47 protein-coding genes and 1 pseudogene (2 of these 48 only partly in view) are annotated in these 57,671 nt (G+C 62.5%); 36 read left to right on the forward strand and 12 right to left on the reverse strand.

From position 1 onward, the window contains the following. Positions 1 to 1,055, forward strand: partial view of an NADH:flavin oxidoreductase/NADH oxidase gene (locus tag PQR02_RS01310; RefSeq protein WP_408224277.1) — the 3' portion only. Its footprint begins 58 nt before the window's first position; the window shows 1,055 of its 1,113 coding nt (coding positions 59-1,113); the start codon falls outside the window, past its left edge; its stop codon occupies positions 1,053 to 1,055. Positions 1,056 to 1,275: 220 nt separating this feature from the next. Continuing rightward, positions 1,276 to 1,779 (forward strand): SET domain-containing protein, encoded by a 504-nt coding sequence (locus PQR02_RS01315; RefSeq protein ID WP_408224280.1) that lies wholly within the window; start codon positions 1,276 to 1,278, stop codon positions 1,777 to 1,779. Between the two features lie 64 nt (positions 1,780 to 1,843). On the opposite strand, the gene PQR02_RS01320 is transcribed toward PQR02_RS01315, so the two are convergent. Together PQR02_RS01320 and PQR02_RS01325 are read right to left on the reverse strand one after the other, a co-directional pair. Continuing rightward, a complete protein-coding gene (locus PQR02_RS01320; RefSeq protein ID WP_408224283.1) occupies positions 1,844 to 3,349 on the reverse strand; it encodes a sensor histidine kinase in 1,506 nt (501 codons plus the stop codon). Between the two features lie 134 nt (positions 3,350 to 3,483). Continuing rightward, positions 3,484 to 4,170, reverse strand: a complete 687-nt coding sequence (locus PQR02_RS01325; protein ID WP_167049092.1) for a response regulator — start codon at positions 4,168 to 4,170, stop codon at positions 3,484 to 3,486. Positions 4,171 to 4,330: 160 nt separating this feature from the next. Here PQR02_RS01325 and PQR02_RS01330 point away from each other — a divergent pair, with 160 nt between their 5' ends. Next, entirely contained in the window at positions 4,331 to 4,555 is a 225-nt protein-coding gene (locus PQR02_RS01330) for a DUF3717 domain-containing protein (RefSeq protein ID WP_408224287.1), read from the forward strand. 105 nt (positions 4,556 to 4,660) lie between these two features. On the opposite strand, the gene PQR02_RS01335 is transcribed toward PQR02_RS01330, so the two are convergent. Beyond that, a complete protein-coding gene (locus PQR02_RS01335; RefSeq protein WP_408224648.1) occupies positions 4,661 to 4,951 on the reverse strand; it encodes a 4a-hydroxytetrahydrobiopterin dehydratase in 291 nt (96 codons plus the stop codon). 119 nt (positions 4,952 to 5,070) lie between these two features. After that, positions 5,071 to 5,970: a phenylalanine 4-monooxygenase gene (gene phhA, locus PQR02_RS01340; RefSeq protein WP_408224290.1), complete on the reverse strand. Its 900-nt coding sequence runs from the start codon at positions 5,968 to 5,970 to the stop codon at positions 5,071 to 5,073. Between the two features lie 147 nt (positions 5,971 to 6,117). Between phhA and PQR02_RS01345 the strand changes: the two genes are divergently transcribed. After that, positions 6,118 to 6,609, forward strand: coding sequence for an Lrp/AsnC family transcriptional regulator (locus tag PQR02_RS01345; RefSeq protein ID WP_149670028.1), 492 nt, complete (start codon positions 6,118 to 6,120; stop codon positions 6,607 to 6,609). Positions 6,610 to 6,651: 42 nt separating this feature from the next. On the opposite strand, the pseudogene PQR02_RS01350 reads toward PQR02_RS01345, so the two are convergent. Both PQR02_RS01350 and PQR02_RS01355 read right to left on the reverse strand, forming a co-directional pair. Continuing rightward, a pseudogene (locus tag PQR02_RS01350) lies at positions 6,652 to 6,810 on the reverse strand (adenylate cyclase); the annotation flags it as partial. A 127-nt stretch (positions 6,811 to 6,937) separates the two neighbouring features. Then, complete coding sequence (locus PQR02_RS01355; RefSeq protein ID WP_408224293.1) at positions 6,938 to 7,837, reverse strand: LysR family transcriptional regulator; 900 nt, start codon at positions 7,835 to 7,837, stop codon at positions 6,938 to 6,940. Between the two features lie 142 nt (positions 7,838 to 7,979). On the opposite strand from PQR02_RS01355, the gene PQR02_RS01360 reads away from it, so the two are divergent. The 26 genes from PQR02_RS01360 to PQR02_RS01485 all read left to right on the forward strand — a co-directional run bounded on the left by PQR02_RS01360 (position 7,980) and on the right by PQR02_RS01485 (position 38,814). Next, on the forward strand, positions 7,980 to 9,518 hold the full coding sequence (locus tag PQR02_RS01360) for a CoA-acylating methylmalonate-semialdehyde dehydrogenase (RefSeq protein ID WP_408224296.1): 1,539 nt from the start codon (positions 7,980 to 7,982) through the stop codon (positions 9,516 to 9,518). A 94-nt stretch (positions 9,519 to 9,612) separates the two neighbouring features. Continuing rightward, positions 9,613 to 11,328 (forward strand): GMC family oxidoreductase, encoded by a 1,716-nt coding sequence (locus tag PQR02_RS01365; protein WP_408224299.1) that lies wholly within the window; start codon positions 9,613 to 9,615, stop codon positions 11,326 to 11,328. 315 nt (positions 11,329 to 11,643) lie between these two features. Next, the gene (locus tag PQR02_RS01370; RefSeq protein WP_408224302.1) at positions 11,644 to 12,423 is read left to right on the forward strand and encodes an ABC transporter ATP-binding protein; all 780 of its coding nucleotides are present in this window, start codon (positions 11,644 to 11,646) and stop codon (positions 12,421 to 12,423) included. Further along, positions 12,420 to 13,178 (forward strand): ABC transporter ATP-binding protein, encoded by a 759-nt coding sequence (locus PQR02_RS01375; RefSeq protein ID WP_408224305.1) that lies wholly within the window; start codon positions 12,420 to 12,422, stop codon positions 13,176 to 13,178. Before PQR02_RS01370 ends, PQR02_RS01375 begins: the two co-directional genes overlap by 4 nt. 47 nt (positions 13,179 to 13,225) lie before the next feature. Then, positions 13,226 to 14,440, forward strand: coding sequence for an ABC transporter substrate-binding protein (locus tag PQR02_RS01380; protein WP_408224308.1), 1,215 nt, complete (start codon positions 13,226 to 13,228; stop codon positions 14,438 to 14,440). Between the two features lie 203 nt (positions 14,441 to 14,643). Further along, positions 14,644 to 15,528 carry a branched-chain amino acid ABC transporter permease gene (locus PQR02_RS01385; RefSeq protein ID WP_408224311.1) on the forward strand — a complete coding sequence of 295 codons (885 nt, stop codon included), beginning with the start codon at positions 14,644 to 14,646 and terminating at the stop codon, positions 15,526 to 15,528. Next, complete coding sequence (locus PQR02_RS01390) at positions 15,528 to 16,499, forward strand: branched-chain amino acid ABC transporter permease (RefSeq protein WP_188130792.1); 972 nt, start codon at positions 15,528 to 15,530, stop codon at positions 16,497 to 16,499. Before PQR02_RS01385 ends, PQR02_RS01390 begins: the two co-directional genes overlap by 1 nt. A gap of 532 nt (positions 16,500 to 17,031) precedes the next feature. Further along, positions 17,032 to 18,198, forward strand: a complete 1,167-nt coding sequence (locus PQR02_RS01395) for an ABC transporter substrate-binding protein (RefSeq protein WP_408224315.1) — start codon at positions 17,032 to 17,034, stop codon at positions 18,196 to 18,198. A gap of 417 nt (positions 18,199 to 18,615) precedes the next feature. Then, on the forward strand, positions 18,616 to 19,776 hold the full coding sequence (locus tag PQR02_RS01400; protein ID WP_408224318.1) for an ABC transporter substrate-binding protein: 1,161 nt from the start codon (positions 18,616 to 18,618) through the stop codon (positions 19,774 to 19,776). Positions 19,777 to 19,984: 208 nt separating this feature from the next. After that, the gene (locus tag PQR02_RS01405; protein WP_408224321.1) at positions 19,985 to 21,040 is read left to right on the forward strand and encodes a branched-chain amino acid ABC transporter permease; all 1,056 of its coding nucleotides are present in this window, start codon (positions 19,985 to 19,987) and stop codon (positions 21,038 to 21,040) included. Between the two features lie 4 nt (positions 21,041 to 21,044). Continuing rightward, the gene (locus PQR02_RS01410; RefSeq protein ID WP_408224324.1) at positions 21,045 to 22,829 is read left to right on the forward strand and encodes a branched-chain amino acid ABC transporter ATP-binding protein/permease; all 1,785 of its coding nucleotides are present in this window, start codon (positions 21,045 to 21,047) and stop codon (positions 22,827 to 22,829) included. 11 nt (positions 22,830 to 22,840) lie between these two features. Next, on the forward strand, positions 22,841 to 23,593 hold the full coding sequence (locus PQR02_RS01415; protein WP_408224327.1) for an ABC transporter ATP-binding protein: 753 nt from the start codon (positions 22,841 to 22,843) through the stop codon (positions 23,591 to 23,593). A 175-nt stretch (positions 23,594 to 23,768) separates the two neighbouring features. Beyond that, on the forward strand, positions 23,769 to 25,727 hold the full coding sequence (mnmG, locus tag PQR02_RS01420) for a tRNA uridine-5-carboxymethylaminomethyl(34) synthesis enzyme MnmG (RefSeq protein WP_408224330.1): 1,959 nt from the start codon (positions 23,769 to 23,771) through the stop codon (positions 25,725 to 25,727). After that, positions 25,724 to 26,407 (forward strand): 16S rRNA (guanine(527)-N(7))-methyltransferase RsmG, encoded by a 684-nt coding sequence (gene rsmG, locus PQR02_RS01425; protein ID WP_408224333.1) that lies wholly within the window; start codon positions 25,724 to 25,726, stop codon positions 26,405 to 26,407. The genes mnmG and rsmG overlap by 4 nt, the downstream gene beginning before the upstream one ends. Before the next feature lie 83 nt (positions 26,408 to 26,490). Next, entirely contained in the window at positions 26,491 to 27,282 is a 792-nt protein-coding gene (locus PQR02_RS01430) for a ParA family protein (RefSeq protein WP_408224336.1), read from the forward strand. Positions 27,283 to 27,300: 18 nt separating this feature from the next. After that, positions 27,301 to 28,188 (forward strand): ParB/RepB/Spo0J family partition protein, encoded by an 888-nt coding sequence (locus PQR02_RS01435; protein ID WP_408224339.1) that lies wholly within the window; start codon positions 27,301 to 27,303, stop codon positions 28,186 to 28,188. 881 nt (positions 28,189 to 29,069) lie between these two features. Then, entirely contained in the window at positions 29,070 to 29,612 is a 543-nt protein-coding gene (locus PQR02_RS01440; RefSeq protein WP_408224342.1) for an ATP synthase subunit I, read from the forward strand. A gap of 164 nt (positions 29,613 to 29,776) precedes the next feature. Next, entirely contained in the window at positions 29,777 to 30,628 is an 852-nt protein-coding gene (atpB, locus tag PQR02_RS01445; protein ID WP_408224345.1) for a F0F1 ATP synthase subunit A, read from the forward strand. A gap of 82 nt (positions 30,629 to 30,710) precedes the next feature. Further along, complete coding sequence (gene atpE, locus PQR02_RS01450; RefSeq protein ID WP_007180033.1) at positions 30,711 to 30,980, forward strand: F0F1 ATP synthase subunit C; 270 nt, start codon at positions 30,711 to 30,713, stop codon at positions 30,978 to 30,980. A gap of 139 nt (positions 30,981 to 31,119) precedes the next feature. Then, a complete protein-coding gene (locus PQR02_RS01455; RefSeq protein ID WP_408224349.1) occupies positions 31,120 to 31,590 on the forward strand; it encodes a F0F1 ATP synthase subunit B in 471 nt (156 codons plus the stop codon). A gap of 2 nt (positions 31,591 to 31,592) precedes the next feature. Then, positions 31,593 to 32,132, forward strand: coding sequence for a F0F1 ATP synthase subunit delta (locus PQR02_RS01460; RefSeq protein ID WP_408224352.1), 540 nt, complete (start codon positions 31,593 to 31,595; stop codon positions 32,130 to 32,132). Between the two features lie 58 nt (positions 32,133 to 32,190). After that, positions 32,191 to 33,732, forward strand: coding sequence for a F0F1 ATP synthase subunit alpha (gene atpA, locus PQR02_RS01465; RefSeq protein WP_408224355.1), 1,542 nt, complete (start codon positions 32,191 to 32,193; stop codon positions 33,730 to 33,732). Between the two features lie 139 nt (positions 33,733 to 33,871). Beyond that, positions 33,872 to 34,756 carry a F0F1 ATP synthase subunit gamma gene (gene atpG, locus PQR02_RS01470; protein WP_408224358.1) on the forward strand — a complete coding sequence of 295 codons (885 nt, stop codon included), beginning with the start codon at positions 33,872 to 33,874 and terminating at the stop codon, positions 34,754 to 34,756. A gap of 115 nt (positions 34,757 to 34,871) precedes the next feature. After that, positions 34,872 to 36,266, forward strand: a complete 1,395-nt coding sequence (gene atpD, locus PQR02_RS01475; RefSeq protein ID WP_408224361.1) for a F0F1 ATP synthase subunit beta — start codon at positions 34,872 to 34,874, stop codon at positions 36,264 to 36,266. A 162-nt stretch (positions 36,267 to 36,428) separates the two neighbouring features. Further along, positions 36,429 to 36,854 (forward strand): F0F1 ATP synthase subunit epsilon, encoded by a 426-nt coding sequence (locus tag PQR02_RS01480; RefSeq protein ID WP_012434800.1) that lies wholly within the window; start codon positions 36,429 to 36,431, stop codon positions 36,852 to 36,854. Positions 36,855 to 37,083: 229 nt separating this feature from the next. Beyond that, a complete protein-coding gene (locus PQR02_RS01485) occupies positions 37,084 to 38,814 on the forward strand; it encodes an AMP-binding protein (RefSeq protein ID WP_408224364.1) in 1,731 nt (576 codons plus the stop codon). Between the two features lie 873 nt (positions 38,815 to 39,687). Here the strand turns inward: PQR02_RS01485 and PQR02_RS01490 are convergent. After that, positions 39,688 to 40,479, reverse strand: coding sequence for a transporter substrate-binding domain-containing protein (locus tag PQR02_RS01490; protein WP_408224367.1), 792 nt, complete (start codon positions 40,477 to 40,479; stop codon positions 39,688 to 39,690). Between the two features lie 221 nt (positions 40,480 to 40,700). Here PQR02_RS01490 and hemE point away from each other — a divergent pair, with 221 nt between their 5' ends. The 4 genes from hemE to PQR02_RS01510 all read left to right on the forward strand — a co-directional run bounded on the left by hemE (position 40,701) and on the right by PQR02_RS01510 (position 46,350). Next, on the forward strand, positions 40,701 to 41,801 hold the full coding sequence (gene hemE / locus PQR02_RS01495; RefSeq protein ID WP_408224370.1) for a uroporphyrinogen decarboxylase: 1,101 nt from the start codon (positions 40,701 to 40,703) through the stop codon (positions 41,799 to 41,801). 465 nt (positions 41,802 to 42,266) lie between these two features. Further along, positions 42,267 to 44,513, forward strand: coding sequence for a primosomal protein N' (locus PQR02_RS01500; RefSeq protein ID WP_408224373.1), 2,247 nt, complete (start codon positions 42,267 to 42,269; stop codon positions 44,511 to 44,513). 170 nt (positions 44,514 to 44,683) lie between these two features. Beyond that, positions 44,684 to 46,105, forward strand: a complete 1,422-nt coding sequence (locus PQR02_RS01505) for a YeiH family protein (RefSeq protein WP_408224651.1) — start codon at positions 44,684 to 44,686, stop codon at positions 46,103 to 46,105. Positions 46,106 to 46,218: 113 nt separating this feature from the next. Next, complete coding sequence (locus PQR02_RS01510) at positions 46,219 to 46,350, forward strand: ACT domain-containing protein (protein WP_408224376.1); 132 nt, start codon at positions 46,219 to 46,221, stop codon at positions 46,348 to 46,350. Positions 46,351 to 46,486: 136 nt separating this feature from the next. Here the strand turns inward: PQR02_RS01510 and PQR02_RS01515 are convergent, their stop codons facing one another. Then, entirely contained in the window at positions 46,487 to 46,657 is a 171-nt protein-coding gene (locus tag PQR02_RS01515) for a hypothetical protein (RefSeq protein WP_408224379.1), read from the reverse strand. A 309-nt stretch (positions 46,658 to 46,966) separates the two neighbouring features. Here PQR02_RS01515 and putA point away from each other — a divergent pair, with 309 nt between their 5' ends. Continuing rightward, positions 46,967 to 50,896: a trifunctional transcriptional regulator/proline dehydrogenase/L-glutamate gamma-semialdehyde dehydrogenase gene (putA, locus tag PQR02_RS01520; protein ID WP_408224382.1), complete on the forward strand. Its 3,930-nt coding sequence runs from the start codon at positions 46,967 to 46,969 to the stop codon at positions 50,894 to 50,896. Between the two features lie 87 nt (positions 50,897 to 50,983). Further along, positions 50,984 to 52,132 carry a branched-chain amino acid ABC transporter substrate-binding protein gene (locus PQR02_RS01525; RefSeq protein ID WP_408224385.1) on the forward strand — a complete coding sequence of 383 codons (1,149 nt, stop codon included), beginning with the start codon at positions 50,984 to 50,986 and terminating at the stop codon, positions 52,130 to 52,132. A gap of 110 nt (positions 52,133 to 52,242) precedes the next feature. On the opposite strand, the gene PQR02_RS01530 is transcribed toward PQR02_RS01525, so the two are convergent. From PQR02_RS01530 to gcvP, 4 genes are all read right to left on the reverse strand, one after another. Then, positions 52,243 to 53,961, reverse strand: a complete 1,719-nt coding sequence (locus tag PQR02_RS01530) for a thiamine pyrophosphate-binding protein (RefSeq protein ID WP_408224388.1) — start codon at positions 53,959 to 53,961, stop codon at positions 52,243 to 52,245. Between the two features lie 225 nt (positions 53,962 to 54,186). Beyond that, positions 54,187 to 55,575, reverse strand: a complete 1,389-nt coding sequence (locus PQR02_RS01535; protein ID WP_408224391.1) for an L-serine ammonia-lyase — start codon at positions 55,573 to 55,575, stop codon at positions 54,187 to 54,189. A gap of 26 nt (positions 55,576 to 55,601) precedes the next feature. Continuing rightward, positions 55,602 to 56,732, reverse strand: a complete 1,131-nt coding sequence (locus tag PQR02_RS01540) for an alginate lyase family protein (RefSeq protein ID WP_408224394.1) — start codon at positions 56,730 to 56,732, stop codon at positions 55,602 to 55,604. 136 nt (positions 56,733 to 56,868) lie between these two features. After that, positions 56,869 to 57,671 carry the end of an aminomethyl-transferring glycine dehydrogenase gene (gene gcvP, locus PQR02_RS01545; protein ID WP_408224397.1) on the reverse strand. Its footprint extends 2,134 nt past the window's final position, so the window shows 803 of its 2,937 coding nt (coding positions 2,135-2,937); its start codon lies off the right edge, out of view; the stop codon is at positions 56,869 to 56,871.

The raw sequence follows: 57,671 nt of genomic DNA on the forward strand, positions 1-57,671 counted from the left end.
TCGTGTCCCCGATGTGCCAGTATTCCGCTGAACGTGGCGAGGCGACGGCGTGGCACATCATCCACCTCGGCAGTCTCGCGTTGTCGGGCGCCGGCATGTTGTTCATCGAGGCGACCTCGGTCGAACCCGATGGCCGCATCACGCCGGGCGATCTCGGTCTGTGGGACGACGTCACCGAAGCCGCGCTCGTGCCGGTGCTGGCCGCGATCCGCAAATATTCGCATATCAACGTGACGATGCAGTTGGCGCACGCAGGGCGCAAGGCGTCGAGCCATGTGCCGTGGGAAGGCGGCCAGTTGATTCCCGTATCGCAAGGCGGCTGGCTGCCGCATGCGCCGTCCGCGTTGCCGCACAAGGCTGGCGAAGAGCCGCCTCTCGCGCTCGATATGGCTGGACTGAACCGCATTCGCGCAGCGTTCGCAGCGTCGGCGCGGCGCGCTGCGCGCCTCGGCATCGACGGATTGGAAGTGCATGCGGCGCATGGTTATCTGCTGCATCAATTCCTCTCGCCAATTGCCAATCAGCGCGACGACGACTACGGCGGTTCGCTCGAAAATCGCATGCGCTTTCCGCTCGAGATCTTCGACATCGTGCGCGCCGCATTCCCAGCCGACAAACCGGTCGGGGTGCGGGTTTCCGCGACCGACTGGGTCGAAGGCGGCTGGTCGCTCGACGACACGATCGCTTTCGCGCACGAATTGGAAAAGCGCGGTTGCGACTGGATCGACGTCTCGTCGGGTGGCGTGTCGCCGCTGCAAAAGATTCCGCTGGAGCCGGGCTATCAGATTCCATTCGCGAAGGCGGTCAAGCACGCCACGGGTCTCACGACCATCGGCGTCGGCCTGATCACCGATCCGCTGCACGCCGAGCAACTGATCGAAGCGGGCGATGCCGATTTGATCGCGCTGGCGCGCGCGTTGCTGTACAACCCGCGTTGGCCGTGGCACGCGGCGGCGCAACTGGGCGCTACGGTCGAAGCGCCGCCGCAGTATTGGCGTTCGCAACCGCGCGAACAGAAAGCGCTGTTCGGCGATATTTCATTCGGACAGCGGTAAAACCAGCGAAGCGCGTGCTGCAATGTGTCTTTTTGACGGTTGAACGAAGCCGGCTTGAACGTGTAGGATGCCGGATGTGACGCGTGAGCGTTGCAAGTCGACGCGGCGCTCGCAGGGCGCCGCGTTTGCTATCCGCTTCAGAAAAAGAGCAGCGCGTCACACGCGGACGTCTCAGGCGGCTGCCGGACTTCATCCCCAGTTCTTCACAAGGATTCATTCAATGAGTTCACGCAGGATCGCCGTGCGTCGTTCAGGTGTGCACGGCAAAGGCGTGTTTGCCCTCGAACCGATTGCGGCCGGCGAGCGGCTAATCGAATACAAGGGCGAACGGATCTCTTGGAAAGAAGCATTGCGCCGTCATCCGCACAATCCGGCCGAACCGAATCACACGTTCTATTTCGCGCTCGACAGCGGCAAGGTGATCGACGGCAAAGTGAACGGCAACAGCGCGCGCTGGATCAATCATTCGTGCGCGCCGAACTGCGAAGCGGAAGAAATCGACGGTCACGTGTATGTGCACGCGCTGCGCGACATTGCACAAGGCGAAGAGATATTTTACGACTACGGCCTCGTGATCGACGCGCGTCAGACCAACAAGCTCAAAAAGGAATACGAATGCCGCTGCGGCGCACGCAAGTGCCGTGGCACGATGCTGGCGCCGCCGGAGAAAGAGAAAGGCGCGGGCAAATCCGCAAAGGCGGCAAAGGAGGCGAAGAAGAAATGAACCACGGGCTGCGCGAGTTGCTCACGTCAGTGAACTCGCCGCAGCCCGTTGAGCAGCTAGAGAGTCACATATCCACCGGCGCCGAGTGCGCCGATTTTTTTGCCGGCCGGGATGGTTCGGCAGTCAGCGGGTTGCGCTGAACGTCGATCGGCACGAGCGGAATACGCACGATGAAACGGGCGCCGCCTTCGGGCGCATCTTCGTAATGCACGCTGCCGTGATGCAGGATCATGATGTCGTGGACGATCGCGAGACCGAGACCGGCGCCGGTGTCCACACCGGCTTCGCTCTGGCCGTCGCCGCGGAAGAAACGCTTGAACAGGTCCGTTTGCTGCGCGCGCGGCACGCCGGGTCCATTGTCTTCGACCGCGATCTCGGCCATGCGCAGCTCGCCGATCATCGTTTGCGAAACCGTCACCGTGATGCGGCCGCCATCGAGGCGCGAAGGCGGCACATACTTGAGCGCGTTATCCAGCAGATTGGCGATCACTTCGTGCAGTAGCACGGGGTTGCCACGCGCGATCAACGGGTGATCGTTGGAGGGATCGTCGAGGCGCTGGAAGCCGAGGTCGACGTGGAACGTCAACGCGCGCGGTACCCACTCCGCGCCGGTATCGAACGCGAGCGCGGACATATCCACGTTGACGAAGCGGGCGGCCTGTTCGCTCGGCTCCGCGCGCGCCAGCGACAGTAGTTGATTCGACAGCCGCACAGCGCGGTCGGCCGCGGCGCGCAGCTCCCGCACGGCGGTCAGCGTTTGCTGCGGATCGCGCGCGACGGCCGCCTGCTCCGCGTGCAACTTCACAGCCGTAAGCGGCGTGCGCAACTGGTGCGCGGCGTCGGCGATAAACTTGCGCTGCCCGTCGAGTGCGGTTTTCAGGCGGTCGAGCAACGCGTTCAGCGCGCCTGTCAGCGGACGGATTTCCACCGGCACATAGGTTTCGTCGACTGGTTCGAGCGAGGTATGGGTCTGGCGGTTAAGCGAATCCGCAAGATCGGTCAGCGGATTAAGCTGCTGATTGACGACGCGCCACACGATCACCCAACCCGCGAGCAGCAGCAACAGCAGCGGCATCATGATCGCGATCAGAAACTCGGCGGCGATGCGAAACCGGTGATGCACCGGCTGACCCACTTCGACGACGATTGGGTTGCCGGTCGGCTGATCGACGCGCACCTGGGCGACGCGCACCGTCACGCCTTGATGCTGCGTTTCGAACACGTACGCGTAGTGCATGCGGCGCACGCTGCTGCCTTGCAACGGCAGATCGTGGTCGCCGGCGATTTCAGTCTCGCCGTTGCTGATCCGGTAGACGAGCTGTTCGACCGGATCAGAGAACATGGCCTGAGCGAGCGGCGGCACGGTGATCGGCGCGTCCGGGCCGGCAATCTGGATCTGTTTGGAAATCGCCGTGGCGAGGTCGGCGAGCGAGCGGTCGACGACGTGCTGCGTGTACTGCCACGCCAGCCAGTAAGCGATCAGGCCGCTCATCAGAGCGAGCAGCGAAAGGGGTGCAGCGAGGCGCCGCAGCAGCGTGCGGCGCAGACTATTGGCGGCCGGCTGGGGCATGATCGAACGCGCGGGAAAAAGGCAACGGCGTAAGGCGCCGTGAAATTCGCCGGATGCCGGCGAACTGCGCATCGAGTGCGCGGCGCCGGCCCGGCGCCGTCAGGCCGCGACCAAGTTCGCGGCCTTCACGACGATTATGCGGCTTGGCGGATTTCCTGCAACAGATAACCAAAGCCACGCACCGTGACGATTTCGACACGGCAGTTCTCGAGTTTTTTACGCACCCGGTGCACGTAGACTTCGATCGCGGTGTCGCCGAGATCGCCGCCGAAATGCGTCAGGTGGTCTTGCAGTTGCGCCTTGCTGACCACACGGCCGTGACGCAGCAGCAGCATTTCGAGCACCGCGAATTCACGCGGCGACAGCTCGAGCGGCTTGTCGTCGTTGAAAATGCGGCGATCGACGCCCGACAGACGCACACCGCCGAGCGACACTTCCGGACGCGGCATGTCGCCGTGCGGACCGCTGCGGCGCATCACTGCGCGGATGCGCGCTTCGAGTTCGGCGGGTTCGAACGGCTTCAGCATGTAGTCGTCGGCGCCGGAATTCAGGCCCTGAACGCGGTCGTTCAATTCGTCGCGCGCGGTGAGAATGATCACCGGCGTGTGGCGATTGCTTTGACGAAAGCGCGCGAGCAGCGTCATGCCGTCGATGCCGGGCAGGCCCAGGTCGAGAATCACCAACTCGTGACGGTTTTGCGTGAGGGCCTGTTCGGCGAAAATGCCGTCGTGAACCATGTCGACGGTGAAGCCGGCTTGTTCGAGACTGCTTTGGATGCCGCGTGCGATGGGGCGGTCATCTTCGATCAGAAGGAGTCGCATGGATTTCGCTCAAGTACAATGGGTTTAGGCGTTTGGGCAAGCGGTTCGCCGGGGCGCCTGCCGCACACAGCGTGCGGCGTGGCCGTGCCGGACGGCGGGAAACGTGCCACGAAGCAGCCACCGAGCCGCCTTGAAGCGCCCTCCGAGCGATCACGAAGTCATGTCCGAAATATCGATTCACGAACTGGAAGCCGCGATCAACTTCTGGCGCGCCCGCTCACCTTCGAGCGGCGACGAACTCGTTCTGTGCAAGGAGGCAAGCGCGCTCTCCAAGCCGTATGCGCTGCTGATTGTACAGCGTCAGCAGACGCTGTCGCCGGATCGTTTGGACGAGACGGCGAGGCAAGCCTGGGAATCTTACGTTAGCCTTAATAATAGCCTGTAGAACTGAAGGTTTGCACGAACGATTGCCTGCATTGTCCTTTCACTGACGCTCTATTGTGCAGCGCACATGAGATAAACGTGCACGAAAACCAGTGGATTTTTTGTATTACGCTGTAATACTGTCGATGAACGTGGCCAGTCGGATGTCGCGCTCGGTTACGCCGTCGGCCTCGTGCGTGGAGAGCGTAATCTCCACTTTGCTGTACACGTTGAACCATTCCGGGTGGTGATCCATTTCCTGCGCCTTGATCGCCACGCGCGTCATGAAGCCGAATGCTTCGTTGAAATCGGCGAACTGGAGCGTGCGCTGGATCGCGTCGCGGTCCGTTACGGCTTGCCAGCCGTTCAGCTGGGCGACCTGATTGGCGCGCTCTTCGGAAGTCAGTTTCTGAATCATGGCGTTACCTCGTCGGATCAATACAGGCGCGCCAGGGGTGTGCGCCTTCATTATTTTTTCACGGATGACGCGCGCCCGCTGGCGGGGCGGTCGCGCTACCGTGGTCGGGGTTTTCGTCGTCAGACGTCGCCGTCGTCTTGCCAGCCTTCCCGCGAACCATACGTGATGACGCAATCGCTTTCGACCACATCGCCAGCCATGAAAGCGTGTTCGGCGGCGAGCCGCGTCAGCAGCGGCGCTAAATCGGTCTGCGCGACGCTGAACAGCTGCGCGAAATCGTCGATCACGAAGTAGGTTTTCTGGAACGTGTCGATGCGGTAACGCGTGCGCATCACGCGCTCAAGATTGAAGCCGAGCCGGTTCGGCGCCGCGCTTTGCTGGCTGTACAGCGTTTCGCCCTTGCTCGACACGATGCCCGCGCCGTAGATCTTCACGCCGTTCGGACTCGCGGCGTCACGGATCAGGCCGAACTCCACTGTGTACCAATAAAGTCGGGCGAGCAGCGGCAGCGCGCCGGCGTCGTTGGCTGCGAGCGCGGCGCGGCCGTACGCGTGCATGTAATCGGCGAACACCGGGTTGACCAGCAGCGGCACGTGACCGAACAGGTCGTGAAAGCAGTCGGGCTCCTGCAGATAATCGAGCTGGTCCGGGCCGCGCATCCACCACGTGACAGGGAAGCGCCGGTTCGCGAGATGCTCGAAGAACACGTGGTCCGGCACGAGACCCGGTACTGCGACGATTTGCCAGCCGGTGGCCGGTGTCAGCTTCGCGTTGACTTCATCGAACGAAGGCACGCGGTTGGCCGGCATGCCGATGCTTTCGATACCCGCCAGAAACTCCTCGCAGACGCGACCGTTGAGCAGCCTGATCTGACGTGCGTAGAGCTGTTGCCAGACCGCGTGATCGACCGCGCCATATCGTTCGATCGGTTGGTCGATGGTGAAATCGGCGCGGGTTTGGAGGCCCGCGTCGAATTGCTTTTTGAGCCGGGCGGTATTGGCGGTGCTGGCGGTGGACATGGGCGCTGCGCTCTGCGGTGCTTGCAAGTGGAGTGGATGATGCAAGTCTAGAGCGGCAAGCGCGCGGGATGGGCGCAAGGATAGCGTTTATGGGCGCCAATATGCAATAATCGTGTATAAAATGGCCATTCAATGCGGACAATCGACATGTTGGAACTCGATCACTTCGATCTCGCGCTGCTGGACGTGCTGCAGCGCTTCGGCCGGGCCACCCATCAGCAACTGGCCGAGCAGGTGCCGCTGTCGCCCTCGCAGATCGGACGGCGCTTGCAGCGGCTGGAACAGGTAGGCGTGGTGGACGGTTATCGTGTCGTGCTGCGCCCGGAAAAGCTCGGCCTCGGCGTCACCGCTTTTACGAGTTTGAAGTTGAAGCACCACGGCGATTCGATCATCGAGCAATTCCAGCAACAGATCGATGTGTTGCCCGAAGTGCTGGAGTGTCACGCGGTGGTGGGCGATGCCGATTACCTGCTGCGCATCGTCGCGCCTGATCTGAACTATCTGTCGACCTTCGTGATGAAGAAACTGATGCGCGTGCCCGGCGTCGATAGCGTGCGCTCGAACATCGTACTCACCACGTTCAAGCGCAATGGGCCATTGCCGCTCGGCCATCTCTCGCCGGGCGCGGCCGCCGGCTGAGGCGGCCGCGCGAGCTTCGACGCGGTCCGCGCGGCGGGTGGGTTAGGCCACGAGCTTCGGCTCGCTTTCCGGACTGAGCAGATCGACGTAGGCCACCGCGACCGGATCCGCTTCCTCGACACCGAGGCGCTTGAAGATCGCGTGGGCTTCGGCGTGGCCGCCTGCTTCGTCGTCGTCCTGAACAAGCACCACTTCGAGTTCGCGGCTGCAAGCGGTTGCCATCAAGGTGGCGTTGCGCACGCCTTGCATTAGCGCGGCTCATATCGCAGCGGTCCCCACGTTGTCCACAGTGCCTGAAACGCTCGCGGGGCTGCGCTCATGCCCGCGTTCACGTTGCCCATTGCTGTTCGATCAGCTTCAACGCCGCGGCAATGGCCGGTTCGTCCTTGCGTTCTTCCAGCGTGACGAAGCTGAGCTGGGTTGGCACCGCGATGCCCTCGACGATGGTCAGCGCGTGCGCATGCGCTTCGGCGATCGCGGTGGCGTCGCGCGCGAGCGTGAGGCCGACGCCAGATTTCACCAGATCGAGCATCGACGGCTCCTGATCCACTTCCGCGACCTTGACCGGTTTCACGCCGGCTTCGTCGAAGCAGCGCGACAACAGCCGGTTGTGCGCGGACGCGGGCGGCGTCCAGATCCATGGCAATGCGGCGAGCGAACGCCAGTCGCGCGCACCTTTGACGCGATCTTTCCAGCCAGCCGGCGCCAGCACGCGATACTGGAAATGAGTGAGCGTCAGCGCGTGGAAGGTTGCGCCGTCGCGCGTGTCGTCGTCGGGCGGCAGGCCGATGTAGTAGCCGACATCCAACTCGCCCGCGCGAATCTGCGCCAGCACCCAGCCCGACATGCCGTGCCGCAAGGCCGTTTCGATGTGTGGCCAGGTCTCGACCAGCTGTTTGAGAAAGCCGCCCAGGCGCAGAAACGCCGGGTCGAGAATCGTGCCGATCCGCAAGCGTCCGCGCACCTCGTGACGCAGCGACTGCGCGGCACGCTGCACGTCGGCCGCCGCGCCCAGCGCGCGTTCGGCGTGGGGCAGCAGCGCCTGGCCGTCGCGCGTGAGAGAGAGGCCGTGCGAAGTCCGCGTGAACAGCATCACGCCGAGGGTCTCCTGCAAATGCTTGATTTGCAGGCTGACGGCGGGTTGGGTCAGGTGTAGCTGTACCGCAGCACGCGTGAGGTTGCCCTCCCGCGCGACGGTGACGAAAGCTCGGAGCAGAATCAGGTCCATAGCCTGATATTAGCGCGGCTTATAGCGCAGTTGAGCATTAATCATTGGATTTGTCGCCTCGAAGCGCTTTAGGCTGGGCCTTCATCACGCTCCCAGCGAGCCTTGCGGGCCGAGCGGAAGACTTCACAGGAAGAGGACGGACATGAGCGAGACACTTCAGGACGAGACCCAGCGCAGCGTGACCACCGCACGTGCGCTAACCCATTTCATCAATGGCAAGACCCTCGATGGCACGAGCGGGCGCTTTGGCGACGTCTTCAATCCGGCGCTCGGCAGCGTGAGCGCACGCGTGCCGCTGGCTAGCGTCGCCGAGGTGGACGCAGCGGTGGCCGCCGCCCGGGCCGCCTTTCCCGCATGGAGCGAAACCGCGCCGATCAAGCGGGCGCGCGTGCTGTTCAAGTTCAAGGAATTGCTCGACCGTCACCACGACGAACTGGCGGAGCTCATCACGCGCGAGCACGGCAAGGTGTTCTCGGATGCGAAGGGCGAGGTAATGCGCGGCATCGAGATCGTCGAGTTCGCGTGCGGCATTCCAAATCTGTTGAAGACCGACTTCACCGATCAGATCGGCGGCGGCATCGACAACTGGAATCTGCGCCAGCCGCTCGGCGTGGTCGCGGGCATTACACCTTTCAACTTCCCGATGATGGTGCCGTGCTGGATGTTCCCCGTCGCGATCGCGTGCGGCAATACCTTCGTTTTGAAGCCGTCGGAGCGCGATCCGTCCGCGTCGAACCGGCTCGCCGAATTGCTGAAGGAAGCGGGCTTGCCCGATGGCGTGTTCAACGTCGTGCACGGCGACAAGGTGGCGGTCGACGCGCTGCTCGTGCATCCCGAAGTGAGCGCGTTGTCGTTTGTCGGATCGACGCCGATCGCCGAGTACATCTACACGGAGGGCACGAAACACGGCAAGCGCGTGCAGGCGCTGGGCGGAGCGAAGAATCATCTGGTGGTGATGCCGGACGCCGATCTCGATCAGGCCGTCGATGCGCTGATCGGCGCCGCATACGGTTCGGCGGGCGAGCGGTGCATGGCGATTTCGGTGGCGGTCGCGGTAGGTCATATCGCCGATGAACTGATCGAACGGCTGACGCCGCGCGTGCAGAGCCTGAAGATACTCAACGGCATGGAGTCCGCGGCCGAGATGGGCCCGTTGGTTACCGCGACGCATCGCGAGAAGGTGGTCGGGTATATCGACGCAGGTATTGCGGCAGGCGCGAAGCTGGTGGTCGATGGCCGGGGTCATCAGGTCGCCGGTCACGAGAAGGGTTTCTTTCTCGGCGGCACCCTGTTCGATGATGTGTCGACCGACATGAAGATCTACCGCGAAGAGATTTTCGGACCGGTGCTGTGCGTGGTGCGCGTGCCGGATTTCGCGTCAGCGGTCGAACTCATCAACGCTAACCAGTTCGCCAACGGGGTGTCGTTGTTCACGTCCGACGGCGGCGTTGCGCGGGCTTTCTCACGACAGATCGAGATCGGCATGGTGGGAATCAACGTGCCGATTCCGGTGCCGATGGCGTGGCATTCGTTCGGCGGATGGAAGAAATCGTTATTCGGCGACCATCATGCATATGGCGAGGAAGGCGTGCGGTTCTACACGCGCTACAAGAGCATCATGCAGCGCTGGCCCGACAGCATCGCGAAGGGCGCCGAATTCACGATGCCGGTCGCCAAATAGTCCGGTTCGGTTGCCGCAGAGAATAAATAAAGCAGAGCACCGCGGCCGCATGAGAAGCATGCGGCTCGCGGAAAAAAGCTTAGGAGACTGAATCATGAGCCAAACCGAAAGCACACAGGCGTCCGAGCGTCGGCTGGAAGGCGAATTCGACTACATCATTGTCGGCGCGGGCACGGCGGGCTGCGTGCTCGCCAACCGGCTGACCGAAGATCCGGACGTCCACGTGCTGCTGCTGGAAGCAGGTGGCAAAGACGATTACCACTGGATTCACGTGCCGGTCGGCTACCTGTATTGCATCGGTAATCCGCGTACGGACTGGCTCTATAAGACGCAGCCTGAAGCGGGGCTCAACGGACGCGCACTGTCGTATCCACGCGGCCGCGTGCTGGGCGGCAGTTCGTCGATCAACGGCATGATCTATATGCGCGGCCAGCGCGAGGACTACGACGAATGGGCCCGCGTGACCAACGATCCATCGTGGTCATGGAACGCCGTGCTGCCGGTCTTCAAACGCAGCGAAGACCATCACGCCGGCGCGAACGAATCGCACGGCGCGGGTGGACCGTGGCGCGTCGAAAAACAACGGCTGAAATGGAAGATTCTTGAAGAGTTTTCGAAAGCGGCGCAGCAGAACGGCATCCCCGCTACGGATGACTTCAATCGCGGCGATAACACCGGCGTCGGCTACTTCGACGTCAATCAGAAACGCGGGATTCGCTGGAATGCGTCGAAAGCGTTCTTGCGCCCCGCACTCAAGCGTCCGAATCTGACGGTCATCACCGGCGCGCACACGCAGCGCGTCGTGTTCGAAGGGCGCCGCTGCAGCGGCGTCGAATATCGCGGCGACAACGTCGACTATCTCGCCAAGGCCCGCTGCGAAGTCATCCTCAGTTCGGGGGCGGTCAACTCGCCGCAACTGCTCGAATTGTCCGGTATCGGCAACGGCGCACGGCTGCAAAATCTGGGTATCGAGGTCGTCAAGGATCTGCGGGGCGTCGGCGAAAATCTGCAAGACCATTTGCAGTTGCGCATGGCTTATAAAGTCGATGGCGTGCGCACGCTCAATACGGCTTCCGCGCATTGGTGGGGCAAGCTGATGATCGGCTTGCAATACGCGCTGTTGCAAAGCGGCCCGATGTCGATGTCGCCATCGCAACTCGGTGCGTTCGCCAAGTCCGATCCCGACGATCACTCGCTCACGCGTCCGGACCTCGAATATCACGTGCAGCCGCTTTCGCTCGATCGCTTCGGCGAGCCGCTGCATCGGTTCAATGCGTTCACGGCGTCGGTGTGTCAGTTGCGGCCTACATCGCGCGGCAGCATTCACATCGGATCGGCCGACGCGTCCGCGCCACCTCTGATCGCACCGAATTACCTGTCTAGCGATTACGACCGGCACGTCGCCGCCAACGCATTGCGTCTTACGCGCCGCATCGCCATGGCACCGGCGCTCGCGCGCTATCGGCCGCAAGAGATTCTGCCGGGCATGCAGTATCAAACTGAAGAAGAACTGGAACAGGCCGCAGGTCTCGTCGGCACGACCATCTTCCATCCGGTCGGCACGTGCCGCATGGGCACGACCGACGACCCGGCTGCGGTGGTCGACAATCGGCTACGAGTTATCGGAGTCGACGGGTTGCGCGTGGTCGACGCGTCCGTGATGCCGAACATCACGTCGGGTAACACCAACTCGCCAACGCTGATGATCGCCGAGCGTGCGAGCGACATGATCCGTGAAGATCGCCATGCGCGCTTGAGCGGCAGCGTCGCTGCGCAGACCGGCGCGGTGCCTTCCATGTCCGCTGCGTGACAGAAAAGCGGAAGGGCGCGTACGCACGAAGGCAGACAGCCAGTCGCGTGAGGCACCGTTGATGTTTTACCGAACGGTCGCCTCGCGCGCGTCCATCCAGCCCGCCCGGGCATGATCCACTAAGTGCAAATCCCAATGAATGCGCTGCATCATTGGGGCGACAATGGCAGCCATGCTGCGTGCCACGCCATGAATTACCGTCCAGATTGGTGCAGCACGCAAACGAGCGGCAAGGGGTGCCGCCGTCATAAAAGTCGCGCAGAGCTTCGCGCGAAAAGATCGTAATGCTTCGCCTTACTCCGTATGGAAGGGAACATGATTCTCGGCGATACGATTCTCGAAACGCGCGGACTGACTCGTGAATTCAAAGGCTTCATCGCCGTGAGCGGTGTGAACCTGCGCGTGCGGCGTGGCTCGATCCACGCGCTGATCGGGCCCAATGGGGCAGGCAAGACCACCTGCTTCAATCTGCTCACCAAGTTTCTCGAACCGACTGCGGGTCAGATTGTGTTCAACGGCGTCGACATCACGAATGAACGGCCGGCGCAGATCGCGCGCCGCGGCATCATCCGTTCGTTTCAGATCTCCGCTGTATTTCCGCATCTGACAGCATTGCAGAACGTGCGCGTCGGCTTGCAACGTTCGCTCGGCACCGCCTTTCATTTCTGGAAGAGCGAGCGCACGCTCCGCCAGCTCGATGACCGTGCAATGGACCTGCTCACACAGGTCGGATTGACCGATTTCGCGGATGTGCCGACGGTCGAACTTTCATATGGCCGCAAACGCGCGCTTGAAATTGCCACCACGCTCGCGATGGAACCGGAGCTGATGCTGCTCGACGAGCCGACGCAAGGGATGGGCCATGAAGATGTCGACCGCGTGACGGCACTGATCAAAAAAGTATCGAGCGGTCGCACGATTCTGATGGTCGAGCACAACATGAACGTGATCGCGGGCATCTCCGACACGATCACCGTGCTGCAACGAGGCGAAGTGCTCGCCGAAGGCAGCTACGCAGAAGTGTCGAAGAATCCGCTCGTGATGCAAGCCTACATGGGCAGCGCCGACGCAGCGCTCGCCGGAGCCCACGCATGAATACAATTGTCGAGGGCGAAGGCCTCGAAGTGAGCGGTACGAGCGGCGGCGCACCCGCGCTGGAGATTGCGGGCTTGCAGGCCTGGTACGGGGAATCCCACATTCTGCATGGCGTCGATCTGAGCGTGAACCGCGGCGAAGTGGTCACGCTGCTGGGGCGCAATGGCGCTGGGCGCACCACCACGCTGCGCGCGATCATGGGCCTGACGGGGCGGCGCACCGGCTCGATCCGCATCGACGGACGCGAAACGATCAACCTGCCCACGCATCGCATCGCGCATTGCGGTATCGGTTATTGCCCGGAGGAGCGCGGCATTTTTTCGAGCCTCTCGTGTGAGGAGAATCTGTTGCTGCCGCCGCCCATCGGCGACAAGGCGCACATGATGTCGCTCGAGGAAATCTATTCGATGTTTCCGAATCTGCAAGAGCGCCGCGCGAGCCAGGGCACGCGGCTCTCGGGCGGCGAGCAGCAGATGTTGGCGGTCGCGCGGATTCTGCGCACCGGCGCGAGCCTGCTGCTGCTGGATGAAATTTCGGAAGGACTGGCGCCGGTGATCGTGCAGGCGCTCGCCCGCATGATCATCACGCTGAAGGCGCGCGGCTACACGATTGTGATGGTCGAACAGAATTTCCGCTTTGCAGCGCCACTCGCCGACCGCTTCTACGTGATGGAGCATGGCACGATCGTCGAGCACTTCGAGGCGAACGAACTCGAAGGCAAGATGCCGGTCCTGCACGACTTATTGGGCGTCTAAACCCGCGCCTCTCTGATAACCACAAGCGAAGAAACCAGGAGACACGAATGAAAAAGAAACCACTCGCGCGGCTTGCCTCACTTTGTTTCGCGGTAGCGGCCGGGGCCGCTTTCACGATGGGCAGCGCGCAAGCGGCCGACGATGCGGTGAAGATCGGCTTCATCACCGATCTGTCGGGGCTGTATGCGGATATCGACGGCCCGGGGGGCCTCGAAGCGATCCGCATGGCGATCGCCGACTTTGGCGGCAAGGTCAACGGTAAGCCGGTCACGCTGGTCTACGCGGATCACCAGAACAAGGCGGACATCGCGGCGTCGCGCGCCCGCGAATGGTTCGACCGTGATGGCGTCGACATGCTGATCGGCGGCACGAACTCGGCGACGGGTTTGTCGATGAACACGGTGGCGGGCGAGAAGCACAAGGTCTACATCAGCATCGGCGCGGGCGCGGACACGCTGACCAACGAGCAGTGCACCCCTTACACGATCCACTATGCGTACGACACGACCGCGCTCGCCAAGGGCACCGGTTCCGCGGTGACCAAGCAGGGCGGCAAGACGTGGTACTTCCTGACGGCCGACTATGCGTTCGGCAAGGCGCTCGAAAAGAACACGTCGGACGTGGTGAAAGCGAACGGCGGCCAGGTGCTGGGCGCGGTGCGTCATCCGCTGTCCGCGTCGGACTTCTCGTCGTTCCTGCTGCAGGCGCAAGCGTCGAAGGCGCAGATTCTGGGCCTCGCCAATGCCGGCGGCGACACGATCAATTCGATCAAGGCCGCCAAGGAATTCGGCATCAACAAGACGATGAAGATTGCCGCGCTGCTGGTGTTCATCAACGACATCCACAGCCTGGGTCTGGAAACCACGCAAGGCCTCGTGCTGACGGACAGCTGGTACTGGAACAAGGACGCCGAGACGCGCAAGTGGGCGCAGCGCTATTTCGACAAGACCAGGAAGATGCCGTCGAGCCTGCAAGCCGCGGACTATTCGGCGACCATGAACTACCTGAAAGCGGTGCAGGCGGTCGGCTCGACCGACCCCGACAAGGTGATGGCGCAGCTGAAGAAGACCAAGATCGACGACTTCTACGCGAAGGGCTACATCCGTCAGGACGGCAGCATGATCCACGACATGTACCTGATGCAGGTGAAGACGCCGGCCGAATCCAAAGAGCCGTGGGACTACTACAAGATCACGGCGACGATCCCGGGCGAACAGGCGTTCACGACCAAGGCGGAAACGCGCTGCGCACTGTGGAAATAAGCGCGGGTTGAGAGTTTCTCGAGGCCGTCTGGCTGTCGGGTGCATCGCCGCATAGTTTGGCAGGTTGCGCGGCGCCGCCCGGCAGGCAGACGGCAAACCGTTTCACATGCCGCGCGCGAGGGGCGTTGCTACCGGTCGCGCGCCGGCCGGGTCGTGCGTGAACGATCTCACCTTGGCAATGGTTTCAGGGGTTAAGGGCTTCAATGGAAATCTTTGGCGTTCCGCTTCCGGCAATGCTGAGCCAGCTGCTGCTGGGGCTCGTGAACGGCTCGTTCTACGCGATTCTGAGTCTCGGGCTGGCGGTGATCTTCGGCTTGCTCAACGTGATCAACTTCGCGCACGGCGCGTTGTTCATGCTCGGTGCAATGCTCGCGTGGATGGGGCTGTCGTATTTCGGCCTGCCTTATTGGGTGATGCTGATATTGGCGCCGCTGATCGTGGGGCTGTTCGGCATCGCGATCGAGCGCTCGATGCTGCGCTGGCTGTACAAGCTCGATCACCTGTATGGGCTGCTGCTGACCTTCGGACTGACGCTCGTGGTCGAAGGCGTGTTCCGCTCGATCTACGGTTCGTCGGGTCAGCCGTATGACGTGCCGTCGGCGCTGTCGGGCGCGACCAATCTCGGCTTCATGTTCCTGCCGAACTATCGCGCCTGGGTGGTCGTCGCGTCACTGGTGGTGTGCTTCGCGACGTGGTTCGTGATCGAGAAGACGCGCCTCGGCGCTTATCTGCGCGCGGGCACCGAGAATCCGAAACTGGTCGAAGCGTTCGGCGTCAACGTGCCGCTGATGATCACGCTGACCTACGGCTTCGGCGTCGCGCTGGCGGCGTTTGCCGGCGTGCTGGCCGCTCCGGTCATTCAGGTCTCGCCGCTGATGGGCCAGCCGATGATCATCACCGTGTTCGCGGTGGTCGTGATCGGCGGGATGGGTTCGATCATGGGCTCGATTCTCACCGGCCTCATGCTTGGCGTGATCGAGGGGCTCACGCGCGTGTTTTATCCGGAAGCTTCGGCGACCGTCGTCTTCGTGATCATGGCGCTCGTGTTGCTGGTGCGGCCGGCGGGTCTCTTCGGCAAGGAAAAATGATGCAGAGAAAAGTGCTCTACGGTCTGCTGCTGATCGCGCTCATTGCAGTGCCGGTGCTCGGCATCTATCCGCTCTTCGTGATGAAGGTGCTGTGCTTCGCGCTGTTCGCGGCGGCATTCAATCTGCTGATCGGCTATACCGGCTTGCTGTCGTTCGGTCATGCGATGTTCCTCGCATCGGCCGGCTATGTCACCGGCTATGCGATTCAGACGCTCGGCTTTTCGCCGGAACTCGGCGTGATTGCCGGCACCGCGGTGGCAACCTTGCTGGGGCTGGTCGTCGGATTCTTCGCGATTCGCCGCCAGGGCATTTACTTCGCGATGGTGACGCTGGCGCTCGCGCAAATGGTCTACTTCGTGTTCCTGCAGGCGCCGTTCACGCATGGTGAGGACGGCCTGCAAGGCGTGCCGCGCGGCAAGCTGTTCGGGTTGCTGGATCTGTCGTCGGATGTGGCGTTGTACTTTGTCGTGCTGGCGGTGATGGTGCTGGCGTTCCTGCTGATCGTGCGGATCGTGCATTCGCCGTTCGGGCAGGTGCTGGTGGCGATCAAGGAAAACGAGCCGCGCGCAGTGTCGCTTGGCTACGACACGGATCGCTTCAAGCTGCTCGCATTCATTCTGTCGGCGGGACTTGCCGGGCTCGCGGGCTCGCTCAAGGTGCTGGTGCAGGGCTTCGAGACGCTGGGCGATGCGTACTGGACCATGTCCGGTCTGGTGATCCTGATGACGCTCGTCGGCGGCATGGGCACGCTGTTCGGACCTTTGCTCGGCGCTGCGTTGATCGTCGCGCTGGAAGACCGGCTCGGCGATATCGGCGGGGCGCTCGCGGCGACGACAGGCATCGACTGGTTCCGCTCGCTGGGCGAGTCGGTGACGATCGTGACGGGCGTGATCTTCATTGCTTGCGTGCTGGCGTTCCGGCGCGGCATTGTTGGCGAGATCGTCGCGCGGGTGCGGCCGCTGCGGGCTTGACCTTTGGCGACGCGCAATGATACGCATAATTGATTCGGCATCCGATATAGTTCGCGTCATTTTGAAGACGGCTGCGCAAGTGAATGGCGGCATCCACGGCGTAGTCACAACCGCTGGGAAAAGCGCCCAGAACACGCCCCATTTCGGTGCCGCACTGCACCACTAGGGTAATTGCTAGTTGTAGTCACAAAGGTGCTCGTTTAATCTGCATGCAGTTCTGATGCACCACGAATTTTGCAGGTGGAGAACGAGGAGACAATGAGGCACTCAGTGCCCAGACGAAAGCGCTGTTGGATTGATATCCAACAGCGCTTTTTATTTGCACTTTTCACCAAGCGGCAATCCCTCCTTTCGCTAATTCGGCCGTTTTTTTATTCGCCGGACCGCTCAGGATCCGGCTCGGCTCAACCCTGCAAATCGCTTGCGGCGCGGGGCTCTCGTCCGCTAAACTCACTATTCGCCGACCACAGGGTTGGGATTTAAATCCGCGGATTTAAATTCAATTGAATAACGGGGTAGATAGAGGAGCGGGATGAAGTCGGCATTGCGTTGGATTAGCGCGGCACTGGTCGCCACCGGAGTATCCGCAGCATGGAGCGGTCATGCATTCGCGGACGTGAAAATCGGCGTCACGGTGTCGGCAACCGGGCCGGCCGCATCGCTCGGCATTCCGGAAAAGAACACGATAGCGCTGCTGCCTAAAGAAGTGGCGGGCCAGAAAATCGACTACATCGTACTCGACGATGCCACCGATTCGACCCAGGCGGTCAAGAACGTCCGCAAGCTCACCAGCGAAGACCACGTTGACGCATTGATCGGCTCGACCGTCGTGCCGAACTCGCTCGCGATGATCGACGTCGCCGCCGAAAGCACCACGCCGATGATCTCGATGGCTGCAGCGGCGAGCATCGTCGAACCGATGGACGCGAAGCGCGCGTGGGTCTTCAAGACGCCGCAAAACGACATCCTGATGGCCACCGCGATCGCGCAGCACATGGCGAATCACGGCGTGAAGACGGTCGCGTTCATCGGCTTCTCGGACGCATACGGCGAGAGCTGGTTCAAGGAATTCGGCAAGGCCGCCGATCTCGCCAAGATCAAGATCGTCGCGAACGAACGCTTCGCGCGCAACGACGCATCGGTCACGGGCCAGGCGCTGAAGATGATGTCGCAGAACCCGGATGCGGTGCTGATCGCGGGTGCGGGCACGCCGGCCGCGTTGCCGCAGAAAACGCTCAAGGAGCGTGGCTACAAGGGCAAGTACTACCAGACGCACGGCGTCGCGAACAACGACTTCCTGCGCGTGTGCGGCAAGGATTGCGAAGGCACCTATCTGCCGGCCGGCCCCTTGCTGGTGGCCGATCAACTGCCCGATTCGAATCCGGTGAAGAAGACCGCGCTCGCGTACAAGCATGCTTACGAAACCGCGTACGGCGCGGGCTCGGTGTCAACCTTCGGCGGTCACGCCTGGGACGCCGGCTTGCTGCTGCAACGCGCGATACCGCTCGCGCTGAAGAAGGGTCAGCCGGGCACCCCCGGATTCCGTGACGCGCTGCGTGCAGCATTGGAAAGCACCAAAGACATGCCCGCGTCGCACGGCATCTTCAACATGAGCGCGAACGACCATGCTGGCCTCGACCAGCGGGCGCGCGTGATGGTGGAGATCGTCGGCGGCAAGTGGAAGCTGTCCGGCGACTGAGCGAAGGCGAAGCGATACGGGAGCTCATCGAAAAAGACGCGTGCAGTTGACGCGTCTTTTTTATTGCCCGCATCACGTGAAGAAGTGTAGCTTCGTCGCTTCAGGACAAACCCGCATTTGACTGGCGGTCTATTGACCGTCAATGATGCAGAACGCAATACTACTAACATGTTAGTGGTTTGTTGGCCTGAATTCGCTACAGCGAAGTAGGGCCACTCATGCCACTCTCGTCGTGGGAAATCGCAACAGTTGCAGAAGTGATAGGCAGGGGGAGTGGCATCCAACAAAACGGCGAAGGTATTTGCGTCGAGCAGGGAAAACCATGCTTGGCACGCCTGAACTCTTATAACTAGATTCGGACACCCGGCCCGTAAGCCGGATCATAGATACGCGTTTCAAAGCGTTTGGAGACTCGCAATGAAGAAGACCAGGCAATGGGTACGCACCGGCATCGTAATGGCGTTGATGTGCGGTGCGGGCGCGGCGTTCGCGCAGGTGAAAATCGGCGTGACGTTGTCGACGACGGGACCCGCTGCATCGCTCGGAATTCCTGAGAAGAACACGATTGCACTGCTGCCGAAAGAGATCGGCGGCAAGACCGTGCAGTACATCGTGCTCGACGACGCGTCGGACACCGGCAAGGCCGTGCAGAACACGCGCAAGCTGATCGACGAAGACCACGTCGACGCGATCATCGGTTCGACCGTCACGCCAAATTCGCTCGCAATGCTCGACGCCGCCGCGGAAGGCAAGACGCCGGTGATCTCGCTGGCGGCATCGGCCGCGATCATCTCGCCGATGGACGGCAAGCGCGCATGGGCCTTCAAACCGCCGCAGAACGACAGCCTGATGGCTGACGCGATCGCGGACTACATGGCGCATCACGGCGTGAAAACGGTCGGCTTCATCGGCTTCGCGGATGCGTACGGCGACGGCTGGAACAACGTCTTCACCGCCGCGGCCGCTGCGCACAATCTGAAGATCGTTTCGAGCGAACGCTTTAACCGGACCGACGCCTCGGTGACCGGCCAGGTGCTCAAGACGATGGGCGCGAATCCCGACGCGGTGCTGATCGCCGGCGCGGGCACGCCGTCGGCCCTGCCGGCCAAGACGCTCAAGGAGCGTGGCTACAAGGGCAAGGTTTATCAGACGCACGGCGTCGCGAATAACGACTTCCTGCGTGTGTGCGGCAAGGATTGCGAAGGCGAATTCCTGCCGGCCGGTCCGATCCTCGTTGCCGATCAATTGCCCGAATCGAATCCGGTGAAGAAGTCGTCGGAAGCGTACAAGGCGGCGTATGAGAAGGCGTATGGGGCGGGTTCGGTGGCGACCTTCGGCGGTCACGCGTGGGATGCCGGCCAGATGCTGCAAACGGCGATTCCGGTCGCGCTGAAGACCGCTCAGCCGGGCACCGAAGCGTTCCGCGTCGCACTACGCGGCGCGCTCGAAAGCATCAAGGAACTGCCGGTGTCGCACGGCATCATGAACACCACCACGACCGACCACAACGGCCTCGACAAGCGCGCACGCGTGATCGTGCAGATCGTCGACGGCAAGTGGAAGCTGCAGAACGACTAAAGATAAAAAAGCGATACGCGCCTCTCGCGCAATCCGCGGCGCCTGACGCCGCCTTGCCATTCTGTTCGATGACAATGGCAACGACCGCCGCGCCGTGTTCCGGCGCGGCGGTCGCCTTTTCAGGCATTGCAGGTCGGTGGACGGCCGCGAATTCCGCCGCCACGACCGTTTCCCGGTTTTCGATTTCGACGCTTCAGGACGAGGAAGTATGGATCTATCAATTGCGGCGATCCTCGCGCAGGACGGCATCACCACCGGCGCGATCTATGCGCTGCTCGCGCTCGCGCTAGTGCTGGTGTTCTCCGTGACGCGGGTGATCTTCATCCCGCAGGGGGAGTTTGTTTCGTACGGCGCGTTGACGCTCGCCGCACTGCAGACACAGAAATTTCCGGCCACCTGCTGGCTGCTGATGGCGATGGGTGCAGCGTGCTTCGTCGTGGAAGGGGCGGGGCTGGTGCGGCATCCCGAACGGCGGCGACACGCGGCGCGCACGCTCGTCATGCTGGTGGGGAAATATCTGCTGTTTCCGATCGCGGTGTACGCGCTCACGCGTGGCGTGTTCCTACAACCACTGCCGATGAGCGCGCAAATCGCGCTGACGCTTCTGATCGTGATTCCGATGGGACCGTTCGTCTACCGGCTTGCGTATGAGCCGATCGCTGAGGCGACCACGCTGCTGCTCTTGATCGTGGCGGTGGCGGTGCACTTCGCGATGGTCGGCCTCGGGCTCGTGATGTTCGGTGCCGAAGGCTCGCGCACGACCGCGTTCTCGGATGCGACGTTCAACCTCGGCAGCCTGTCGATCTCCGGGCAAAGCCTGTGGGTGGTCGGCACCGCGGTCGTGTTGATCGGCGCGCTGTATCTGTACTTCGACCGCTCGATCTCGGGCAAGGCCTTGCGCGCGACGTCGGTGAACCGGCTCGGCGCGCGGCTCGTCGGTATCGGCACGACCCAGGCGGGGCGCCTCGCGTTCACGCTGGCTGCGGGGCTCGGTGCGCTGTGCGGCATCCTCGTTGCACCCCTGACCACCATCTACTACGACTCGGGCTTCCTGATCGGTCTGAAGGGCTTCGTGGGGGCGATTATCGGCGGCCTCGTCAGCTATCCGCTGGCGGCTGCGGGTTCGATCCTGGTCGGGCTGCTGGAGTCGTATTCGTCGTTCTGGGCGAGCGCTTACAAAGAAGTGATCGTGTTCACGCTGATCATCCCGGTGCTGCTCTGGCGAAGTCTTGCCAGCCCGCACGCCGAAGAGGAAGAGGAGTGACACGATGAAACGGATCATGCAAAACAAGTTCTTCTGGTTGTTCCTCGTGGTGCTGTTCGCGCTGCCGGTGTTGCCGCAACCGATCCACGTGCCCGAGTACTGGGTGACGCTCCTCAACTACATCGGGCTGTACTCGATCGTCGCGATCGGCCTCGTGCTGCTGACCGGCATCGGCGGGATGACGAGTTTCGGGCAGGCGGCGTTCGTGGGCATCGGCGCGTACGCCACCGCGTATCTGACGACCAACTACGGCGTCTCGCCGTGGCTCGCGCTGATTGCGGGTGTCGTCGTGACGGCGTTGATCGCGCTGATGCTGGGCCTCGTGACGATGCGTCTGTCGGGGCACTTTCTGCCGCTCGGCACGATCGCGTGGGGACTCGCGCTGTTCTACCTGTTCGGCAATCTTGAAATGCTCGGCAAGTACGACGGCATCAATGGGATTCCGGTGCTGAATGTTTTCGGCGTCAATCTGGAGTCGGGCAGGCATATTTACTACCTGATCTGGCTGGTCGTGCTCGGGGCGGTGATTTCTGTTCAAAATCTGCTTAATAGCCGGCCGGGGCGGGCGATTCGCGCGCTGCGCGGCGGCGGCATGATGGCGGAGGCGATGGGCGTGAATACCGGGTGGATGCGCGTCGTCATCTTTGTCTATGCGGCGGTGCTGGCGTCGGTCTCAGGATTCCTGTACGCCCATCTGCAACGCGCGGTGAACCCGACGCCGTTCGGCCTGAATCACGGCATCGAGTTTCTGTTCATGGCGGTGGTGGGGGGCGTGTCGCATGTTTGGGGCGCGGTGCTCGGCGCGGCGATCCTGACGCTGCTGCAGGACTATCTGCAAACGCTGCTGCCGAAGCTGCTGGGCGAGAACGGCAACTTCGAAGTGATCGTATTCGGCATCTTGATGGTGTTACTGCTGCAATACGCTCGGCAAGGTGTCTGGCCGTTCGTCGCGCGCTTTTTCCCGCGTGGTCCGCGCGCTCACCTAGCCGATCATGCGGAGCCGTTGCCGCAGCGCAGCAAGCCGCAAGCCGGCGAAGATCTTCTGGCCGTGAACAAGGCGCGCAAACAGTTCGGCGGCTTGGTCGCGGTGAACGATGTCAGCTTCGAGGTGAAAGCGGGACAAATCATCGGGCTGATCGGACCAAACGGCGCCGGCAAGTCGACCACCTTCAATCTCGTCACTGGTGTATTGCAGGCGACCAGCGGCGAGATCACGTTCCGCGGCGAGCGGATCGATTCGTTCAGTTCACGTGAAATCGTCAAGCGCGGGATCGGCCGGACCTTCCAGCACGTCAAACTGTTGCCGGGGATGACAGTCTTGGAGAACGTGGCGATAGGCGCGCATCTGCGAGGACATGCGGGTGTCTGGCGCAGCGTCGCGCGCCTGAACAGTGCCGAGGAGGCACGTTTGATGGCGGAAGCGGCTCGGCAGATTCGCCGTGTCGGGCTCGAACAGCATATGTACGACGAGGCCGGGAGTCTGGCGTTGGGCCAGCAGCGGATTCTCGAAATCGCTCGGGCGCTGTGCTGTGATCCCACGCTATTGCTGCTCGACGAACCGGCAGCCGGTTTGCGCTACCAGGAAAAGCTGCAACTCGCCGATCTGCTGCGCCGCCTGAAGGCCGAAGGCATGAGCGTGCTGCTGGTCGAACACGACATGGATTTCGTGATGAATCTCACCGACCGGCTGGTGGTCATGGAGTTTGGAACCCGGATTGCGGAAGGCCTGCCGCTGGACGTTCAACAGGACCCGGCGGTGCTCGAAGCGTATCTGGGCGGGGTGGAGTGATGGAGAACACGATGAATACTGCTGCACCGATTCTCGAAGTGGACGGTCTGTCGGTCCGGTACGGCAAGGTCGAGGCGCTGCACGGCGCGGCGATCAAGGTGCGGGCGGGGCAGATCGTTTCGGTGATTGGGCCGAACGGCGCGGGCAAGTCCACCCTGTTGAACGCGATCATGGGCGCGTTGCCGAACACGGGGCACGCGAAGGGCGGGGTGGTCTATCAGGGCGAAGACGTCAGCGCGGTGTCGGTGGAGAAGCGGGTTGCGCGGGGCATGTGTCTGGTGCCCGAAAAACGCGAGCTGTTTGCGTCGATGACGGTTGAGGACAACCTTGTCCTCGGGGCGTATCGACGCAAGCGCGCTGGGGAGCGCAATTTCCTCGACGAGCTCGAACCGGTCTTCACGCTGTTTCCGCGATTGAAGGAGCGTCGCAAACAGGCCGCTGGCACTTTGTCCGGTGGTGAGCGGCAGATGCTCGCGGTAGGACGCGCATTGATGGGCAAGCCCGATCTACTGATGCTAGACGAGCCGAGTTTGGGCCTCGCACCGCTGATCGTAAAAGAAATTTTCCACATCATTAGCGCGCTGCGGCAGACGGGGGTGGCGACACTGTTGATCGAGCAGAATGCGCGCGCTGCGTTACAGATTTCAGACTATGGCTATGTACTCGAAACGGGGGAACTGGCACTGGAAGGTCCGGCGGCGGATCTGGCGCAAAATCCTCGCGTGATCGAGACATATCTGGGGCTGGCCAAGAAAGTGGCTTAGCCGTCCGACCTTTCGCTGGCTGCTGCAGTTCGAAGCGGTGTGTTTCACGTGAAACACACCGCTTTTTTATGGGGCAGCCGGTCGGACGAAATTCGGGCCTAAACCGAACCCGTTATAATTCGCCCATACATTTTCCTCTGAAAGGCTCACGTGACGATCTGGCGTGAGATCCGCAATGCTTTTTCCCACAGAATTTGACGTAATTGTCGTTGGTGGCGGCCATGCCGGCACGGAAGCCGCATTGGCCTCGGCGCGCATGGGCAATACGACGCTCCTGCTGACTCATAACATCGAAACCCTCGGCCAGATGAGCTGCAATCCGTCGATTGGCGGCATTGGCAAAGGCCATCTGGTCAAGGAAGTCGACGCGCTTGGCGGGGCGATGGCGGCCGCGACGGACGAGGGCGGCATTCAGTTTCGCATCCTGAATTCGTCGAAGGGGCCTGCAGTGCGGGCGACACGCGCACAGGCCGATCGTCTGCTGTACAAGCAGGCGATCCGGCATCGGCTCGAGAATCAGCCGAATTTGTGGCTGTTCCAGCAAGCCGTCGACGATTTGATGGTCGAAGGGGACCGTGTCGTTGGGGCGGTGACACAAGTCGGAATTCGATTTAGTGCGCGCGCTGTGGTGCTGACGGCGGGGACGTTCCTCGACGGCAAGATTCATGTGGGCTTGAACAACTACACCGGCGGTCGCGCAGGCGATCCGGCGGCGGTTTCGCTATCCGCTCGCCTGAAAGAATTGAAGCTGCCGCAAGGCCGCCTCAAGACGGGTACGCCGCCGCGGATCGACGGCCGCACGATCGACTTCTCGCAGCTCGAAGAGCAACCGGGCGATCTCGATCCGGTGCCTGTGTTCTCGTTTCTTGGACGGGTCGACCAGCATCCGCGGCAAGTGCCGTGCTGGGTTACGCATACGAACGGCCGCACCCACGACATCATCCGCGGCGGCCTTGATCGGTCGCCCATGTACACCGGTGTCATCGAAGGGGTGGGGCCGCGCTATTGCCCGTCGATCGAGGACAAGATCCATCGTTTTGCGTCCAAGGAATCGCATCAGATCTTCCTGGAACCGGAAGGGCTGACGACCAACGAGTTCTACCCGAACGGGATTTCCACGAGCCTGCCGTTCGATGTACAGCTCGAACTGGTCCGTTCGATGCGCGGTCTGGAACACGCGCACATTCTGCGGCCGGGCTACGCGATCGAATACGACTATTTCGACCCGCGCGGACTGAAGGCTTCGCTGGAAACCAAAGTGATCAACGGTCTGTTCTTTGCCGGGCAGATCAACGGCACGACGGGCTACGAAGAGGCTGCCGCGCAAGGGCTGCTGGCGGGCATTAATGCGGGCTTGTACGTGCAGGGCAAGGATGCGTGGTGCCCGCGTCGCGACCAGGCTTATCTGGGCGTGCTGGTCGACGATCTGGTCACGCGTGGGGTATCCGAGCCGTATCGGATGTTTACGAGCCGGGCTGAATATCGCCTGAGCCTGCGCGAAGACAATGCCGATATGCGTCTGACCGAGATCGGCCGCGAGCTTGGGGTGGTCGACGATGTCCGTTGGGATGCCTTTAGCCGGAAGCGCGACGCTGTTTCACGTGAAACAGAGCGCCTTCGCACGACCTGGGTCAATCCTAAGACGTTACCGGCTGACGAAGCGACAGCTTTGCTCGGCAAGCCGATTGACCACGAATACAGCCTGGCGGATCTGCTTCGTCGCCCAGGCGTCAGCTATGACGGCGTGTGCGGCCTGCGTGCAGGTGCATGTGGCGCGCCTGAAATCCTTGCTGAAGACGATGTGTTGCTCGCCCAGATCAAGGAGCAGATCGAGATCGGCATCAAGTATCAGGGTTACATCGACCGCCAGGCCGGCGAGATCGAGCGAAATGAGGCTCAAGAAAGCACCCGTCTGCCCGAGGGACTGGACTACGCGGAAGTGAGAGGCCTCTCGTTCGAAGCGCGTCAGAAGCTGACGCAATTCCGGCCTGAGACCATTGGTCAGGCGTCGCGCATATCCGGCATCACGCCGGCGGCGATTTCCTTGCTGATGGTTCATTTGAAGCGCGGCTTGGGCCGTCGTTCGACGAAACCCGCCGAACCCGGCACCGATACCACGCCGGTGACGCAATGACGGTGAGCCAGAAGGGAAGCGCTCATCAGACGTTGGCGCCATTGCTGGCGACCGGTGTCCGTGAACTCGGTCTCGAATTGAGCGACGCCCAGCAGGGCCAGCTGCTCGACTACGTCGCGCTGCTGGCAAAGTGGAACGCCGTCTACAACCTGACTGCGATCCGCGACCCGCGGCAGATGCTAATCCAGCACATCCTCGATTCGCTTTCGATCGTGCCACATCTTGCACCCCGTGGACCGTCGTCGGTCCTCGACGTGGGTTCGGGCGGCGGCTTGCCGGGGATCGTACTGGCGATCGTTTTGCCCGACTGGACGGTCACCGTGAACGACATCGTTCATAAGAAGACAGCCTTCCAGGCACAGGCAAAGGCCGAACTGGGCCTGGCGAATCTGTCGGTCGTGACGGGCCGCGTCGAAACTTTGCGGCCACGCGCCGAAGTACCGGCAAAGTTCGACGTAATTGTGTCGCGCGCATTCGCAGAACTCGCGGATTTCGTTACACTGGCCCGTCATCTGGTTGCGGACCAAGGGGCGGTCTGGGCGATGAAGGGCGTGCGTCCGGATGGTGAAATCGAACGCTTGCCGCCCGGCACCCACGTGGAACAGATCATCCGGTTGAACGTGCCGTCGCTCGAGGCTGAGCGGCATCTGATCAAGGTCGTGGTTCGCGCCGACGACTGAGGCCGGCGCTAGCCTCGTGCACCACCGCAGCAGTACCAACGATTTTTGCTTCATCTAGAAGCAGCAAAAGGGACACACCAACGATGGCAAAAATCTTCTGCGTTGCGAACCAGAAGGGCGGCGTCGGCAAGACGACGACCACAGTCAATCTGGCCGCGAGCTTGGCAGCGCAGGGACAGCGAGTCCTTCTCATCGACCTGGACCCGCAGGGCAACGCCACGATGGGCAGCGGCATCGACAAGGCCGCGTGCGCAAACACCGTCTACGAAGTGCTCGTGGATAGCGTATTGGTAGCCGACGCGCGCATCCGTCCGGAGGCCGTCGGTTATGACGTGTTGCCCGCGAACCGCGAACTCGCGGGCGCCGAGGTGGAACTCGTCAGCGTGCACAATCGTGAACGTCAACTGAAAGCCGCGCTCGCGGCGGTCGAGAGCGAATACGATTTCGTACTGATCGACTGCCCGCCGGCTTTGTCGCTGCTGACGCTCAATGGGTTGTGCGCCGCCCATGGCGTCGTGATTCCGATGCAATGCGAGTACTTCGCGCTCGAAGGTTTATCCGACCTGGTCAACACGATCAAGCAGGTGCACGCCAACCTGAACCGGGACCTGAAGGTGATCGGTTTGCTGCGCGTGATGTTCGATCCGCGCATCACGCTGCAACAGCAGGTTTCGGATCAATTGAAAGAGCATTTCGGCGACAAGGTGTTCGACGTGGTTATCCCACGCAACGTACGTCTGGCCGAAGCGCCGAGCTATGGCTTGCCCGGCGTGGTGTTTGATCGGGCGTCCCGCGGCGCGCAGGCGTATGTGCAGTTCGGCGCGGAAATGATTGAGCGGGTGCGCGCGTTGAACGACGCGCCCCAGGCATCCTAAGCGGATCGAGGAAGCACGATGAACGCAGTAGCAAGAAAGAAGGGACTGGGCCGCGGCCTTGAGGCGTTGCTGGGCGGCACCGCCGACATCACCGAGGCGGTGGCGATCGAGGGTGCGCCCAACGTGCTGCCGCTCAGCAAGATGCAGGCGGGCAAGTATCAACCGCGTACACGCATGGACGAAGGCGCGTTGCAGGAACTGGCGGCCAGCATTCGCGCGCAGGGGTTGATGCAGCCGATCCTCGTGCGTCCCGTGTCGGCGGACAAGTACGAGATCATCGCTGGCGAGCGGCGTTTTCGCGCGGCGCGTCTCGCGGGCCTCGACGAAGTGCCGGTACTGGTGAGGGACGTGCCGGACCAGGCCGCCGCCGCGATGGCGCTGATCGAAAATATTCAGCGCGAAGACCTGAATCCGCTGGAAGAAGCCCAGGGCATCCAGCGCTTGCTCGACGAGTTCAGTTTCACGCACGAACAGGCGGCGGAGTCGGTCGGCCGTTCGCGCAGTGCGGTATCGAATCTGCTGCGCCTGCTGAACCTCGCTGCGCCGGTGCAGACGATGTTGCTGGCCGGCGATCTGGACATGGGGCACGCACGCGCGCTATTGGCCGTCGACGCCGCGACGCAGATCACGCTGGCCAACCAGGTGGTGAACAAGCGCCTGTCCGTGCGCGAGACTGAAAAACTGGTGGCGGCCACCACCAAGGCCGCGCCGACCGTCAAGGCACGCGCGAATCCGGACGGCGGACGCGACACGCGGCGGCTTGAAGAAGAACTGTCGGACCTCCTTTCGGCGACGGTAAAGATCAAGCTCGGTCGACGGGGTAGGGGTCAGGTGCTGGTGGACTTCGGTGATCTGGATGCGCTGGAAGGTATTCTCGTTCGGTTGCGCGGGAATGCGACGGTGTAAGCTGCGGATTGCATCGGATGAATGCTGAATAGTCTTGCGGCGCGGTGCTCGATCGCTCGCGAGCTTTTTGGGGCGATTCGGGATTCGGGCATGTTCAGCGTTTGCCGAGGTGTTGTGCTGCATGCCGGATTGGAAGGTCAATTTTATTGATCTGTATTCCAAATCAATCTTGATTGGATTCCTGACCAAAATTGAAACCGGATAATAAGGACTCCAGATGTATTGCCATGTTGTGAAACTCGATGACGACCATAAGTACGTTTGATTTTGCCGATGACCCGGGCGTGCCTTACGCCCGCGGGCCGCAATTGCCGTTGCCATACGAAGAGTTCGCGCCAGCGCCCGTCCGTCTCATCATGCGGTCGGACCGGGCGTGGTCATGTGGGTCAACAGCGCGAAGCGGGGCAGTCGCCCAAGGTGCGCCCGAACTCGACCGCCGTCAGCAAAGCTAATCGCGCGCAGCCGCTGCAAACAACGAGCTTCGCCGCAACTGCGCCGCCCGTCGTGGCGCACGCCCTCCGCCACAACAGTGCCGTTTACTCGTCGGCGCCGGGCCTGTCCAATCCTGCGCGCAAAATTTGGCATTTGTTGCATTTTTGAGACGTCTGTCACGACATCCAGCGGGCCTATTCGCGGGTGAAAACCGAGTCGATCCAAAGCGCGCGTTTAGCCGTCCCCCAGCCACCTTACATTCGGCGTGTTTTCGCCGTCAAACCGCTGTTCCCGCATCGTGGGGGCGCTTTTCACGCCGGTTATCGAACGGCCTAAAGTCTTGAATTGCCTGCAACTATCGCTTACAATCGCCCCGATTTAATTGCACCGCACCCCCGTAATCGCAGCGTAAGCTCAGCGAGCTGAACAAAGACTTTCGGAACACTGCAATGGCGGTCAAAACGTCGAATCAAGCGCCGAAGCATGGGCGCGACGGGCACCGCGTTGAACGCTCTGTTTCCGACGCGTCCAACGGTCAGCAAGTTGCACACGAGGCGTGGGACGCCGAGCAAGAAGATAACAATATCGTTCCGCTCACGCGGGCTGAAGCCGAAAAGCTGTTTGGTCCGGGCGTGAGTCGTCCATCGCGCGTTACGCCTTTCAAGGTCGTGGCGGCGCAAATGGTTTTGTCCCTGGGTGCTACGCTGTTGTGGTGGCTGTTTTACAAGCCGCCGGGCGCTGCTGCGCTGTCCGCGTTCCTGGGTGGGGCGATTTGCTGGATACCGGGTGCGTTGTTTGCGGCGCGCCTCAGAACGTTGAGCGGCGCTGAGACAGTGATGAGCTGGATGATCGGCGAAGCGCTCAAGATGGGGACGACGATCGCGATGTTTGTAGCCATCGCCTTCTGGTATCACGACGTACGCTGGGTTCCGCTGCTCGTAACCTACCTTATTGCGCTCAAGACCTACTGGATCGCCCTCGCGTGGCGTTAAGGTAGCAGTAACACAGTAGCAGCACAAAATTCAGGCTGGCGCGCAGCGCGCCGGCGACAGGTGTGCGGATACGACACGGTCCGCACCCGGCGTGTTCCCGCGATACGGCATTGCTGCGGGTGCGGCCTAAGACGATTTTCGACAATTTGGGTGGCTTTAACGATATGGCAGCTAGCGAAGGCACGCGCGCAATGGATCCGTCCGAGTACATCGCGCACCACTTGCAGAACTTTTCCACCGCGCACCAGACGTCGATTTTCGACATCCACGTGTGGAATCTGGACACCCTCTTCTGGTCGATCGTTTGCGGTCTGGCCACCATCTTCATTCTTCATCTCGCTGCCCGCAAGGCAACGTCCGGCGTGCCGGGCCGTTTCCAATGCGCGATCGAAATGCTGGTCGAGATGGTCGAGGATCAATCGAAGTCGATGATCCACGGTACGCGCACTTTCATCGCACCGCTGGCCCTGACCGTGTTCGTCTGGGTCGCGCTGATGAACTCGCTCGACTTTATCCCTGTCGACCTGCCGGGCCACGTGATCGGCTGGCTGGGTCTGTCCGAAGCCATCCCGCACCACCGCATCGTGCCGACCGCCGACCTGAATGGCACGCTCGGCATCGCCCTCGGTGTGTTCGCGCTGATGATTTACTACAACTTCAAGATCAAGGGCGCCGGCGGCTTCGTGCATGAACTGCTGTCCGCTCCGTTCGGCGCGCATCCGCTCCTGTGGATCCCGAACCTTGCACTGAACATCATCGAGTTCGTCGCGAAGACGGTCTCGCTCGGCATGCGGCTGTTCGGCAACATGTACGCGGGCGAACTGTTGTTCCTGCTGATTGCCCTGCTCGGCAGCATCTGGAGCTTCGGCGCGGACACGACGGTGCTTGGCTTCATCGGCCACGTGATCGCCGGCACAGTGTGGTCAATCTTCCACATCCTGATCGTTCTGCTGCAGGCGTTCATTTTCATGATGCTGACGCTGGTGTACATCGGCCAGGCACACGACACGCACTAAACTGCGCCGTCAAAAAGAATCGCTTTAGTTTTTAAATCCCAGTTCCAACCAGTTCTAAAAGACTTTTCACAAAGGAGTGATCATGCAAGCTTTCATCGCCAACATCCAGGGTCTGACCGCCATCGGTATCGGCATCATCATCGGCCTGGGTGCAATCGGCGCCTGTATCGGTATCGGCCTGATGGGCGGCAAGTACATCGAAGCATGTGCTCGTCAGCCGGAACTGATGAACCCGCTGCAAACCAAGATGTTCCTGCTGGCTGGTCTGATCGACGCGGCGTTCCTGATTGGCGTTGGTGTGGCAATGCTGTTTGCGTTCGCGAACCCGCTGCTGTCGAAGCTGGCAGGCTGAGGTTCCTCGGAAGTTTGCGCCTGAGCTATAACTGTTAAAAGGCGCAGGGCGGAACGGGCACTTGGGCGCTGATCGAATACAGAATCGATGAGCGCCTTGCCGTTTCACTTTCCGAACTAGCAATGTTTAAGGAAACACCGTGAATCTCAACGCAACCCTGTTTGCGCAAATGGTCGTGTTCCTGATCCTCGCGTGGTTCACGATGAAGTTCGTGTGGCCGCCGTTGATCAACGCCCTCGACGAGCGCTCGAAGAAGATTGCTGACGGTTTGTCGGCTGCCGAAAAGGGCAAACAAGAACTCGAAGCCGCTCACAAGCGCGTCGACCAGGAACTTGCCCAGGCACGCAATGACGGCCAGCAACGTATCGCCGACGCGGAAAAGCGCGCTGTGGCAGTCGCTGACGAAATCAAGGCTCAGGCACAAGCTGAAGCCGCTCGCATCATCGCGCAGGCGAAGGCCGACGCGGACCAGCAAGTCGTGAAGGCGCGCGAAACGCTGCGCGGCGAAGTCGCTGCACTTGCTGTGAAAGGCGCTGAGCAGATCCTGAAGCGCGAAGTCGACCAGGCAGTCCACGCTGACCTGCTGAATCAACTGAAAGCCGAGCTCTGATCATGGCCGAACTTGCAACCATCGCCCGTCCGTACGCAGAAGCGCTGTTTGGCGTGGCCGAAGCTGGTGACACCGCCGCCTGGTCCACGCTCGTGCAGGAGCTGGCACAGGTTGCGCGTCTGCCCGAAGTGCTGTCGATCTCCTCGAGCCCGAAAGTAAGCCGCGCCCAGGTCAGCGAACTGCTGCTGGCCGCGGTCAAGTCGCCGCTCAAGGACAACGCGCAAGCGAAGAATCTGGTGCAAATGCTGGTGGACAACCATCGCCTGCAATTGCTGCCGGAAATCGCCGTGCAGTTCGAAGAGTTGAAGAACGCCCGCGAAGGGGCGGCCGATGTGCTGATCGTCAGCGCATTCCCGCTCGAAGGCGCGCAGTTGAACGAACTCGTCGCAAGTCTCGAACGCAAGTTCAAACGCAAGCTGAAGCCGACGGTCGAAGTCGACTCGTCGTTGATCGGCGGCGTGCGCGTGACGGTCGGCGATGAAGTGCTCGATACCTCGGTCCGCGCGCGGCTTGCCAGCATGCAAACGGCTCTGACGGCCTGAAGCGCCGACGGCGCTGAAGCGGCTGGCACGCAACAGAATTGACTATCAGGAGCGAATAATGCAACTCAATCCCTCTGAGATCAGTGAGCTGATCAAGAGCCGGATCCAGGGCCTTGAAGCGAGCGCAGACGTTCGCAACCAGGGCACCGTGATCTCCGTGACCGACGGTATCGTGCGTATCCACGGCCTGTCGGAAGTGATGCAGGGCGAAATGCTCGAATTCCCGGGCAACACCTTCGGTCTCGCACTGAACCTCGAGCGCGACTCGGTCGGCGCCGTGATTCTGGGTGAGTACGAACACATTTCGGAAGGCGACATCGTCAAGACGACGGGCCGCATTCTGGAAGTGCCGGTGGGCCCGGAACTGCTCGGCCGCGTGGTCGACACACTCGGCAACCCGATCGATGGCAAGGGCCCGATCAACGCGAAGAAGACCGACGCCATCGAAAAGATTGCGCCGGGCGTAATCTGGCGTAAGTCGGTTTCGGAGCCGGTCCAGACCGGTCTGAAGTCGATCGACGCGATGGTGCCGATCGGCCGCGGCCAGCGTGAGCTGATCATCGGCGACCGTCAGTGCGGCAAGACCGCAGTTGCAGTCGACGCGATCATCAACCAGAAGGGCAAGAACCTCTTCTGTATCTACGTCGCGATCGGCCAGAAGGCTTCGTCGATCATGAACGTGGTGCGCAAGCTGGAAGAAACCGGCGCGCTGGAATACACGATCGTCGTGGCCGCTTCGGCTTCGGACTCGGCTGCGATGCAATACCTCGCACCGTACGCCGGCTGCTCGATGGGCGAATACTTCCGCGACCGCGGTCAGGACGCGCTGATCGTTTATGACGACTTGACCAAGCAGGCTTGGGCATACCGTCAGATCTCGCTGCTGCTGCGCCGCCCGCCGGGCCGTGAAGCTTACCCGGGCGACGTGTTCTATCTGCACTCGCGTCTGCTGGAACGTGCTGCTCGCGTCTCGGAAGACTACGTCGAGAAGTTCACGAACGGCGAGGTGAAGGGCAAGAGCGGTTCGCTGACGGCGCTGCCGGTCATTGAAACGCAAGCAGGCGACGTGACCGCATTCGTTCCGACGAACGTGATCTCGATTACCGACGGCCAGATCTTCCTGGAAACCGACCTCTTCAACGCAGGTATCCGCCCGGCAATTAACGCCGGCGTGTCGGTGTCGCGCGTTGGTGGTGCGGCTCAGACGAAGGTCGTGAAAAAGCTGTCGGGCGGTATCCGTACCGACCTCGCGCAGTACCGTGAACTGGCTGCATTCGCGCAGTTCGCATCGGATCTCGACGAAGCGACCCGCAAGCAGCTGGAGCGCGGCCGCCGCGTGACGGAACTGCTGAAGCAGCCGCAATATCAGCCGCTGCAAGTGTGGGAACTGGCGGTCTCGCTGTTCGCAGCGAACAACGGCTACCTCGACGACCTCGAAGTCTCGCAAGTCCTGCCGTTCGAAAAGGGCCTGCGCGAACACCTGAAGTCGAGTCACGCTGACCTGGTCAAGCGCATCGAAGATACCAAGGAACTCTCGAAGGACGACGAAGGCCTGCTGCACACGGTCCTCAAAGACTTCAAGAAGTCCGGCGCTTATTGATCCGCGAGTGATCCGCAAGGCATAAACGGACCTTGAAGCGGCGCGGGCCGCATGTGAATGCCCCCGTGCCGCTTCGATCGCTTTGCATGGGACCCGAGTAAGCGCTAAAGCGCTAACTCGGGCCGACAAGGAGCAAGCAATGGCTGGAATGAAGGAAATTCGCGGCAAGATCAAGAGCGTGCAAAACACGCGCAAGATCACGAAAGCGATGGAGATGGTGGCGGCATCGAAGATGCGCCGCGCTCAGGAGCGCATGCGCGCTGCTCGCCCGTATGCCGACAAGGTCCGCGACATCGCTGCGCACATGAGCCGTGCGAACCCCGAGTATCGTCACCCGTTCATGGTGGCGAACGAAGGCGCGAAGGCGGCCGGCATCATCCTCGTCACGACCGACAAGGGTCTGTGCGGCGGTATGAACACCAACGTGCTGCGTGCGTCGACACAGAAGTTCAAGGAACTCGAAGGCCAGGGCAAGTCGATCGAAGCAACCGCGATCGGCACCAGGGGTCTGGGTTTCCTGAACCGTCTGCGCGCCAAGGTGGTGTCGAACGTCGTGCAACTGGGCGATACGCCGCATCTGGAAAGGCTGATCGGCGCGGTGAAGGTGCAACTCGACCTGTACTCGGAAGGCAAGGTTTCGGCGGTGTACCTGGCGTACACGCGCTTCGTCAACACGATGAAGCAGGAGCCGGTGATCGAGCAACTGCTGCCGCTGTCGGCGGACCAGTTCGAGCGCAAGGAAGACGACGGCACGACGCCGAGCACGCAGTGGGACTACATCTACGAGCCGGATGCGCAGGCAGTGGTGGACGAACTGCTGGTGCGTTATGTCGAAGCGCTGGTCTATCAGGCCGTCGCGGAAAACATGGCATCCGAGCAGTCGGCCCGGATGGTCGCGATGAAGGCCGCTTCGGACAACGCGAAGCAGGTCATCAACGAACTGCAGCTCGTGTACAACAAGAGCCGTCAGGCCGCGATCACGAAGGAACTGTCGGAAATCGTCGGTGGCGCGGCGGCAGTCTGACCCTGACGGTCAGTCATGCCGCCACGTGTGCGCCCGTGAGGCGCACCCGTCTAGGCGACCCCACCGAAACTGCGCCTTTGCGCGAGTGAAGAATTGAGTATCTAAAGGAAAAGCGATGAGTACTACTGCTTTGGTAGAAGGCAAGATCGTACAGTGCATCGGCGCGGTGATCGACGTGGAATTCCCGCGTTCGGACATGCCGAAGATTTACGACGCGCTCATTCTCGAAGGTTCGGAATTGACCCTCGAAGTCCAGCAACAGCTGGGCGACGGCGTCGTCCGTACCATCTGTCTGGGTGCATCGGACGGCCTGCGTCGCGGCACGGTCGTGAAGAACACGGGCAACCCGATCAGCGTGCCGGTCGGCAAGCCGACTCTGGGCCGGATCATGGACGTGCTGGGTCGCCCGATCGACGAAGCCGGTCCGATCAACTCGGACGTGGTTCGCGGCATTCACCAGAAGGCTCCGGCGTTCGACCAACTGTCGCCGTCGACCGAACTGCTTGAAACCGGCATCAAGGTGATCGACCTGATCTGCCCGTTCGCGAAGGGCGGCAAGGTGGGTCTGTTCGGTGGCGCCGGCGTGGGCAAGACCGTGAACATGATGGAACTGATCAACAACATCGCTAAGGAACACGGTGGTTACTCCGTGTTCGCCGGTGTTGGCGAGCGTACCCGTGAAGGGAACGACTTCTATCACGAAATGAAGGACTCGAACGTTCTCGACAAGGTCGCGCTGGTGTACGGCCAGATGAACGAGCCGCCGGGCAACCGTCTGCGCGTCGCGCTGACCGGCCTGACGATGGCTGAGCACTTCCGTGACGAAGGCCTCGACGTGCTGTTCTTCGTCGACAACATCTACCGTTTCACGCTGGCCGGTACCGAAGTGTCGGCACTGCTGGGCCGTATGCCGTCGGCAGTGGGCTATCAGCCGACGCTGGCTGAAGAAATGGGTAAGCTGCAAGAGCGTATTACGTCGACCAAAACCGGCTCGATCACGTCGGTTCAGGCCGTGTACGTCCCTGCAGATGACTTGACCGACCCGTCGCCGGCTACGACCTTCGGCCACCTGGACGCAACGGTCGTGTTGTCGCGTGACATCGCTTCGCTGGGTATCTACCCGGCAGTCGACCCGCTCGATTCGACCTCGCGTCAGATCGACCCGCATGTGATCGGCGAAGAGCACTACACGATCACGCGCGGCGTGCAGCAAACGCTGCAGCGCTACAAGGAACTGCGCGACATTATCGCGATTCTGGGTATGGACGAACTGGCGCCGGAAGACAAGCTCGCCGTCGCGCGCGCTCGTAAGATCCAGCGTTTCCTGTCACAGCCGTTCCACGTCGCTGAAGTGTTCACGGGCTCGCCGGGCAAGTACGTGCCGCTGAAGGAAACAATCCGTGGCTTCAGGATGATCGTTGAAGGCGAGTGCGACCACCTGCCGGAACAAGCGTTCTACATGGTCGGCACGATCGACGAAGCCTTCGAAAAGGCCAAGAAGATCCAGTAAAGGTCGGGTGTAACGAAGCGGGCGCGGGCTCGCGCATCAGACTACGCAAACCGTACAGTAGCACTGGGCAAAGCCGGCGCCTCTTACTACGCTCAACCCCGCCTTGCATGGGACGAGAGTAAGCGCTAAAGCGCTAATTCTCGTCGACAGGAGTCGACACTTATGGCAACCATTAAAGTAGACGTCGTCAGCGCGGAAGAGCAGATCTTCTCGGGCCAGGCGAAGTTCGTCGCGCTGCCGGGCGAAGCAGGTGAACTCGGCATTCTGCCGGGACACACGCCGCTCATCACGCGGATTCGTCCGGGTGCGGTGCGCATCGAAGCTGAAAACGGCGAAGAAGAGTTTGTGTTCGTCGCCGGCGGCATCCTCGAAATTCAGCCGGGCGCTGTGACGGTTCTCGCCGACACCGCGATTCGCGGCAAGGATCTCGACGAAGCCAAGGCCGAAGATGCACGCAAGCGTGCGGAAGAAGCGCTGCAGAACACGGGCTCGAACCTCGAATACGCAACCGCGCAAGCGGAACTGGCGTATGCGACGGCCCAACTCGCGGCGATTCAGCGTCTGCGCAAGCTACGCGGTCAGAATTAGGCAGTATGTATCAGAGAAAAAGCAGCCTTCGTGGCTGCTTTTTTTTGATCTTGAGTTGACGTTTACGGAAAGGCCAGAAAAATGACGAGATCGAACGGATTGGCAGCCGGCCACGAGGACCGCACGATGGGCTGCGGGTAAGACTTGATGCCGCACGTATATACGCCGGTGGCACAATCCATTTCAAATCATTTCAATAGAGCGACCTTCCGCTCACGGAGACAACACCATGGCAACGCAAGTGTCAGGCGAAGGTGCACTCATCGAACCCAAAGACGGCCTCTCGTACGTGCGCGGGTCGACTGAGATTCCGTTGAGCGAAGCGACAGTCGGTCAGTTTCTGCGCCATACCGTGGAGCGTTTTCCGGATCGCCCGGCCGTAGTGTTTCGCGAGCAGCGCATTCGCTGGACTTGGAAGGAGTTCGCTGACGAAGTCGACGAGTTGGCGTCGGGGCTCCTCACACTCGGCATCGCGAAAGGAGACCGCGTCGGCATCTGGTCGCCGAACCGGGTCGAGTGGTTGCTAACCCAATTCGCGACTGCGCGCATCGGCGCCGTGCTCGTCAATATCAATCCGGCGTATCGGCTCGCGGAACTCGAATACGCGTTGAACAAGGTTGGCTGCAAGGCGATCATCGCCGCCGAGCGTTTCAAGACGTCGATGTACCTGGAGATGCTGCAGGAGCTCGCGCCGGAACTGGCCACGCAAGCGCCAGGCGATCTTCACGCCGCCAGGCTGCCTGATTTGCGCTACGTGATCCGCATGTGCGACACCGAAACGCCTGGCATGATGAGCTTCTCCGAGCTGATCAAACGGGGGCGTTCAGCACGCGACGCCGCGCAGCTCGACGCCCTCGGCGCTACGCTGACGTGCCATGAGCCGATCAATATCCAGTTCACCAGCGGCACGACCGGCAATCCGAAAGGCGCGACGCTGACCCACAGCAATGTTGTGAACAACGCGCGTTACATCGCGATGGCGATGCGGCTGACCGAACAGGACGGCTTGTGTATTCCCGTCCCGCTGTACCACTGTTTCGGGATGGTATTGGCGGTGCTGGCGTGCGTGTCGGTCGGCGCGAACATGGTGTTTCCGGGCGAGGGCTTCGAGCCGGCCGCGACCCTTGCCGCGGCTGCCGAAGAAAAGTGCACTGCGTTGCATGGCGTGCCGACCATGTTCATCGCCGAACTCGATCATCCGGAGTTCGCCAGCTATGATTTTTCGCATCTGCGCACGGGCATCATGGCGGGCTCGCCATGCCCGATCGAGACGATGAAGAAGGTCGTCTCGAAGATGCATTTGAGCGAAATCACCATCGCTTACGGCATGACGGAGACCAGCCCCGTGTCGTTCCAGAGCTCCACCACCGACCCGCTCGACAAGCGCACCACGACAGTGGGCCGCATCCAGCCGCATCTGGAGGTGAAGATCGTCGATCCGCTAGGCCAGATCGTGCCGGTCGGCGAAACCGGCGAGCTGTGCACGCGAGGCTACTCGGTGATGCAGGGTTATTGGGACGATGAGGCGAAGACGCGCGAGAGCATCGTCGACGGCTGGATGCACACGGGTGATCTGGCGACGCTCGATGCCGCGGGTTACTGCAATATCGCCGGCCGGCTGAAGGACATGCTGATTCGAGGCGGCGAAAACATCTATCCGCGCGAGATCGAAGAGTTTCTGTTCCGACACCCGAAGATCCAGAGCGTGCAGGTGTTCGGCGTGCCTGACGCCAAGTACGGCGAGGAGGTCTGTGCGTGGGTCGTGCTGCGCGCGGGCGAGCAGGCAACAGCCGAAGAGATCCGGCAATTCTGCCAGGGGCAGATCGCGCACTACAAAGTGCCGAAGTACATCCGTTTCGTCGATGAATTGCCGATGACAGTGACCGGCAAAGTGCAGAAATTCGTCATGCGCGAGCGGATGATTAGCGAATTGAAACTGAAGGAAGACAAGACGGCGTGACGCCATTGCGGCGCCGCGCTGGCAATAGGTCGACGACCGGCCGGCGTAAAGAAAAAGACAGGTAAACCCAATCCATTTGCAGAACAACTCGCGGGAAAAGCCGCGAATGTGCATTACGTGGCGAAATCGCACCGCGCAAACGTTTGACAGACGAAAAAAAAGCGGGCCTGGAGCCCGCTAAAAACCACACGCTACGGGGTTAGCGCGAGGAGACCAAAGTAGGAACCGACTTAAACGGCGACCCTGCGCCGATTACGGCCCCAGCAGGGATGCCCCTTCACAGGGCTTCGGCATACGCCGACCGGCAAGTGCATCGTATCCGCTCACACCACGCACCCAGCCACATCCGTGTTGAAACCGTTGAGGGCATTGTGGGCGAATTAATCTGGCCGCGCGGTAACAAAGTGTTTCAGGTTGTAACGCCCGCCAGATAAGGCGCGCCGGGATTTATTGCCAAATCAAATCGCTTCAAAAGTAATTTTTACCCATGACTGATGCGCAATTTGATACGCGTGATTGATGCTAATCGTGATGCATATCGCGGAATAATCCGTTCAGTTGATTCCGCATCAAATAGTTGTGCACGCAGCTTTTTTGAGATCAATCGCCTTGTTACACGAGTTTCCCGGGCGCTTGAGATTCCCCTTTTACGTAGTGAGATTGACGTGCTGCGCCGCAGCATTTTTCACTGGTTTGGACTCTCCAGCAAATGGGGCTGATTGGCCGGCATCATGTTTCGCCGCATGTTCAGTTTTTTCTTAAAAGCTGAGGATTCAGTTACATGTCGGGCGGCACGAGGAAAGTCTGCTGGCCTGATAAGCGGCCTGTGTCTTGCCGATAAAACCAACACAGGCGGCCCGGCTTACAAAAACCTTATTTAAGCCATTTATCCGAAATAGCCTGATATTCGCCAGACGCGCGCGCGAGGTGCAACCACTGGTCGACGTATTGCTGGAACGCGACATCGCCGCGCGGCACCAGCCAGGCCTTCTCGCCGTACTGGAACGGTTTGTCCGGATGCACGGAGCAGAGGCCTGGATTCAGCTTTTGCTGCAACAGGGTTTCCGATGCGTCCGTCACCATCACGTCTGCCTTGCCGGCCAGGATCTGCTTGAAGATCGTCACGTTGTCCGGATAGACGGTCACGTTTGCGTGCGGAAAGTACTGCTTCGCGAAACGCTCGTTGGTGCCACCCGGATTGACGATCACCCGTGTCGCCGGCTGGTCGATCTGGGCGACCGTCTGATATTTGTTCAGGTCGTCGCATCGAACGATCGGCGTTTTGCCGTCGATCATATAAGCCTGCGTGAAGAACGCGCGCTTTTGCCGCTCGAGCGTAGGTGATACGCCGCCCACGCCGATATCGCATTTCTCGACGAAGTCGTTCATCAGGTTCGACCACGACGTTTTAACGAACTCCGCTTTCACCCCAAGCGATTTGGCGAGCGACTCCGTCATGTCGACATCGATGCCCTCGAACTGGCCGTCACCTTTATGGAACGAATAGGGCTTGTAGTCGCCGGTCGTGCAGGCGCGCAGCGTGCCCCGGCTGAGAATTTCATCGAGCTGCGAAGGCACGGCGGCGGTGGTCTCCGCACCAGCTACGCCTGCGTACATCAAAACGCCGGTGAGCGCGCCGAGGATTGCGAGTGCTGGTTTGTTCATTGAGTCTCCTTGTTGTTTGTATGTAATTGCCTGTTAAGACGGTGCGATAGTAGCCCGGCAAGGCCGCCTTGAACATCGGCCATTCAGCCAGGTCTGCGCACCGCAATCGGCACTGAAATACCGTCCGCAAGCCGTTCGCGCAACGGTTATCGACCGCATCAGGTGCGATGCGGCGAGCCGGCTCCGGGTAAAATGCTTTTTTGCCCTCAGTCGTACGCACCGTGGCCCATAAACTCCTGAACGACACTTTCCTGCGCGCGCTGCTGCGCCAGCCGACCGACTACACACCGATCTGGCTGATGCGGCAGGCCGGCCGCTACTTGCCGGAATACAACGCCACGCGGGGTCGCGCGGGGAGTTTCCTGGGCCTCGCGAAGAGCCCGGCGTTCGCGACGGAAGTCACGCTGCAGCCGCTCGAGCGCTATCCGCTCGACGCCGCAATCCTGTTCTCCGACATCTTGACCGTGCCCGATGCGATGGGCTTGGGACTCGAGTTCGTCACAGGCGAGGGGCCGAAATTCGTGCGCCCGGTGCGCACGGAAGAGGACGTCGCGCGCCTGGCGGTGCCGGACATCGACGCGACGCTGCGTTACGTGACCGACGCGGTGCGCGAAATCCGCACTGCGCTCACGGACGCGCAAGGTCGTCAGCGCGTGCCGCTGATCGGCTTTTCGGGCAGCCCGTGGACGTTGGCGTGCTACATGGTCGAAGGCGGCGGTTCGGCGGATTTCCGCACCGTCAAGTCGATGCTCTACGCGCGTCCGGACCTGATGCACCGCATTCTGGACGTCAATGCCCGGTCGGTCGCGGCCTACCTGAACGCGCAGATCGAAGCCGGCGCGCAAACGGTGATGATTTTCGACACGTGGGGCGGGGCGCTGGCGGACGGCGTCTATCAACGTTTTTCGCTGCAGTACATCCAGCAGGTAGTGAGCCAGTTGAAGCGCGATCACGACGGCGAGAAGATCCCCGTGATCACCTTTACGAAGGGCGGCGGCCTATGGCTCGACGAGATCGCCGAGACCGGCGTCGATGCGGTCGGCCTCGACTGGACGGTGAATTTGCGCAAGGCCCGCGAGCGGGTCGGCGGCAAGGTGGCGCTCCAAGGCAATGTCGACCCGTCGGTGCTGTTTGCGCCGCCGGCTTCGATTCGGATGGAAGCGCGCGCGGTGCTCGACAGCTTCGGCAATCATCCTGGGCACGTCTTCAATCTCGGGCACGGTATTTCGCAGTTCACGCCGCCGGAGAACGTTGCCGAACTGGTCGACGAAGTCCATCGCCATAGCCGCGCGATTCGCAGCGGCGCTCATGCACCGGCATGAAGCCGTAATCGTTACCAGTTTTTGTTGCAATGCGGCGAAGTGGGCTCTCGGCCTAAGGGGAAATTTGCAGTCAATGGGCCGTCAGATGGCCCTCCCGCGAATGTCAAGGCTTGACTTATGCACATTCGTCACGCTGCGGCGCGGTAGAGCCTCTAGTCGTGTCCTGACCCTTGCACAGTGCCGACGCATCTGATCTAAGCCTTGTCTGGCAAGGGTTTGGCGGCTTCCGGGGGAAATGTGCGGAAGCCCACAGAAGGCCGCTGCGGCGCGGTTTGCGGCCCATCGGAACAAAGTTCTTAACAAAGTTATCCACAGGCCAGCGGACCGAGTGCAATTCTTCAGCCGAATCCAAAACTTAGCGCCGTTATTGAAGTTTTACTTTAACTTCGAGCGCCGCGTCGTCGACTCAATGTTCATCACGGTGCAGCGTCGCGTCGCGCTGGCCCTTCCGCTTTCCTCTGCCGCGTGAGTGAAGCATTTGTCCGTGTCGCGCTGGATCATCCGCTGCCGACACTGTTCGACTACCGTTACGACGCACCCGACCCGGCGGCGCCGGGCATGCTCGTCAGCGTACCGTTCGGCAAGCGGCATGTGGTGGGGCTCGTCTGCGAAGTGACCGCTCACAGTGACGTGCCTGCCGAGCGGCTGCGCTCGGCGATCAGCGTCTGCACGGCCTGCCCGCCGGTATCGAAGGAATGGCTGAAATTGGCCGCATTCGCCGCGGACTACTATCAACGTGGTCTCGGCGAAGTCGCGCTGCCCGCATTGCCACAAGCGTTGCGCGATGCGTCGCGCTGGTCGCGCCTGTTTGCGCCGGAAGAGCGCTATAGCCTCACGCCCGAGGGCCGGCAGGCGCTGCCCGCCGCGCTGCCCGTCCGCGCGGGCGCGTTGAGAAAGTTGGCGCATGCATTGGCCGAGACCGACTTCCTGCTGGCTACCGACGCCCGCGCGCTGCACCCCAAAGCGCTTGCAAGCCTCGACGCGTGGCGCGCGCAAGGCTGGGTCGCGCTGGACGTCATTGAAGCCGCCGCGGTGCTTGCCGCCCCGCCGTCGCCGGACACCCCCCCGCCCGCGCTGCCCACGCTCACCGGCGAGCAGGCGGCCGCCGTCGAGGCGATCCGCGACGCGGACGGGTTCGCGCCGTTCCTGCTGCACGGGGTGACGGGCAGCGGCAAGACCGAGGTGTATCTCCGCGCGCTCGCGGAGATTCTGTCCGCAAAGCCCGACGCGCAGGCGCTCGTCCTCGTGCCCGAAATCAATCTGACGCCGCAATTCGAGGCGGCCTTCCGCGCACGCTTCGCCGCGCTGGACGGCACGTCGATCGTCACGCTGCACAGCGGTCTCGCGGAGGGCGAACGGGCCCGCAACTGGTTCGCCGCCCACTCCGGCCGCGCCCGCATCGTGCTCGGCACGCGCCTCGCGGTGCTGGCGTCACTGCCGAGGCTCGCGATCATCGTCGTCGACGAGGAGCACGATCCAGCCTACAAGCAGCAAGAAGGCTTGCGCTATTCCGCGCGCGATCTGGCGATTTATCGCGCGAAGCAACTGGGTTTGCCCGTCGTGCTCGGCTCGGCGACGCCGTCGTTGGAAAGCTGGTGGCAGGCCGACCAGGGGCGCTACAAGCGCCTCACCCTGTCGCGCCGGGCGGTCGCCGACGCGGTGCTGCCGACCGTGAAGCTGATCGATCTGGAAGAGGAGCGCCGGCGCGGGCGGGCGTCGGTGGAAGGTCTGTCGGGCCCGTTGATCGCCGCGCTGAAGGCGCGCGTCGAGCGCGGCGAGCAAAGCCTCGTATTCCTGAACCGCCGCGGCTACGCGCCGCAACTTGCCTGCGACGCATGCGGCTGGGTCGCCGGTTGTCCGCGCTGCAGCGCCTACGTCGTGCTGCACAAGCCGGAGCGTGCGCTGCGCTGCCACCACTGCGGCTGGGAGTCGCGCATTCCGCGCTCGTGCCCGGAATGCGGCAACGTCGATATCGCACCGATGGGGCGCGGCACGCAGCGTGTCGAAGAGACGCTCGCGAGCGCGGTGCCCGGCGCCCGCGTGCTGCGTATCGACGCCGACAGCACGCGCCGCAAGGGCAGTGCGCAGGCGCTCTTTTCCGATGTCCACGCAGGCGAGGTCGATATTCTTGTCGGCACGCAGATGATCGCGAAGGGCCACGACTTCCAGCGGGTGTCGCTGGTTGGCGTGCTGAATGCCGACACCGCGCTGTTCTCCCACGACTTCCGTGCGAGCGAGCGCCTGTTCGCTCAACTGATGCAGGTAAGCGGGCGCGCCGGCCGCGCGGGTTTGCCCGGCGAGGTGCTGGTGCAAACGCGTTATCCGCGCCACGCGCTGTATCACGCGCTGAGTCGCCACGACTACGTCGGCTTCGCCAATTCCACGCTCGCCGAGCGGCGCGACGCGCACCTGCCGCCGTTCGTGTACCAGGCGCTGCTGCGCGCCGAGGGCCGCACGCTGGAGGCGGCCCTCGCTTTCCTGCAACAGGCGGCGGCGGAACTGACCGGCATCGCGGCCGCCGAGCGCGTGACTGTCTACGACGCCGTGCCGCTGACCATCGTCAAGGTGATGCATGTGCATCGCGCGCAGTTACTGATCGAAAGCGCATCGCGGGCCGCGTTGCAGGCCACTTTGCGTGCCTGGCAGCCGCTGCTGCGAGGCCTGAAAGGCGTGCTGCGCTGGAATCTCGAAGTCGATCCGCTCGACATCTGACGCCGCTTGCCAGTCCGCGAGCGGCATTACTTCTTTGAGTCATATTGATAGAGCGAATGGTCGTTTCGCTTTGCGATGCCGCTCGCCTATATTCGCCGAATCGGCGCTCACCCAGACAAAAACCCCCCATTTCAGCGCCGATGCACGTCAACTTCCCCGAGGCATTTGCGATGGGCGACACCAATCAGACCGTGCCGAGCGGCGCGGCGCCGACCCGGCGACAGGGCACCCACGGCGGCGGACTCCTGCTCACCGAAGACTGGCTCGCCGTGTGGGTCGGCTTGCTGGTGATCGTGATCGCCTGGGCGCTGTTCGCGTCGGGCAGCAGCATCAGGTGGCTGGCGGTGGCGCCCGCCAAATGGTCGAGCGTGGCGCAGACGGCGCAGGACTTCGGCAGGCATCTGCCCAACTATGTCGGGTTGTTCGTCGTGTTCGCGCTGCTTTTCGGCGCGAGCCTTGCGCTGTTGAAGCAGCGTCTCGGCGCATTCCTTGCTGCTTTTCTGATCCTGTTCATCGCGTCGGCGCTGGTTTTCACGCTGGGCGCATGGGTCAACGCGTCGAAGTACAACCTGGAGCCGCCGCTCGTCGCATTGGCGCTGGGCCTGCTGATTTCCAACGTATTCACGTTGCCCGAGTGGTTCGCGGCGGGGTTGCGTGTCGAGTTTTATATCAAGGTCGGCATCGTGCTGCTCGGGGCGACGCTGCCGTTCACTCTGCTGGTGTGGGCCGGACCGGTGGCGGTCGCGCAGGCGACCATCGTGTCGCTCGTGACGTTCTTCGTGATTTTCTTCGCCGCCACAGCGTTCGGCCTCGACCGACGTTTCGCCGCCGTGCTCGGCGTGGGTGGCGCCGTGTGTGGCGTGTCGGCAGCGATCGCGATTGCCGGCGCGGTGCGGGCCAAACGCGAACAGGCGTCGGTGGCGATCACGTTGGTGGTCCTCTGGGCGATCGTGATGATCTTCGTATTGCCGTTCGCGTCGCGCTCGCTCGGATTGTCGACGGCGGTCGCCGGCGCGTGGATCGGCACCTCCGAATTCGCCGACGCCGCCGGCATTGCGGCAGCACAAGCCTATGGCGATTTCGCAAGGCACGCGGGCGGCGCGATTGCCGGCTCGCCGGAGGCGTCGCTGCAAGCGTTCACGCTGATGAAGGTGGTCGGCCGCGACATCTGGATCGGCATCTGGGCGTTTGTGCTGGCGATCGTCGCGACGACGCGCTGGGAATCGCAGGATAGCGGTGTAAAAGCGAGGGCGAATGCCGCGGAGATCTGGACGCGCTTTCCGAAATTCGTGATCGGCTTCGTCGTCGCGTCCGCGCTGGTGACATGGATCGCCAGCCACTATTCGCTGGCCGATTACCGCAAGATCGTCACGCCCGAATTCGTCGCGCCGATCACCGTGCTGCGCACGTGGGCGTTCACGTTCTGCTTCCTCAGCATCGGCTTGACCACGCGCTTGCGCTCGCTCACGGCCACCGGCCTGAAGCCGTTCCTCGCGTTCACGGCGGGTGTGGTGGTCAATATCGCGATCGGCTACGCGCTGTCCGCGCATGTGTTCGCGGCTTATTGGAACAGTCTGGGGCATGGCTCGTGACTCACGCGGCCGGACGAGCCGCCAGCACGGCGGACGCGCGCGACGAAGCTTGCGCACCGCGCTGCGCAAGCTGCCGGTATCGCGCGGAAGACAGAGATTCGTTGGAGCAGAGCGTGCCAGGCCTCACGGCTTTCAGCTCCGGATTCGGCGCGAGCGTCGCGGACAGCCGGCTGTGCCGGCTGCATGACCAGCTCGTGTCGCCGGGTGATGTCTGCGCGCGGTTCGAGGCGCTATTGCCGCGCTGACACACGCGCTCACCGTGTGCCCTGCGAGAAGCCGGGCCGCACGTTTCCCCTTCCATGCTCAGCGGAGCATGGCGCGCCATCCCAATCCCGAACCCCCGCCGAAACTGCGACGTGCGTTGCTCAGCCGCTCAGCCGTTCAGTCGTTCAACGCGGTCCGCGTGTCGCCTGGCGATGCACGCGATGCCGCACGTGCGCGTTCCTCCTCGGCCGAGCGCCGGTTCGAGGCCCCCGTCGCGCCTCGAATGAACAGCACTGCACAGGCCGCGCACATCGCCCAGATGCCCAATATCACCAGCCATTTTTCCATTTCACCGGTCCTCAGAAACCCCGTATCGTTTTTTGTGCGTGCCGTGAGGCCGCGCGCCACTACGCCTGTTTAACGGCGCACCGGCTCATTTAATAAGAGTAAATGCAAAAAGAATCACGCCAGGGAAAGTACTGATCGCAACCCCCGCCGCAGCGTGCCCCGCCGTCAGACGGAAACCCCCGCCGCACAAGGATCTCGGCGGGGTGCAACCAAGCGTTCGCAATGGTTGCACCTTTTTATTGGGAGGCGTACGATTCGCCCAACTTTCAGTCTTTCACCCGGCATTCATCTGTCTCCGAAGAAGGAAACATGGCTAGCACCACCCTTGGCGTCAAGGTCGACGACCTCCTGCGTTCCCGGCTGAAAGATGCCGCCGCCCGTCTCGAACGCACTCCGCACTGGCTGATCAAGCAGGCTATCTTCGCGTATCTGGAACGCATCGAGCACGGCCAACTGCCGCCGGAGCTGTCGGGCGCGACGGGCTCGGCCGATCTTGGCGACGGCGCGGCGGTCGAGCAGGAGGAAGACGGGGCGTCGCACCCGTTCCTCGAGTTCGCGCAAAACGTGCAACCGCAATCGGTGCTGCGCGCGGCGATCACCGCTGCGTACCGCCGCCCGGAACCGGAATGCGTGCCGTTCCTGCTCGGCCAGGCGCGTTTGCCGGCGACTCTCGCGGGCGACGTACAAGCCATGGCCGGCAAGCTGGTCGAAACGCTGCGCTCGAAGAGCAAGGGTGGCGGCGTCGAAGGGCTGATTCACGAATTCTCGCTGTCGAGCCAGGAAGGCGTCGCGCTGATGTGCCTCGCCGAAGCGTTGCTGCGCATTCCCGATCGCGCGACCCGCGATGCGCTGATTCGCGACAAAATCAGCAAGGGCGACTGGAAGTCGCACGTCGGCCAGGCGCCGTCGCTGTTCGTCAATGCCGCCACCTGGGGCTTGATGATCACCGGCAAGCTGGTGACGACCAACAGCGAAAAGGGGCTGTCGTCGGCGCTGACGCGTTTGATCGGCAAGGGCGGTGAGCCGCTGATCCGCAAGGGCGTCGATATGGCGATGCGCCTGATGGGCGAGCAGTTCGTCACCGGCGAGAACATTTCCGAAGCGCTCGCCAACAGCCGCAAATACGAAGCGCGCGGTTTCCGCTATTCGTACGACATGCTCGGCGAAGCGGCCACCACCGAAGCCGATGCGCAGCGCTACTACGCGTCGTACGAACAGGCGATTCACGCAATCGGCAAGGCCGCCGGCGGGCGTGGCATCTACGAAGGCCCGGGCATCTCGATCAAGCTCTCGGCTTTGCATGCACGCTACTCGCGCTCGCAACAGGAGCGCACAATGAGCGAACTGCTGCCGCGCGTGCGCTCGCTCGCGATCCTCGCGCGCCGTTACGACATCGGCCTGAACATCGACGCCGAGGAAGCCGACCGCCTCGAAATCTCGCTCGATCTGCTCGAAGCGCTGTGCTTCGATCCGGAACTGGCCGGCTGGAACGGCATCGGCTTCGTGGTGCAGGCGTATCAGAAGCGCTGCCCGTTCGTGATCGAATACATCATCGATCTGGCCCGCCGCAGCCGCCACCGCATCATGGTGCGCCTCGTGAAGGGCGCGTACTGGGACACCGAAATCAAACGCGCGCAAGTGGACGGCCTCGAAGGCTATCCGGTCTACACGCGCAAGATCTATACGGACGTGTCGTATCTCGCGTGCGCGAAGAAGCTGCTCGGTGCGCCCGACGCGGTCTATCCGCAGTTCGCGACGCACAACGCGCACACGCTGTCGGCGATCTATCACCTCGCGGGCAACAACTACTATCCTGGCCAGTACGAGTTCCAGTGCCTGCACGGCATGGGCGAACCGCTGTACGAAGAAGTCACCGGCCGCGACAAGCTGAACCGTCCGTGCCGCGTCTACGCGCCGGTCGGCACGCATGAAACGCTGCTCGCGTACCTCGTGCGCCGTCTGCTGGAAAACGGCGCGAACACGTCGTTCGTGAACCGCATCGCCGATGAAAACATCGCGATCAAGGACCTGATCGCCGACCCGGTCGACGAAGCGTCCAGGATCGTGCCGCTCGGCGCGCCGCACGCGAAGATTCCGCTGCCGCGCAATCTGTATGGCGACGAGCGTCTCAATTCGATGGGCCTCGATCTGTCGAACGAGCATCGCCTCGCGTCGCTGTCCTCGGCGCTGCTGGCGAGCGCGCATCATCCGTGGCGCGCCGCGCCGATGCTCGAAGACAACGAGATCGCCGTGGGCATCGCGCGCGACGTGCGCAATCCGGCCGATCATCGCGACCTCGTCGGCACGGTCGTCGAAGCGACGCCGGATCACGTGAGCGCCGCGCTCGCGCATGCGGTTGCCGCCGCGCCGATCTGGCAAGCGACGCCGGTCGACGCGCGCGCCGATTGCCTCGCCCGTGCCGCCGATCTGCTCGAAGCGCAAATGCATACGCTGATGGGTCTGGTGGTGCGCGAAGCGGGTAAATCGCTGGCGAACGCGGTCGCTGAAATCCGCGAGGCGATCGACTTCCTGCGCTACTACTCCACGCAGATTCGCGACGAGTTCTCGAACGACACGCATCGTCCGCTCGGGCCCGTGGTCTGTATCAGCCCGTGGAACTTCCCGCTGGCGATCTTCATGGGCCAGGTGGCGGCGGCGCTGGCCGCCGGCAACACGGTGCTCGCCAAGCCCGCTGAGCAGACGCCGCTGATCGCCGCGCAAGCCGTGCGGATTCTGCGCGAAGCCGGCGTGCCGGCGGGCGCGGTGCAACTGCTGCCGGGCGACGGCGAAACCGTCGGCGCCCCGCTGGTAGCCGACCCGCGCACTCGCGCGGTGATGTTCACCGGCTCCACCGAAGTCGCGCGCCTGATCAACAAGACCTTGTCGAACCGACTCGATCCGGATGGCAAGCCGATTCCGCTGATCGCCGAAACGGGCGGCCAGAACGCGATGATCGTCGACTCGTCGGCGCTCGCCGAGCAGGTGGTGGCGGACGTGCTGCAGTCGTCGTTCGACTCGGCCGGTCAACGTTGTTCGGCGTTGCGCGTTCTTTGTCTACAGGACGATGTCGCGGACCGCACGCTCGAAATGCTGACGGGCGCGATGCGCGAACTATCGGTGGGCAATCCGGACCGTCTGTCGATCGACGTCGGCCCGGTGATCGACCTCGACGCGAAACGCGGCATCGACGCGCACGTCGCGGCGATGCGCGAGAAAGGCCGCAAGGTCGAGCAACTGCCGACGCCGGAAGGCGCCGCGCAAGGCACCTTCGTACCGCCGACGCTGATCGAGCTCGACAGCATCGACGAACTGAAGCGCGAAGTGTTCGGTCCGGTGCTGCACGTGGTGCGTTACCGCCGCAGCCAGCTGGACAAGCTGCTCGAACAGATCCGCACGACCGGCTACGGCCTGACGCTCGGCATCCATACGCGGATCGATGAAACAATCGCGCACGTGATCAGCCGCGCGCACGTCGGCAACATCTACGTGAACCGCAACGTGATCGGCGCGGTGGTGGGTGTGCAGCCGTTCGGCGGCGAAGGCCTGTCGGGCACGGGGCCGAAAGCGGGCGGCGCGCTGTATCTGCAGCGACTGCTCGCCACGCGTCCGGCGGGTTTGCCGAAGTCGCTTGCCAAGGCTTTGGTTGCGGATGTTCCGCAAAGCGCTGAAAACAGCGACAATCCGTCCGCCGCATTGACTGCGTTGCGCGACTGGCTGATCGCCGAACGCCAGCCGCAACTGGCGGCACGCTGCGACGGTTATCTGTCGCATGTGCCGGCGGGCGCGACCGCGGTGTTGTCGGGCCCCACTGGCGAGCGCAACACCTACACGCTGGGCGCGCGCGGCACGGTGCTGTGTGTCGCGTCGACGGCGAGCGGCGCGCGCGTGCAGTTCGCCGCGGCGCTGGCTACGGGAAATCGTGCGCTGTTCGAAGGCGCGGCGGGTGAACAACTGGTCTCGCAGTTGCCCGCATCGCTGAAGTCGTATGCCAGCGTGAAGAAGAGCGCCGACGCGCCGTTCGACGCCGTGCTGTTTGAAGGCGACAGCGACGAACTGCTCGCGCTGGTGAAGGAAGTCGCGAAGCGTCCGGGGCCGATCGTCTCGGTGCAGGGCGTCGCGGCGCGCGCGCTGGAAAGCGGCGAAGAGGATTACGCGCTCGAGCGTCTGTTGACGGAACGCTCGGTCAGCGTGAATACGGCAGCAGCAGGCGGCAACGCGAATTTGATGACGATCGGTTGAGCGAACCTCACACGATCCCCTCAATAACACGGAAGCGGTACGGCGACCCCGATACCGCTCCATTACACCTGGTACCAAGGAGAAGCTATGCAACACAAGATGAAACAGCTGGCAGGCGCAGCGCTGGTTGCGGCAATGTCGCTGGCGGGGACGGCCAATGCTCAATCGACGGAAGACGTGAAGGTCGGTTTCGCCGGCCCGATGACGGGCGCGCAGGCTCACTACGGCAAGGACTTCCAGAACGGCATCACGCTGGCGGTGGAAGAGGTGAACGCGACCAAGCCGGTGATCGGCGGCAAGCAGGTTCGCTTCGTGTTGGATTCGGCCGACGACCAGGCTGACCCGCGCACCGGCACGACCGTCGCGCAAAAGCTGGTGGATGACGGCATCAAGGGCATGCTCGGCCACTTCAATTCGGGCACCACGATCCCGGCTTCGCGCATCTACGCGAACGCGGGCATTCCGCAGATCGCCATGGCGACGGCGCCGGAATTCACGCAGCAAGGCTTCAAGACCACCTTCCGCATGATGACGTCCGACACGCAGCAAGGCTCGGTCGCCGGCGCGTTCGCGGTCAAGAACCTCGGCATGAAGAAGATCGCGATCGTCGACGATCGCACCGCTTACGGCCAGGGACTGGCCGATCAGTTCGAAAAGGCGGCGAAGGCGGCGGGCGCGACGATCGTCGATCGTGAATACACGAACGACAAGGCGGTGGATTTCAAGTCGATCCTGACCAAGCTGAAGTCGTCGAACCCGGACCTGATCTATTACGGCGGCGCGGATTCGCAAGCGGCGCCGATGGTCAAGCAGATGAAGCAGCTGGGCGTGAAGGCGCCGCTGATGGGCGGCGAGATGGTCCACACGCCGACGTTCATCAAGCTCGCGGGTGACGCGGCCAACGGCACGGTGGCATCGCTTGCCGGCTTGCCGCTGGAAGAAATGCCGGGCGGCAAGGACTACGTTGCGAAGTACAAGAAGCGTTTCAACGAAGACGTGCAAACGTACTCGCCGTACGCTTATGACGGCGCAATGGCGATGTTCGCAGCGATGAAGACCGCCAACTCGACCGATCCGGCCAAATACCTGCCGGTGCTCGCGAAGACCTCGATGCCGGCGGTGACGTCGTCGAACCTCGCGTACGACAGCCGCGGTGACCTGAAGAACGGCGGCATCACGCTGTACAAGGTGGTCGACGGCAAGTGGACGACGCTGCAAAGCGTGGGCGGGAAGTAAGCGGCCTTTGCTGCCTGCGGTGCTTTTGATGATGGAAGAAACCCCGCTTCGGCGGGGTTTCTTTATGGGCAGTTGCTCTGCACTGCCGCGACTCGGCCGCCCCGGCTCTACTACTCCCCGCGCATCTTCCGTCCTTGCTCGCGAATCTGCTCCAGCGTCGCGCCCGGCGTACTCGCTTCCTGGGTCATGCGGATCTCGATCACCGCCGCGCGTTGCGCGCTCATCGCCCGTTGCAAGGCGGGCAGAAAATCCTCGGTCCGCTCCACGATCTCGCCATGCGCGCCGAAGGACCGCGCGAACGCCGCGAAGTCCGGATTCGTCAGCCCGGTGCCGTGCACGCGATTCGGATAGTGCCGCTCCTGATGCATCCGGATCGTGCCGAACTGGCTGTTGTTCACGACGATGAAAAGCACATGAAGGTCGTACTGCATCGCCGTCGCGAGTTCCTGCGCAGCCATCATGAAGCAGCCGTCGCCGGCGAGCGCGACGACCGCGCGCTGCGGATACATCGACTTCGCCGCGATCGCCGCCGGCACGCCATAGCCCATCGCGCCACTCGTCGGCGCAAGCTGCGAGCGATAGTGCCGATACGAGAAGTGCCGATGCAGCCACGTCGCGTAATTGCCCGCGCCGTTGGTGAGGATCGCGTCGTCCGGCAGATGCGCGCGCAATTGCTGGATCACTTCGCCCATTTGCACGTCACCGGGAATCTGGCGCGGCCTGCGCCAGTCCAGATACGCGCGGTGCGCGTCCTCGGCTGCGCCCGCCCAGGCGAGAGCGCCGGACGACGGCTGCAACGCCGCCAGCAATGCGGCCGACTCGGGCATGCCGGAGACGATCGGCAAATCCGCGACATACACGCGTCCCAACTCTTCCGCGCCTTGATGGACGTGCACGAGTGTCTGCTTGGTTTTCGGAATGTCGAGCAGCTTGTAGCCGTTCGTCGTCGCTTCGCCCAGGCGTGGGCCGATTACGAGCAGCAAGTCGGCATCGCGGATGCGCTGCGCCAACGCCGGATTGATGCCGAGGCCGACATCGCCCGCGTAGTTCGGATGATCGTTATCGAGCGTGTCCTGGAAGCGGAACGCGAGGCCGACCGGCAATTGCCAGTTCTCGACGAAGCGCCGCAAGTCCGCACATGCGGCCGGGGTCCAGCCGCTGCCGCCCGCAATCACCATCGGACGCTGCGCGCCTTCGAGCAACTCGCGCAGCTTCTCGATCTGCGCGCCGGATGGCGAGGCCGCCACGCGTTGATAGGCCGGAACGCCGGCCACGGCATCGCACGCATCGCTCAACACATCTTCCGGCAGTGACAGCACGACCGGCCCCGGCCGCCCGGAGGTCGCCGTATGAAACGCATGGCTCAGATATTCGGGAATGCGCTTCGGATCGTCGATCTGCGCGACCCACTTCGCCATCTGGCCGAACATGCGCCGATAGTCGATTTCCTGGAAAGCCTCGCGGTCGAGATGTTCGCGAGCGCATTGGCCGATCAGCAGGATCATCGGCGTGGAGTCCTGAAACGCGGTATGCACGCCGATCGACGCATGCGTTGCGCCCGGTCCACGCGTGACGAGCGCGATGCCTGGCCGACCCGTCAGTTTGCCGACCGCTTCCGCCATGTTCGCCGCTGCGGCTTCATGGCGGCAAACGATGGTCTGGATGTGTTCAGTCTCGTCGTGCAGCGAATCCAGCACGGCGAGAAAGCTCTCGCCGGGAACACAGAAAACGCGTTCGACGCCGTGCGTGAGCAAAGCATCGACGATGAGACGTGCGCCAGTAGTGCGAGCGGCGTTGGAATCTGAAGCGGGAGCATTCGGCAGCGACATTGCGAAGAAGCCTCCAGGCAGTGCGTGAGTCCGGTTGGATATTGCCGCATCGGCGCAACGCGGGGGCGTTGGCCGATGAGCGCCCCGACAGCTTACGCCGAGCGCGCGTCCGCTGTCATGGCGCAGCGCAACTGTCTTGCCGCGAAACGAGAACAGGAACAGCGAACGCGCAAACGGAAACGCGAGCCTCGGCTCGCGTTTTCATGCGCAATCAGACAGCGTGCCTCAGCACTCGACGATGTTCACCGCCAGCCCGCCGCGCGACGTTTCCTTGTACTTGGTCTTCATGTCCGCGCCGGTCTCGCGCATGGTCTTGATGACCGAATCGAGCGACACGTAGTGGCTGCCGTCGCCGCGCAACGCCATGCGCGCCGCGTTGACCGCCTTGACCGAGGCCATCGCGTTGCGTTCGATGCACGGAATCTGCACCATTCCGCCGACCGGATCGCAGGTCAGCCCAAGGTTGTGCTCCATGCCGATCTCCGCGGCGTTCTCGACCTGCTTCGGCGTGCCGCCCATTACGGCGGCGAGCGCGCCCGCCGCCATCGAGCAGGCCACGCCCACTTCACCCTGGCAGCCCACTTCCGCGCCGGAAATCGACGCGTTCAGTTTGTACAGAATGCCGATCGCCGCCGCTGTCATCAGGAAGTCAATCACACCCTGCTGGTTCGAGCCGGGCATGAAGCGCGTGTAGTAATGCAGCACGGCCGGAATGATGCCGGCGGCGCCGTTGGTGGGCGCAGTGACGACGCGCCCGCCTGCGGCGTTCTCTTCGTTGACGGCGATCGCATAGAGATTGATCCAGTCGATCATCGACAACGGATCGCGCAGCGCCAGCTCGGGATTGCCCGACAGCGCGCGATACAACTGCGGTGCGCGCCGCTTCACCTGGAAGGGCCCAGGCAAGTTGCCATCCGCATCGGGGTTGTTGATGCCGCAGCCACGCGCCACGCACGACTGCATCACGTCCCAGATTTTCAGCAAGCCGGCGCGCGTCTCTTCTTCCGTATGCCAGACGCGCTCGTTGTCCCACATCAATTGAGCGATGCTCTTGCCGGTCGATTCACACAGCGCGAGCAATTCGTTGCCGGTGCGAAACGAGTGCGGCAGTTGATCGACGGCGCTCAGCACCTTCGTGTTCGGTGCGCCGGCCGTCACGACGAAGCCGCCGCCCACCGACAGATAGGTCGACTCGCGCAACGTTTCACCTTGCGCGTCGAACGCGCGCAGCTTCAGCCCGTTGGGATGCTCGGCGAGCGCCTGGCGGTAAAACGAAATGTGGTCCTTCTGCACGAACGGCACCTCGTGCGTGCCGAGCAGCGCGAGCTTGCGCGATACGCGCACCGCTTCGAGCCGTTGTGCGATCGTGTCCGGGTCGACCGTGTCGGGCGCATCGCCCATCAGGCCGAGCATCACGCCGCGATCCGTGCCGTGCCCTTTGCCGGTCGCGCCGAGCGATCCGTACAGATCCACTTTCACCGATGCGGTCGCATCCAGCAGTCCGTCGCGTTCGAGCCCTTGAGCGAACATCAGCGCCGCGCGCATCGGCCCAACTGTATGAGAGCTGGACGGACCAATGCCGATTTTGAAGAGATCGAACACGCTGACTGCCATTGACTGCTCCTGCTGATAAGTAGATTTTAGCGCGCCGGCAGCGGCAAACACACGGCGAGCCACGCGGGCGGCGTCGGTGCGAGCTGCAGCGCGATCGGCGTAAAGCGTCCGTCGAGACGCGCCGCCAGGTGAAACAGTTCCGTCGCGTTCTTCGGATCCCATTGACCCGAGTAGCCAGGCAAGCCGGCCTCACGACGCTTTGCATCGAACGGCACGTTCGAATGCACGAATTCCTCATGCGTCTGACTGCCGGATGCAAACGGCGCGAGCCAGTTGAGCGCGGCGAGCAGCGTGGCGCCGTTAGCGCCCTTCTCCTGCAGCCAGTTGCGGTTGTGGCGGCGCGCGGCCAGCGCGGCCATCACGAGTGGCTGCAGATCGTAGGTGACGTAATGCAGCGCGTCGCGTTCGCTGAAGTCGATGGTCGAGCCGTCCGGCGCGATGTTGTCGCCGATATGCTCGACGAACAGACGCTGCGCCGCGTTGATCATCTTGCGGTTATCGAGCGTGAACGCGGCCATCGCGATCAGCTTGATGCGATGGCTCTGCCAGTTGTTGCGGAAGGTGTCCTTCAGCGGCCGTGGCTGCGCATCGATCTGCGCGATGTAGCCGTTGGCGAGCTTCGTCAGGAACGCCATCGAAGCGTTGCGTGTCTTCACGGGCAACGCGCTCGCCGTCATGTCGTACGCGAGGATCACCCCATCGAAACGCGTTTCGTCGATCGGATTGAAGCTGGGCTGATAAGTCGTGACCCATGCGTACAGCAAGCGGTCGACGAGCTTCAGATAGCGATCGTCGCTGGTCGCGCGCCACGCGAGCGCGGCGTCGCGCAGCAGATCGAGATCCTTCTCCGCTTCGACGCTCTGATCGTAGATGCCCTCGTGCGGCAACGTCCCCTCGGTGTGCAGCTTCGCGAGCGCATGCGGCTGCGCGTTCAGATGCGCTTGCACGTTGCCGACGAGCGCCTTCACGCCGGGATCGGCGTTGGTGCGCTCGCTGGTTTGCAGCGCGGGCGCCGCGCAGAAATTCATCGCGGCCTGCGCTTGCCGCAGCGGCAGCAGCACAGCCGCACCGGCGAACAACAGTGCGCAGGTTTGCCGCCACGTGCGGGCTCGGCTTGCAGCGGCCCGGCTTTGCATCGATCGCACCTTTCGCGCCATGCGAAACTCCTCGTTAGGCTGATTTGGTGTGTGATGTTAGCCGTTTGCGGCCACGAGCGACAGGCGCCCAGGCGGAACAGCGCGCACCGCCCTGCCGCGTGTTGCGGGCAGCGGGCGATGCGCGGCGTGGACACGCTTACTCGTAGTCGGCGATCGGCACGCAGGAGCAGAACAGATTGCGGTCGCCGTACACGTTGTCCGCACGGCCGACCGGCGGCCAGTACTTCTTCGCGATCAGCGTGGGCAGCGGATACGCAGCGGTTTCGCGCGCATACGCATGCTTCCAGTCGTCGGCGATCACGACCGCCGCGGTGTGCGGCGCATGCTTCAGCGGATTGTCCTCGCGGTCCGAGCGGCCTTCTTCGACCGCGCGGATTTCGTGGCGGATCGCGATCATCGCTTCGATGAAGCGATCGAGTTCTTCCTTCGATTCCGATTCGGTCGGCTCGACCATCAGCGTGCCCGGCACCGGGAAGCTCATCGTCGGCGCGTGGAAGCCGTAGTCGGCGAGGCGCTTGGCGACGTCGTCGACGGTGATGCCGCTGGTTTCCTTGAGCGGACGCAGATCGAGAATGCACTCGTGCGCGACCAGTCCGCCCGGGCCCGAATACAGCACCGGATAGTGCGGCGCGAGTTTGTTCGCGACGTAGTTCGCGTTGAGGATCGCGGTTTCGGTCGCGGCGGTCAGGTTCTTCGCACCCATCATCGCGATGTACATCCACGAGATCGGCAGGATCGACGCGGAGCCGTACGGTGCGCCCGACACCGCGCCGATACCGTTCGGCGCGCGCTCATAGCCCGACGAGATCTGGTTCGGCAGGAACTGCGCGAGGTGCGCGCCGACCGCGACCGGGCCGACGCCCGGTCCGCCGCCGCCGTGCGGAATGCAGAAGGTTTTGTGCAGGTTCAGGTGCGAGACGTCGCCGCCGAACTGGCCCG

This window comes from Paraburkholderia sediminicola, assembly GCF_046026895.1.
In the GTDB taxonomy this organism is placed as follows: domain Bacteria; phylum Pseudomonadota; class Gammaproteobacteria; order Burkholderiales; family Burkholderiaceae; genus Paraburkholderia; species Paraburkholderia sediminicola_C.

Coding starts and splice junctions, on each gene's coding strand:
- PQR02_RS01405 (WP_408224321.1), top strand. CDS start 19,985: ATGGATCTATCAATTGCGGCGATCCTCGCGCAGGACGGCATCACCACC.
- atpB (WP_408224345.1), top strand. CDS start 29,777: ATGGCAGCTAGCGAAGGCACGCGCGCAATGGATCCGTCCGAGTACATC.
- atpA (WP_408224355.1), top strand. CDS start 32,191: ATGCAACTCAATCCCTCTGAGATCAGTGAGCTGATCAAGAGCCGGATC.
- atpG (WP_408224358.1), top strand. CDS start 33,872: ATGGCTGGAATGAAGGAAATTCGCGGCAAGATCAAGAGCGTGCAAAAC.
- PQR02_RS01460 (WP_408224352.1), top strand. CDS start 31,593: ATGGCCGAACTTGCAACCATCGCCCGTCCGTACGCAGAAGCGCTGTTT.
- phhA (WP_408224290.1), bottom strand. CDS start 5,970: ATGTCCACCGCCAGCACCGCCAATACCGCCCGGCTCAAAAAGCAATTC.
- PQR02_RS01355 (WP_408224293.1), bottom strand. CDS start 7,837: ATGGACCTGATTCTGCTCCGAGCTTTCGTCACCGTCGCGCGGGAGGGC.
- PQR02_RS01365 (WP_408224299.1), top strand. CDS start 9,613: ATGAGCCAAACCGAAAGCACACAGGCGTCCGAGCGTCGGCTGGAAGGC.
- PQR02_RS01535 (WP_408224391.1), bottom strand. CDS start 55,575: ATGGCAGTCAGCGTGTTCGATCTCTTCAAAATCGGCATTGGTCCGTCC.
- PQR02_RS01330 (WP_408224287.1), top strand. CDS start 4,331: ATGTCCGAAATATCGATTCACGAACTGGAAGCCGCGATCAACTTCTGG.
- PQR02_RS01335 (WP_408224648.1), bottom strand. CDS start 4,951: ATGATTCAGAAACTGACTTCCGAAGAGCGCGCCAATCAGGTCGCCCAG.
- PQR02_RS01345 (WP_149670028.1), top strand. CDS start 6,118: ATGTTGGAACTCGATCACTTCGATCTCGCGCTGCTGGACGTGCTGCAG.
- PQR02_RS01325 (WP_167049092.1), bottom strand. CDS start 4,170: ATGCGACTCCTTCTGATCGAAGATGACCGCCCCATCGCACGCGGCATC.
- atpE (WP_007180033.1), top strand. CDS start 30,711: ATGCAAGCTTTCATCGCCAACATCCAGGGTCTGACCGCCATCGGTATC.
- PQR02_RS01415 (WP_408224327.1), top strand. CDS start 22,841: ATGAATACTGCTGCACCGATTCTCGAAGTGGACGGTCTGTCGGTCCGG.
- PQR02_RS01375 (WP_408224305.1), top strand. CDS start 12,420: ATGAATACAATTGTCGAGGGCGAAGGCCTCGAAGTGAGCGGTACGAGC.
- PQR02_RS01395 (WP_408224315.1), top strand. CDS start 17,032: ATGAAGTCGGCATTGCGTTGGATTAGCGCGGCACTGGTCGCCACCGGA.
- mnmG (WP_408224330.1), top strand. CDS start 23,769: ATGCTTTTTCCCACAGAATTTGACGTAATTGTCGTTGGTGGCGGCCAT.
- PQR02_RS01370 (WP_408224302.1), top strand. CDS start 11,644: ATGATTCTCGGCGATACGATTCTCGAAACGCGCGGACTGACTCGTGAA.
- PQR02_RS01515 (WP_408224379.1), bottom strand. CDS start 46,657: ATGGAAAAATGGCTGGTGATATTGGGCATCTGGGCGATGTGCGCGGCC.
- PQR02_RS01360 (WP_408224296.1), top strand. CDS start 7,980: ATGAGCGAGACACTTCAGGACGAGACCCAGCGCAGCGTGACCACCGCA.
- rsmG (WP_408224333.1), top strand. CDS start 25,724: ATGACGGTGAGCCAGAAGGGAAGCGCTCATCAGACGTTGGCGCCATTG.
- PQR02_RS01315 (WP_408224280.1), top strand. CDS start 1,276: ATGAGTTCACGCAGGATCGCCGTGCGTCGTTCAGGTGTGCACGGCAAA.
- PQR02_RS01400 (WP_408224318.1), top strand. CDS start 18,616: ATGAAGAAGACCAGGCAATGGGTACGCACCGGCATCGTAATGGCGTTG.
- PQR02_RS01380 (WP_408224308.1), top strand. CDS start 13,226: ATGAAAAAGAAACCACTCGCGCGGCTTGCCTCACTTTGTTTCGCGGTA.
- PQR02_RS01385 (WP_408224311.1), top strand. CDS start 14,644: ATGGAAATCTTTGGCGTTCCGCTTCCGGCAATGCTGAGCCAGCTGCTG.
- PQR02_RS01525 (WP_408224385.1), top strand. CDS start 50,984: ATGCAACACAAGATGAAACAGCTGGCAGGCGCAGCGCTGGTTGCGGCA.
- PQR02_RS01320 (WP_408224283.1), bottom strand. CDS start 3,349: ATGCCCCAGCCGGCCGCCAATAGTCTGCGCCGCACGCTGCTGCGGCGC.
- PQR02_RS01440 (WP_408224342.1), top strand. CDS start 29,070: ATGGCGGTCAAAACGTCGAATCAAGCGCCGAAGCATGGGCGCGACGGG.
- putA (WP_408224382.1), top strand. CDS start 46,967: ATGGCTAGCACCACCCTTGGCGTCAAGGTCGACGACCTCCTGCGTTCC.
- PQR02_RS01480 (WP_012434800.1), top strand. CDS start 36,429: ATGGCAACCATTAAAGTAGACGTCGTCAGCGCGGAAGAGCAGATCTTC.
- PQR02_RS01435 (WP_408224339.1), top strand. CDS start 27,301: ATGAACGCAGTAGCAAGAAAGAAGGGACTGGGCCGCGGCCTTGAGGCG.
- PQR02_RS01540 (WP_408224394.1), bottom strand. CDS start 56,732: ATGGCGCGAAAGGTGCGATCGATGCAAAGCCGGGCCGCTGCAAGCCGA.
- PQR02_RS01490 (WP_408224367.1), bottom strand. CDS start 40,479: ATGAACAAACCAGCACTCGCAATCCTCGGCGCGCTCACCGGCGTTTTG.
- atpD (WP_408224361.1), top strand. CDS start 34,872: ATGAGTACTACTGCTTTGGTAGAAGGCAAGATCGTACAGTGCATCGGC.
- PQR02_RS01505 (WP_408224651.1), top strand. CDS start 44,684: ATGGGCGACACCAATCAGACCGTGCCGAGCGGCGCGGCGCCGACCCGG.
- PQR02_RS01430 (WP_408224336.1), top strand. CDS start 26,491: ATGGCAAAAATCTTCTGCGTTGCGAACCAGAAGGGCGGCGTCGGCAAG.
- PQR02_RS01485 (WP_408224364.1), top strand. CDS start 37,084: ATGGCAACGCAAGTGTCAGGCGAAGGTGCACTCATCGAACCCAAAGAC.
- PQR02_RS01410 (WP_408224324.1), top strand. CDS start 21,045: ATGAAACGGATCATGCAAAACAAGTTCTTCTGGTTGTTCCTCGTGGTG.
- PQR02_RS01390 (WP_188130792.1), top strand. CDS start 15,528: ATGCAGAGAAAAGTGCTCTACGGTCTGCTGCTGATCGCGCTCATTGCA.
- PQR02_RS01530 (WP_408224388.1), bottom strand. CDS start 53,961: ATGTCGCTGCCGAATGCTCCCGCTTCAGATTCCAACGCCGCTCGCACT.